The sequence below is a fragment of the Streptomyces sp. NPDC005878 genome (assembly GCF_040629815.1).
GTDB lineage: Bacteria > Actinomycetota > Actinomycetes > Streptomycetales > Streptomycetaceae > Streptomyces.
Map to the genome: position 1 here is coordinate 1 of NZ_JBEXWK010000031.1, position 55,736 is coordinate 55,736.

General features: G+C 67.3%; 57 protein-coding genes and 6 pseudogenes (1 of these 63 running past the window's edge). 22 read left to right on the forward strand and 41 right to left on the reverse strand.

The window, feature by feature from the left end; translation table 11 throughout:
* Positions 1-777 precede the first annotated feature (777 nt).
* The 4 genes and pseudogenes from ABZ404_RS31980 to ABZ404_RS31995 all read right to left on the reverse strand — a co-directional run.
* Positions 778-890 (reverse strand): annotated as a pseudogene (locus ABZ404_RS31980) (TetR family transcriptional regulator); the annotation flags it as partial.
* A 194-nt stretch (positions 891-1,084) separates the two neighbouring features.
* Positions 1,085-1,249: pseudogene (locus tag ABZ404_RS31985) on the reverse strand (IS5/IS1182 family transposase); the annotation flags it as partial.
* 944 nt (positions 1,250-2,193) lie between these two features.
* The gene (locus ABZ404_RS31990; RefSeq protein WP_358834672.1) at positions 2,194-2,580 is read right to left on the reverse strand and encodes a hypothetical protein; all 387 of its coding nucleotides are present in this window, start codon (positions 2,578-2,580) and stop codon (positions 2,194-2,196) included.
* A gap of 15 nt (positions 2,581-2,595) precedes the next feature.
* A complete protein-coding gene (locus tag ABZ404_RS31995; RefSeq protein WP_358834673.1) occupies positions 2,596-6,039 on the reverse strand; it encodes an ALF repeat-containing protein in 3,444 nt (1,147 codons plus the stop codon).
* Between the two features lie 347 nt (positions 6,040-6,386).
* Between ABZ404_RS31995 and ABZ404_RS32000 the strand changes: the two genes are divergently transcribed.
* The 3 genes from ABZ404_RS32000 to ABZ404_RS32010 all read left to right on the forward strand — a co-directional run bounded on the left by ABZ404_RS32000 (position 6,387) and on the right by ABZ404_RS32010 (position 9,629).
* Positions 6,387-6,941 (forward strand): hypothetical protein, encoded by a 555-nt coding sequence (locus ABZ404_RS32000; protein ID WP_358834674.1) that lies wholly within the window; start codon positions 6,387-6,389, stop codon positions 6,939-6,941.
* A gap of 223 nt (positions 6,942-7,164) precedes the next feature.
* Positions 7,165-8,733, forward strand: coding sequence for an FG-GAP-like repeat-containing protein (locus ABZ404_RS32005; RefSeq protein ID WP_358834675.1), 1,569 nt, complete (start codon positions 7,165-7,167; stop codon positions 8,731-8,733).
* Positions 8,734-9,230: 497 nt separating this feature from the next.
* Positions 9,231-9,629: a DUF6188 family protein gene (locus ABZ404_RS32010; protein ID WP_358834676.1), complete on the forward strand. Its 399-nt coding sequence runs from the start codon at positions 9,231-9,233 to the stop codon at positions 9,627-9,629.
* Positions 9,630-9,968: 339 nt separating this feature from the next.
* Here the strand turns inward: ABZ404_RS32010 and ABZ404_RS32015 are convergent, their stop codons facing one another.
* The 4 genes and pseudogenes from ABZ404_RS32015 to ABZ404_RS32030 form a co-directional block, all read right to left on the reverse strand.
* Positions 9,969-10,220, reverse strand: coding sequence for a hypothetical protein (locus ABZ404_RS32015; protein ID WP_358834677.1), 252 nt, complete (start codon positions 10,218-10,220; stop codon positions 9,969-9,971).
* Between the two features lie 46 nt (positions 10,221-10,266).
* Positions 10,267-10,646: pseudogene (locus ABZ404_RS32020) on the reverse strand (DUF6009 family protein).
* Between the two features lie 244 nt (positions 10,647-10,890).
* Positions 10,891-11,433, reverse strand: a complete 543-nt coding sequence (locus ABZ404_RS32025; RefSeq protein WP_358834678.1) for a hypothetical protein — start codon at positions 11,431-11,433, stop codon at positions 10,891-10,893.
* Between the two features lie 198 nt (positions 11,434-11,631).
* On the reverse strand, positions 11,632-11,808 hold the full coding sequence (locus ABZ404_RS32030) for a hypothetical protein (RefSeq protein ID WP_358834679.1): 177 nt from the start codon (positions 11,806-11,808) through the stop codon (positions 11,632-11,634).
* Between the two features lie 264 nt (positions 11,809-12,072).
* Between ABZ404_RS32030 and ABZ404_RS32035 the strand changes: the two genes are divergently transcribed.
* Positions 12,073-12,336, forward strand: a complete 264-nt coding sequence (locus ABZ404_RS32035) for a hypothetical protein (RefSeq protein ID WP_358834680.1) — start codon at positions 12,073-12,075, stop codon at positions 12,334-12,336.
* Between the two features lie 345 nt (positions 12,337-12,681).
* Here the strand turns inward: ABZ404_RS32035 and ABZ404_RS32040 are convergent, their stop codons facing one another.
* The gene (locus ABZ404_RS32040) at positions 12,682-13,113 is read right to left on the reverse strand and encodes a hypothetical protein (protein WP_358834681.1); all 432 of its coding nucleotides are present in this window, start codon (positions 13,111-13,113) and stop codon (positions 12,682-12,684) included.
* Positions 13,114-13,522: 409 nt separating this feature from the next.
* On the opposite strand from ABZ404_RS32040, the gene ABZ404_RS32045 reads away from it, so the two are divergent.
* The 3 genes from ABZ404_RS32045 to ABZ404_RS32055 all read left to right on the forward strand — a co-directional run bounded on the left by ABZ404_RS32045 (position 13,523) and on the right by ABZ404_RS32055 (position 15,977).
* Entirely contained in the window at positions 13,523-13,909 is a 387-nt protein-coding gene (locus tag ABZ404_RS32045; RefSeq protein WP_358834682.1) for a hypothetical protein, read from the forward strand.
* 314 nt (positions 13,910-14,223) lie between these two features.
* Positions 14,224-14,811 (forward strand): SMI1/KNR4 family protein, encoded by a 588-nt coding sequence (locus ABZ404_RS32050; RefSeq protein WP_358834683.1) that lies wholly within the window; start codon positions 14,224-14,226, stop codon positions 14,809-14,811.
* A gap of 242 nt (positions 14,812-15,053) precedes the next feature.
* Positions 15,054-15,977, forward strand: a complete 924-nt coding sequence (locus ABZ404_RS32055) for a hypothetical protein (protein ID WP_358834684.1) — start codon at positions 15,054-15,056, stop codon at positions 15,975-15,977.
* 197 nt (positions 15,978-16,174) lie between these two features.
* Here ABZ404_RS32055 and ABZ404_RS32060 read toward each other — a convergent pair whose 3' ends face one another.
* The gene (locus tag ABZ404_RS32060; protein ID WP_358834685.1) at positions 16,175-16,444 is read right to left on the reverse strand and encodes a hypothetical protein; all 270 of its coding nucleotides are present in this window, start codon (positions 16,442-16,444) and stop codon (positions 16,175-16,177) included.
* A gap of 206 nt (positions 16,445-16,650) precedes the next feature.
* Between ABZ404_RS32060 and ABZ404_RS32065 the strand changes: the two genes are divergently transcribed.
* The gene (locus tag ABZ404_RS32065; RefSeq protein ID WP_358834686.1) at positions 16,651-17,121 is read left to right on the forward strand and encodes a hypothetical protein; all 471 of its coding nucleotides are present in this window, start codon (positions 16,651-16,653) and stop codon (positions 17,119-17,121) included.
* A complete protein-coding gene (locus ABZ404_RS32070) occupies positions 17,121-17,318 on the forward strand; it encodes a hypothetical protein (protein ID WP_358834687.1) in 198 nt (65 codons plus the stop codon). The genes ABZ404_RS32065 and ABZ404_RS32070 overlap by 1 nt, the downstream gene beginning before the upstream one ends.
* 873 nt (positions 17,319-18,191) lie before the next feature.
* Here ABZ404_RS32070 and ABZ404_RS32075 read toward each other — a convergent pair.
* The gene (locus ABZ404_RS32075) at positions 18,192-18,686 is read right to left on the reverse strand and encodes a hypothetical protein (protein WP_358834688.1); all 495 of its coding nucleotides are present in this window, start codon (positions 18,684-18,686) and stop codon (positions 18,192-18,194) included.
* A 78-nt stretch (positions 18,687-18,764) separates the two neighbouring features.
* Positions 18,765-19,151, reverse strand: a complete 387-nt coding sequence (locus ABZ404_RS32080; protein ID WP_358834689.1) for a hypothetical protein — start codon at positions 19,149-19,151, stop codon at positions 18,765-18,767.
* Between the two features lie 910 nt (positions 19,152-20,061).
* On the opposite strand from ABZ404_RS32080, the gene ABZ404_RS32085 reads away from it, so the two are divergent.
* Both ABZ404_RS32085 and ABZ404_RS32090 read left to right on the forward strand, forming a co-directional pair.
* Positions 20,062-20,433, forward strand: coding sequence for a hypothetical protein (locus tag ABZ404_RS32085; RefSeq protein WP_358834690.1), 372 nt, complete (start codon positions 20,062-20,064; stop codon positions 20,431-20,433).
* Between the two features lie 964 nt (positions 20,434-21,397).
* Positions 21,398-21,868 (forward strand): hypothetical protein, encoded by a 471-nt coding sequence (locus ABZ404_RS32090; protein ID WP_358834020.1) that lies wholly within the window; start codon positions 21,398-21,400, stop codon positions 21,866-21,868.
* An 865-nt stretch (positions 21,869-22,733) separates the two neighbouring features.
* On the opposite strand, the gene ABZ404_RS32095 is transcribed toward ABZ404_RS32090, so the two are convergent.
* The 3 genes from ABZ404_RS32095 to ABZ404_RS32105 form a co-directional block, all read right to left on the reverse strand.
* Positions 22,734-23,168, reverse strand: coding sequence for a hypothetical protein (locus ABZ404_RS32095; RefSeq protein ID WP_358834019.1), 435 nt, complete (start codon positions 23,166-23,168; stop codon positions 22,734-22,736).
* Between the two features lie 347 nt (positions 23,169-23,515).
* A complete protein-coding gene (locus ABZ404_RS32100) occupies positions 23,516-24,163 on the reverse strand; it encodes an RNA polymerase sigma factor (RefSeq protein ID WP_358834018.1) in 648 nt (215 codons plus the stop codon).
* Entirely contained in the window at positions 24,156-24,416 is a 261-nt protein-coding gene (locus ABZ404_RS32105; protein WP_358834017.1) for a hypothetical protein, read from the reverse strand. Before ABZ404_RS32105 ends, ABZ404_RS32100 begins: the two co-directional genes overlap by 8 nt.
* Before the next feature lie 379 nt (positions 24,417-24,795).
* Between ABZ404_RS32105 and ABZ404_RS32110 the strand changes: the two genes are divergently transcribed.
* Positions 24,796-25,308, forward strand: coding sequence for a hypothetical protein (locus ABZ404_RS32110; protein WP_358834016.1), 513 nt, complete (start codon positions 24,796-24,798; stop codon positions 25,306-25,308).
* A gap of 372 nt (positions 25,309-25,680) precedes the next feature.
* Positions 25,681-26,391: a hypothetical protein gene (locus ABZ404_RS32115; RefSeq protein ID WP_358834015.1), complete on the forward strand. Its 711-nt coding sequence runs from the start codon at positions 25,681-25,683 to the stop codon at positions 26,389-26,391.
* 327 nt (positions 26,392-26,718) lie between these two features.
* On the opposite strand, the gene ABZ404_RS32120 is transcribed toward ABZ404_RS32115, so the two are convergent.
* The 8 genes and pseudogenes from ABZ404_RS32120 to ABZ404_RS32155 all read right to left on the reverse strand — a co-directional run.
* A complete protein-coding gene (locus ABZ404_RS32120) occupies positions 26,719-26,952 on the reverse strand; it encodes a hypothetical protein (protein ID WP_358834014.1) in 234 nt (77 codons plus the stop codon).
* Positions 26,953-27,193: 241 nt separating this feature from the next.
* Entirely contained in the window at positions 27,194-27,523 is a 330-nt protein-coding gene (locus ABZ404_RS32125; protein ID WP_358834013.1) for a hypothetical protein, read from the reverse strand.
* A 102-nt stretch (positions 27,524-27,625) separates the two neighbouring features.
* Positions 27,626-28,240, reverse strand: coding sequence for a hypothetical protein (locus ABZ404_RS32130; RefSeq protein ID WP_358834012.1), 615 nt, complete (start codon positions 28,238-28,240; stop codon positions 27,626-27,628).
* A 435-nt stretch (positions 28,241-28,675) separates the two neighbouring features.
* Positions 28,676-29,383, reverse strand: a complete 708-nt coding sequence (locus ABZ404_RS32135) for a DUF4241 domain-containing protein (RefSeq protein WP_358834011.1) — start codon at positions 29,381-29,383, stop codon at positions 28,676-28,678.
* A 515-nt stretch (positions 29,384-29,898) separates the two neighbouring features.
* A complete protein-coding gene (locus ABZ404_RS32140) occupies positions 29,899-31,404 on the reverse strand; it encodes a S1 RNA-binding domain-containing protein (protein ID WP_358834010.1) in 1,506 nt (501 codons plus the stop codon).
* Between the two features lie 1,069 nt (positions 31,405-32,473).
* On the reverse strand, positions 32,474-32,659 hold the full coding sequence (locus ABZ404_RS32145) for a hypothetical protein (protein WP_358834008.1): 186 nt from the start codon (positions 32,657-32,659) through the stop codon (positions 32,474-32,476).
* Positions 32,660-32,695: 36 nt separating this feature from the next.
* On the reverse strand, positions 32,696-33,214 hold the full coding sequence (locus ABZ404_RS32150; RefSeq protein WP_358834007.1) for an Imm21 family immunity protein: 519 nt from the start codon (positions 33,212-33,214) through the stop codon (positions 32,696-32,698).
* A gap of 327 nt (positions 33,215-33,541) precedes the next feature.
* A pseudogene (locus ABZ404_RS32155) lies at positions 33,542-33,721 on the reverse strand (cold-shock protein); the annotation flags it as partial.
* A 272-nt stretch (positions 33,722-33,993) separates the two neighbouring features.
* Here ABZ404_RS32155 and ABZ404_RS32160 point away from each other — a divergent pair.
* Complete coding sequence (locus ABZ404_RS32160) at positions 33,994-34,278, forward strand: hypothetical protein (protein ID WP_358834006.1); 285 nt, start codon at positions 33,994-33,996, stop codon at positions 34,276-34,278.
* Between the two features lie 7 nt (positions 34,279-34,285).
* On the opposite strand, the gene ABZ404_RS32165 is transcribed toward ABZ404_RS32160, so the two are convergent.
* On the reverse strand, positions 34,286-34,690 hold the full coding sequence (locus ABZ404_RS32165) for a hypothetical protein (protein ID WP_358834021.1): 405 nt from the start codon (positions 34,688-34,690) through the stop codon (positions 34,286-34,288).
* A gap of 78 nt (positions 34,691-34,768) precedes the next feature.
* Positions 34,769-35,155, reverse strand: a complete 387-nt coding sequence (locus ABZ404_RS32170; RefSeq protein ID WP_358834005.1) for a hypothetical protein — start codon at positions 35,153-35,155, stop codon at positions 34,769-34,771.
* A gap of 921 nt (positions 35,156-36,076) precedes the next feature.
* Here ABZ404_RS32170 and ABZ404_RS32175 point away from each other — a divergent pair.
* Positions 36,077-36,643: an RICIN domain-containing protein gene (locus ABZ404_RS32175; protein WP_358834004.1), complete on the forward strand. Its 567-nt coding sequence runs from the start codon at positions 36,077-36,079 to the stop codon at positions 36,641-36,643.
* Positions 36,644-36,702: 59 nt separating this feature from the next.
* Here ABZ404_RS32175 and ABZ404_RS32180 read toward each other — a convergent pair whose 3' ends face one another.
* The 3 genes and pseudogenes from ABZ404_RS32180 to ABZ404_RS32190 all read right to left on the reverse strand — a co-directional run bounded on the left by ABZ404_RS32180 (position 36,703) and on the right by ABZ404_RS32190 (position 38,279).
* Positions 36,703-36,996, reverse strand: coding sequence for a hypothetical protein (locus ABZ404_RS32180; protein ID WP_358834003.1), 294 nt, complete (start codon positions 36,994-36,996; stop codon positions 36,703-36,705).
* Between the two features lie 146 nt (positions 36,997-37,142).
* Positions 37,143-37,555 (reverse strand): annotated as a pseudogene (locus tag ABZ404_RS32185) (transposase); the annotation flags it as partial.
* Between the two features lie 34 nt (positions 37,556-37,589).
* On the reverse strand, positions 37,590-38,279 hold the full coding sequence (locus ABZ404_RS32190) for an SMI1/KNR4 family protein (RefSeq protein ID WP_358834002.1): 690 nt from the start codon (positions 38,277-38,279) through the stop codon (positions 37,590-37,592).
* Between the two features lie 696 nt (positions 38,280-38,975).
* Between ABZ404_RS32190 and ABZ404_RS32195 the strand changes: the two genes are divergently transcribed.
* Positions 38,976-39,569 (forward strand): hypothetical protein, encoded by a 594-nt coding sequence (locus tag ABZ404_RS32195; RefSeq protein WP_358834001.1) that lies wholly within the window; start codon positions 38,976-38,978, stop codon positions 39,567-39,569.
* A 14-nt stretch (positions 39,570-39,583) separates the two neighbouring features.
* On the opposite strand, the gene ABZ404_RS32200 is transcribed toward ABZ404_RS32195, so the two are convergent.
* Together ABZ404_RS32200 and ABZ404_RS32205 are read right to left on the reverse strand one after the other, a co-directional pair.
* The gene (locus ABZ404_RS32200; protein WP_358834000.1) at positions 39,584-39,874 is read right to left on the reverse strand and encodes a hypothetical protein; all 291 of its coding nucleotides are present in this window, start codon (positions 39,872-39,874) and stop codon (positions 39,584-39,586) included.
* 232 nt (positions 39,875-40,106) lie between these two features.
* A complete protein-coding gene (locus ABZ404_RS32205; protein ID WP_358833999.1) occupies positions 40,107-40,883 on the reverse strand; it encodes an ankyrin repeat domain-containing protein in 777 nt (258 codons plus the stop codon).
* Positions 40,884-41,296: 413 nt separating this feature from the next.
* Here ABZ404_RS32205 and ABZ404_RS32210 point away from each other — a divergent pair, with 413 nt between their 5' ends.
* Positions 41,297-41,758: a DUF5959 family protein gene (locus ABZ404_RS32210; RefSeq protein ID WP_358833998.1), complete on the forward strand. Its 462-nt coding sequence runs from the start codon at positions 41,297-41,299 to the stop codon at positions 41,756-41,758.
* Positions 41,759-42,515: 757 nt separating this feature from the next.
* On the opposite strand, the pseudogene ABZ404_RS32215 reads toward ABZ404_RS32210, so the two are convergent.
* A pseudogene (locus ABZ404_RS32215) lies at positions 42,516-42,713 on the reverse strand (hypothetical protein); the annotation flags it as partial.
* A gap of 81 nt (positions 42,714-42,794) precedes the next feature.
* On the reverse strand, positions 42,795-43,826 hold the full coding sequence (locus tag ABZ404_RS32220; RefSeq protein WP_358833997.1) for a hypothetical protein: 1,032 nt from the start codon (positions 43,824-43,826) through the stop codon (positions 42,795-42,797).
* 205 nt (positions 43,827-44,031) lie between these two features.
* On the opposite strand from ABZ404_RS32220, the gene ABZ404_RS32225 reads away from it, so the two are divergent.
* The gene (locus ABZ404_RS32225) at positions 44,032-44,271 is read left to right on the forward strand and encodes a hypothetical protein (protein WP_358833996.1); all 240 of its coding nucleotides are present in this window, start codon (positions 44,032-44,034) and stop codon (positions 44,269-44,271) included.
* Between the two features lie 146 nt (positions 44,272-44,417).
* Positions 44,418-45,587, forward strand: coding sequence for a hypothetical protein (locus ABZ404_RS32230; RefSeq protein ID WP_358991168.1), 1,170 nt, complete (start codon positions 44,418-44,420; stop codon positions 45,585-45,587).
* 490 nt (positions 45,588-46,077) lie between these two features.
* On the opposite strand, the gene ABZ404_RS32235 is transcribed toward ABZ404_RS32230, so the two are convergent.
* Positions 46,078-46,419: a helix-turn-helix transcriptional regulator gene (locus tag ABZ404_RS32235; protein ID WP_358833914.1), complete on the reverse strand. Its 342-nt coding sequence runs from the start codon at positions 46,417-46,419 to the stop codon at positions 46,078-46,080.
* Between the two features lie 580 nt (positions 46,420-46,999).
* On the opposite strand from ABZ404_RS32235, the gene ABZ404_RS32240 reads away from it, so the two are divergent.
* A complete protein-coding gene (locus ABZ404_RS32240; RefSeq protein WP_358833922.1) occupies positions 47,000-47,593 on the forward strand; it encodes a hypothetical protein in 594 nt (197 codons plus the stop codon).
* Between the two features lie 313 nt (positions 47,594-47,906).
* Here the strand turns inward: ABZ404_RS32240 and ABZ404_RS32245 are convergent, their stop codons facing one another.
* The 5 genes from ABZ404_RS32245 to ABZ404_RS32265 form a co-directional block, all read right to left on the reverse strand.
* A complete protein-coding gene (locus ABZ404_RS32245) occupies positions 47,907-48,116 on the reverse strand; it encodes a hypothetical protein (RefSeq protein ID WP_358833913.1) in 210 nt (69 codons plus the stop codon).
* A gap of 128 nt (positions 48,117-48,244) precedes the next feature.
* On the reverse strand, positions 48,245-48,400 hold the full coding sequence (locus ABZ404_RS32250) for a hypothetical protein (protein WP_358833912.1): 156 nt from the start codon (positions 48,398-48,400) through the stop codon (positions 48,245-48,247).
* Positions 48,401-48,635: 235 nt separating this feature from the next.
* Entirely contained in the window at positions 48,636-49,289 is a 654-nt protein-coding gene (locus ABZ404_RS32255) for a hypothetical protein (protein ID WP_358833911.1), read from the reverse strand.
* A 57-nt stretch (positions 49,290-49,346) separates the two neighbouring features.
* Positions 49,347-50,246 carry a hypothetical protein gene (locus ABZ404_RS32260; RefSeq protein ID WP_358833910.1) on the reverse strand — a complete coding sequence of 300 codons (900 nt, stop codon included), beginning with the start codon at positions 50,244-50,246 and terminating at the stop codon, positions 49,347-49,349.
* Complete coding sequence (locus ABZ404_RS32265) at positions 50,243-51,976, reverse strand: hypothetical protein (protein ID WP_358833909.1); 1,734 nt, start codon at positions 51,974-51,976, stop codon at positions 50,243-50,245. Before ABZ404_RS32265 ends, ABZ404_RS32260 begins: the two co-directional genes overlap by 4 nt.
* An 84-nt stretch (positions 51,977-52,060) precedes the next feature.
* Here ABZ404_RS32265 and ABZ404_RS32270 point away from each other — a divergent pair, with 84 nt between their 5' ends.
* Positions 52,061-52,789: an NUDIX domain-containing protein gene (locus tag ABZ404_RS32270; protein ID WP_358833908.1), complete on the forward strand. Its 729-nt coding sequence runs from the start codon at positions 52,061-52,063 to the stop codon at positions 52,787-52,789.
* An 843-nt stretch (positions 52,790-53,632) separates the two neighbouring features.
* Here ABZ404_RS32270 and ABZ404_RS32275 read toward each other — a convergent pair.
* The 3 genes from ABZ404_RS32275 to ABZ404_RS32285 all read right to left on the reverse strand — a co-directional run bounded on the left by ABZ404_RS32275 (position 53,633) and on the right by ABZ404_RS32285 (position 55,178).
* Positions 53,633-54,070, reverse strand: coding sequence for an SUKH-3 domain-containing protein (locus tag ABZ404_RS32275; RefSeq protein WP_358833907.1), 438 nt, complete (start codon positions 54,068-54,070; stop codon positions 53,633-53,635).
* A gap of 376 nt (positions 54,071-54,446) precedes the next feature.
* Complete coding sequence (locus ABZ404_RS32280) at positions 54,447-54,647, reverse strand: hypothetical protein (protein ID WP_358833906.1); 201 nt, start codon at positions 54,645-54,647, stop codon at positions 54,447-54,449.
* A gap of 219 nt (positions 54,648-54,866) precedes the next feature.
* Positions 54,867-55,178 (reverse strand): hypothetical protein, encoded by a 312-nt coding sequence (locus ABZ404_RS32285; RefSeq protein ID WP_358833905.1) that lies wholly within the window; start codon positions 55,176-55,178, stop codon positions 54,867-54,869.
* 218 nt (positions 55,179-55,396) lie between these two features.
* Between ABZ404_RS32285 and ABZ404_RS32290 the strand changes: the two genes are divergently transcribed.
* Positions 55,397-55,736 carry the 5' portion of a hypothetical protein gene (locus tag ABZ404_RS32290; protein WP_358833904.1) on the forward strand. Its footprint extends 44 nt past the window's final position, so only the first 340 of its 384 coding nucleotides appear in the window; it begins with the start codon at positions 55,397-55,399; its stop codon lies beyond the right edge, outside the window.

Consider the following 55,736-nt stretch of genomic DNA (forward strand, 5'->3'; position numbering starts at 1 on the left):
GGCTTCCCCTCCGGTGACTCTTCGTCGTTGTGCGCTCACTCCCCAGACTAGGGGCGGGTGGTGCGCGCGGTCTGCTCCGCAGACACGACGCGCCGCCGCTACGCGGCGGGAAGATAAACCGCGCTCCGCGCGGTTGAATTCCGGCTTCGCCGGAATTTGGGGGCCAACTCCGTTGGCCCTGGGCGCGAATCGCTTCGCGATTCGGCCGGAATACAATTCGCTCCGCGAATTGTATCGGTCAGGCTAGGGGTTGGGGGTTGGCCGGCTTTTCGGCAGCCTTTTCTGAGGGGTCGTCAATTTCCGTACCGGGCTGCCAGGTTCATTACCCCGGGCCCTCACCGCCCACTCCCCTTTTGGATTGAGCCCCCACCGTGACACATACGGCAAGACCCGCCCCCCCTCTGCCGGGTCAAGGCAGCACGAACGCGGGACCCCCTTGGCCAGCTTCCTGGCGGGGGGCGAGCGGGCGCCTGCCTCCGCTATGGCGCCGCTCCCCGGCGGGTGCTTCCCCGAGAGAACCTTGTGGGAAGTACCGGCCTGGTTCCGCCGGGCCCCGAACCGGTACCGGCCTTGCGCGCATGCTGTCCCGAGCCGACGACGAGGGCCAGCAGCACCTCCGGCGCGCCCCAAGGCGAGGTCTTGCCCAGCTCGCCCGCCCCCGCTCTCCCTGGCCGCCGCTCACGGCTGCCAGGGAGAGCGGGGGCGGCGCCGACAAGACAGGCGTCCCAGCCCCCTCCAGCCGCCCCGCCTGGCTGCCTGGAATCCTAGGCAGCCAGGGACCCCCGCCTCCTTGGTGATGGCCCGCATGGTGGCTTGTCGTCACCGAGCTCCTGGAACAGCCGCATGGCGGTCTCCAGGATCAGGGCGCGGGTCTGCTCGCCCCTGGCGGGGCCGGGCTCGCCCCGGCGGGGGCCTCATTCTCTGCCGGCACGGGAGGAACCTCATCGGCCGTGGAGCAGCCGCTGTCGCAGGCTGCCGGTCCGTGGTACGTCCAGCCCGCGTTCGGGGTGTAAGTCCAGCCGTCCTCGCGGCGGTAGGCTCCGCCGCCCGCGTTCCTGCCCCGTTGGTCGCGGTAGGACTCGCGGTATGTGTGGCCCATCCGTAGATGGGCGAAGGTGAGCAGGGCCTGGCGACCGGCGCTCAGGCTCCGCCACCGGGAGCCGATCGCGCGGCGGTGGCGCCGCAGCTGCTGTGTGAGGAAGCGGAGGGCGGAGCTGGACACGTCGACGCCCGACGGGTAGACAAGCATGTGAAGCTTCTGGTGGAGCCGGTTCTCTTGGTCGAAAACCCATCTAACAGGGACTTCACCACGTTGTCAGCCCAACAGCCGCACTCCAGAACCAGGTTGGAAAAGGCTCACTGGGTCGGCTGGGACAACCAGATGTGGCGTCTGGAACCCCTCCAGGACAGCGACTGGTAAACCCTCCGCTTCGCCCTGAGAAGCTGTGTCGGGTTCTGACATGACAAGTTGCCTCGGCTGTCTTCACAGGTCAGCGGTGGGTAGGCGAAGGGCGGGTTGCCTGCGTACGGTGTCGGCATGACCGGGAAGAGGGCGCCTCGGTTGCGGCTGGTGGCGTCTGTGAACGTCGATGCGCGCCCGCGGTTGTGCCGGGGCGGTGAGCCGTTGTGGCCGCGGGCGAAGGCGTCGGCGGTGTTCTGCTCAACGGCCTGCCGGTCCGGCACTGGCGACAGATGCGCCGGACCAGGCTGAGGACCGAGGCGGTGCAGAACGGCCTCGTCGCCAACTGTCCGGAGTGCGGGGCGTCTTGGACGGTCAGGGTGGAGCATCCTGCCTCGGCAATCTACTGCTCTCCCCGATGTCGCAAACGGGCCTGGCATAGACGGCGCGGGCGGGAGTGCGGGGTGTGAGTGGCGCACTGGGCGGCGGGCGGACTCCTTCACGCGTCGGGTCTGCGCGGGAGGTCACCTTGATCGTCGGAGCTTCGTTGCACCCCTGAAGGGTGTTCGGACGGGCCGTCACACTGCTGTGACCTGCAGGTTCATGAAACCACCGAGACTTTGCAATCGCCCTGATGTTCTTGAAGGCTCGGGCCGAGCAGCCAGATGGAAGCGATGGAGCCCGCCACTGGATCAGTGGCGGGCTCCACGGTGCTGCGCGACGGTTCTGACTAACGCTTCAACCGGCTATCGCTTCGAACGTCTCCATCGCGAATAGTCGCGATTCGAATTAGCCTATTCAACTTCGACCAAAATTCGGTCCGCAGGCGGGAGCTGCTTAGGCATCTCGTCTCCATACCAGGTGAATTCGATTCCGGAGATGTATCCGCCGGCGACCCAGACCAAGATTTCCCCCACTAGCGGAAGTTCATCACCCGGTAGGCCCTGAACAACACCAATAGCGGGCGCAGGACCATTCGCTACACCAACGGCGGGGACAGCTTCCGGCATCGGATGGATGTCTACGCTCACGGAATCCTCTGACCACTGTGCGATGACTTGACAGACATCGATCTGTTTTTTGAGTTCAGGAGAACCAGGAAACGGCGTGGACAGGATTTTATCCAGCACAGCACGTTCGGCATTGTTGAGTTTTCTTGGGGCGACGGGAATTGGCGCCATTTCGCGTCCTAACGACTAGGGCTTGCCGGGGAATTTCGCCGGGATAAATGTCGTTCCGAGTTTGGGTATACCGTTGAACATGAATCCTCTGATGCGGACGGTTTCCCCTTCGATAACTCGGTCGACGACGAACCTGCCAGTCGCAGGAAGGTCAGCACCCTTGAGGCTGTTGAGGATGCTGCGGAGCGTGTTTTCCCGTCCACCCAGCTTGGCAATCATATCGTCGAACCCGTGCTTCGGGACGTCGAAGTGCTTGTAGTTGGCGGGAGTGTCCCAGTTCTTCCAAGCCGCCTCGATTGCGTCGTCGGAAAGCCTCCGAGTCTTCATGAGGTATGGCGATATCTCCAGGAGCTTATCCCCCTTGCTGAGCAGCTTAATCTTGCCGAACGGGACCACCATCATCAGGGCCCCGATGCACTTGGCTGCGGTAGGGCTATCGACGCAGTTGAGGCCGTCAGTGATGCCGAAGACGTTCCAAGCGATGGCAGTCATGGTCGGGTCGGTTTCGGGTATGTGAAGGTAGTAGTCGCCGCCGACTGCTGCGCTGAACATACAAGGCGGGACGTTGTCCCGGCTGGCGTAGAAAGAACAGGGCTTCTTGGCCTTCTCCTTGGCCTTGGCCTCGTTCTCTCGCTTGCGCTGCTCTTCTGCGGCCTTGCGGGCGGCTTCTTCCTCCTTCCGGCGCAGGTTGTAAGTGATGGACCAGGACTGGGAGGCGGCCGCCTCAGCTTCGGCCTTGCTCTTGCCGGCGGCGAGAGCAGAGTTCTTGGCGTCCGCTGCGGCCTCATTCGCCACGCTAGCTGAATTGCGTGCGTAGGTGGCGGAAAACTGGGCTTGGGCGGCGGATTCCGTGGCGGCCGCAGAGTCGCGGGCGGCGTTGTCGGCCGCGGTGCGAGCGGTGGCGGCGGACTGGGCGGCCTGATTGGCGCTCGTTTGTGCCTTGGCTGCGGATTCTCTTGCTTCTGCGGCGAAGCCGTCTGCTGCAGCGGCGGACTTTTTGGCCTCTTCAGCGAACTTGTTGGCGTCGGTCTCAGCGTTGTTGGCTCTGGCGGAGGCTTCTGCGGCGAGCCAGCTGTTCTTCCGGGCGGTGGCTGCGACGATGTCGGCTTCATTGATCAGTCGCTGGACCTGGGCGATGTGGGTGTCGGCGAGTTTGTCCTTGCGATCGGCCATGTACTGGCCGACCTGGATGAACTCGTGCAGTTCGTCCGCGGGTCCGGCGAGCGCGATCTTGGCGGCCGCCTTGACTTCCGGTCCGCCGTTGTTGACGAGCTTGGAGGCGATCACCGCTTCGTCCGCGTTGCGCGCGGCGTACTGGCCACTGTTGACGAAGGCGGCCAGGACCTTGCCGCGGCCGTCGGCGAGGGCGGCCTTGGAGGCTTCCTTCACACCCGGCCCGCCAGCGTTGTTGATCTTTGAGACCTGGACGTCGTACTCGACGGCGGCGACGTCGTACTGACCTGTGAGGTAGAAATCGCTGATCTGCTGGTCGGATCCCTTGAGGACCTCGGCGGCCTTTGTGCGCACGGCCTCGTAGGGGCTCTGCGAGACCAGATCGGAGACCTGCTGGCGGGTCTCGTCCCGGGCAGCCTTGTTCCAGCCGGTGCCCAGGAACTCCAGCACGTCGGCGTCGGTGCCGGACAGGGCACGGGCGGCCGCGTCCTGGAGCCAGGGGCCCCGGGCCCGCAGCGCCCGCAGGGCGAGGTCGCGGCCCTTGGCGGCGATCGCCTTGGTGTCGGCATCCGGCTTGGCGGCCTCACTGGCGAGAGCCTGTGCCTCGCCGTCGAGCGCCTGGGCGGTGACGACGGAGCCGGCCATGGCGGCGACGTTCTCGTCGGCAAGGGCCTGGTTGGTGTTGGCGCGTGCGATGGCGGCGTTGGTGCGGGAGGTGAGGTCTTCGGCCTCGCCCTCACGGGCGAGGGTGAAGACCCTCTTTGCCGTGTTCACTGCTTTGGTGGCCTCGTCGGAGGCTTCCTTCGCCGCGGCGGCGTACTTTTTCGATTCAGCGGCTGCGGTGCTCGCTTCGCCTGCGTGTTTGGCTGCTTCGTCAGCTGCGTCAGCGGCCTTGTTGGCGTGCGCGGCGGCTGCGTCGGCGGACTTGCCCGCTTCGAAGGCCTCGTTGGCGGACCTACGCGCCAGGGACTCGGCGGCGTTGGCTGCCCGGTTGGCCTCGGCGGCGTGGCGCCGGGTTTCGGCTGCGGCGGCCTTGGCCTCGCCGGAGTGAATACCGGCGGCTTCAGCGGCGCTGTTGGCCTGATCGGCGGCAGCGGCTGCGGCATCCGCATTGGCGCTGGCGCCCAGCGAGGCCTTGGCCGCCTCGGCAGCGGCCAGTGAGGCCTTCCCGGCCTGCTCGGCAGCCTGCTTCGACTTCGTCGCCAGGGCCGCAGCGGCGCGCGCGGCCTTGGCCTGGTTCGATGCCTCCTGCGCCTTGTTCTTATCCTTGGCCGCGGCGATGGAGGCGTTGGACGCCGATTCCGCAGCGTTAGCAGCCTGGGCTGCCGCGCTCGCGGTCTGCGCAGCGGCCAGCGCCGCGATACGAGCGGACTGGTTGGCGGCGTTAGCCGCGCTGATGGCCGTCTGGGCCGCAGCCGCTGCGGCTCGGGCCGAAGCTGCGGCCTGCTTGGCCTTGATCGCGGCCGTCTTCGCGTTGCTCTTGGCGGCCTCAGTTTCCTTCGCGGCCCTTACCGCGGCCTTCCTGGCCAGATCGGCGGCTGCGACCGCCTTGTCGGAGGCCTCCTGGGAGTTCTTGGTGGCCTGCTCGGCCCGAAGCCCTGCCTGGGTAGCCTGCTCGGTGAGTTGGGCGATGGTTGCGTGTTCCTGATCGCGATCGCGGGCCGTAAACTGGCCTATCTCCAGGAACTCGACGATGTCCTCAGGACTGCCTTGGAGGGCGAGCTTCCCGGCTACCTTCACATTCGGGCCACCGAAGTTGATGATCTTGGAGACCTCAACCTCGTTGTCCGCCTCTCGGGCGCTGTACTGGGTCTCGTTGAGGAACTTCTCGATGTCGGCGGGCGTGCCCTCCAGCGCCTTCTTCCCGGCTTGCTTGACCCCGTACCCGCCGAAGTTGATGATCTTGGAGGCCTCGACAGTTTGGTCTGCTTGCAGCGCGGCTTTCCATCCATCCTTCAGGAAGGCACGCAGCACGGCCGGGTCGTCAGAATCGAGGGCCTTACTGCCCCCTGCGCGCACCGCAGGGCCTCCTCGGTTGAAAATACGGCTGGCCTCGACATAGTCGTCGGCGTACTCGAGGCCATCCTTCAGAGCGAAGAACCTCGTGACGTCCACGTCCGTACCCAGAAGCGCCTTCTCAGCCGCCTCCTTGATGCCCGCGCCGCCGATTCTCCAGTAGTCGAGAACCTGAGCCCGCGCCGAGAGGACGGGGAAGCCGTCCGCGTCCGTTTCCAGAGCCGACGCAGGGTTCGCCGCCAGTGAAGTTGCTAGAAGAGTGGCGGGCAACAGCAGGGCGCATGCGCCTCGCAAGCCAGTTGACCTGCGGGCCCCGGCCTTTCTGTCGCGTCGACGTAGCGCTCGCAGAGAGCGCGGCCGCAGTTGTTCCACCTGCTGGATTCCTTTCGGGGTGAGTGTCCGCCACCGAGGCGCACATGCTTCACACTCAACAACATATCCAGACATGTCCGTTTCGGGAGATGTAAGGAAGGATGATGCATAAGCAAGCGAGCGAATGCGTCGGGTGTGCCAATGCGTCCTGCGGCAGCAATAGCCCCCAGCGGAAAGCCGCTTGAGAGGGCGTTTGCCTGAAGCATACATATGCTTTACTTACGTGAACCTTGTGGGTAGACAGTGTGTCCACCCCGTTCTCCTGGAAGGACATCATGGCGATACGTCGTGCCCGAAAGGCGCTTCTCGTCGGCATCACGGGCCTGGCCGCAGGCTCCGCCGCAACCGCCACGCTCGCCGTCGCGCAGGCCGCACCGCGACCTGCCGCACCGGTGGTGGTGCAGGCTACTGCTGGTACTGACATGCCGTCGGCGGTCGAGGACTTCAGCTACCCCGGGGCCGCGAAGATCCTGCAGGAGCAGAAGATCACCCTCGAGCGCGGCGACGGCCACATCGTGTTGTCTAACTGCGCTGTGGCCTACGACATCAAGGTCAAGGCCCGTGTGGAGACCGGACTGGCGAACTTCTGCTTCACCGTCCGTGGCAACCGGGGCTACGTGGCACTGAAGCTGCCTGAATCGTTCGGCATATGGACCAAGGCCCACCCGGTCCAAGCCACGCTGACCGCTGACGGTCAGGAAACCGTCGTCAACGCCGTCAAGAACGACTACACCCCAGTAGGCGAGACGGGAGACTCCGGCCAGCACTCCACTCTCGTCGAACTCCGCGTCACCTCCTGACTCCTCACCCCGACACGCGGCACCGCAAGAGCCTCGCATAAGAGGACATTTACTGAATTATCAGGCTCAAGTACTCACTTAGTCGGCAGCCAACTGGGGTCACCAGTGGCATCAGTGCTCCTCGAGCCAGCTCGCGCTGCCTGCCGCTTCTCAGCCGTATTCGGTCAGCCGGTCCCCATAGGCCGCATCTCTCTTCGAAACACCTAGGACGCTCATGTCTGGAATGAGTTCACGCCCCGCGTGGACCACAAGCCTGCTCGCCCTCGCCACGGCTGGCGGTCTCCTCACCGCCCCACCCGCCGGCGCTGTATCCGGCGACACCGCCCCTTCCGGCAGCTACGCCTTCACCGCGAAGTTGAGCATTGGGGACGGCAAGCGCAGTTGCTCGGGTGCGCTGGTGGATGGGCAGTGGGTGTTGACCGCCGCTAGCTGCTTCGCGGACGCCAGTGGCGAGGTGGCGGCCGGTGCTCCGGTGGAGAAGACCACCGTGACTCTGGACGGGCCGTCGCTGTCGGGGGCGATCCCGGTCACCGTCCTCAAGGTCGTCCCGCACCCTGACCGTGATCTCGTCATGGCGCAGCTGCGCACCATCTCCCCGGTCGGCGGTTTGACTCCGGCGTTCAAGGTGGATCCGGTCGATGTGGCGTCCAAGCCGGTGACGGCGGGCGAGAGCCTGCGGGTGACCGGATACGGGCGGACGAAGACCGAGTGGGTACCGGATTCCCCGCATACCGCCACCCCCATCCTGACCGGGGCCGATGACGCCACCTTGACCCTGGTCGGCAGCAACGGGCAGACCGCGGGAGTCTGCAAGGGCGACGCAGGCGGTCCCACCTTCCGCCAGACCAGCAACGGCCGCTACGAGCTGGTCGGGATCCACTCGCGCACCTGGGAAGCGGGCTGCTACAACTCCGATGAGACCCGCGACGGCGCCGTCGACACCCGCGTCGACACCGTCAGCTCCTGGATCCAGCAGACCCGCCTGACCACCAAGTCCCTCCTGACCACGAAGGTCGTCACCGGCGCCGACTTCAACGGCGACGGCCGCACCGACATCGCCGCCGTCCTCACCGACGGGAGCCTCCACGCCTTCTACTCCGGCCCCGACGGCACCCTCGAATACGGCCGGGCACTGTGGAAGGACAGCACCTGGGACAAGGTCAAGCGGATCGTCGCCGGCGACTTCAACGGTGACGGCCGCACCGACATCGCCGCCATGTGGGACGACGGCGACCTCCACCTCTACCCCGGCCAGGCCGACGGCTCCCTCGGGGACCGCACCAAGATGTGGGCCGACAACTCCTTCAAGACCATGCGCCAGGTAGCCCGCTTCAAGGCCGACCGAGGCGGACGCGACGGCCTGCTCACCATCTGGGGCGACGGCTCCCTCTACGCCTACACCACCAACGCCAACGGCACCCTGAGCACCGACAAGCGCCGGATGTGGCCCGACAGCACCTGGGACGGCAAGACCCAGTTCGCCACCGCCGACTACAACGCCGACGGCCTCGACGACATCGCCACCGTCGCCCCCACCGGCGCCCTCCAGTTCTACGCCAACAACGGCAAGGGCTCCTTCGACAGCGCCCGCCCGCTGTGGCCGGACACCAGCTGGAAGAACATGCAGATCATTGCCGGCGGCGACTTCAACGGCGACGGCAAGGGCGACCTCGCCGGCCTCTCCGACGTCGCCTCCACCCAGCCCCTCACCCACCCCAACCTCCGCTGGTACCAAGGCGACGGCAAGGGCAACCTCGCCGGTGGCCGCTCCATGTGGCCCACCCGCCCCTGACCACGCACCCACAGGCCTGCAACCCCATCCCTCACTGAGGAGCAGGCCCTGACCTACAGCCAGCCGCAGGGCCCGGCACCCCGTGCCGGGCCCTCACCGGCCCCATGCCCCGGCTCAATGCCGAACGGGACTGATGACCTGTTTACCTGTGACCCGTGTGCCGCCTGTGCGGGGGTGACGCTGATGTGGGCACCACCGGTCGGAGTGCCACCGGAGCCGAGGACCGGGCCGGCACCGAAGTGCGGCCCACCGGTCATGAGCGCGCTGGACATCATGCGTACCCTCGTGGCGGGCGCCGATCGACTGGATCACCACGGCAACAAGGCCGGTTCCGTTCAGATGTGTGGTCTGCCTCGCACGGTAGGTCGCGTCCACGAACGTGGTGTACCGATGCGATCGACGGGCGCGAGTTGAGGTGTCACCTAGATGGCCCGGGGAAGCTCTTGGGATGACGGACCGCGTCGTGGTCATGAGCGGGCGTGTGGCACCGTGTCCGGGTGACACGCTCCGACGTAGTAGAACTCGATGACCGCTGGCGGTTCCCGCTCGCCGGCCTCACCGTCACCCAGGTGCGGGTGGACCATCAGCTGGGCCTGCGGCTGGGCGAAGACGCCGAAATCAACGTGGAAACCGACGCCGCCATGGACCACAGGGACGGCGGGCCGACGACGCCGCTCGTTCCAGAGCGGCAGGAGGTTGCCGCCGCCCTGGGTCTGATCGGCAGGGCGGTCACCGAAGTGACCGCCCTGAAGGACGGACGGCTGCTCGTGGAGTTTGACCAGGGCACCCGGCTCACCGTCGCGGCTGACGCGGACTTCGAAGCGTGGAACATCACCGGCCCAGACACCTTTCGCGTGGTGTGTATGCCGGGCGGTGAACTCGCGATCTGGAGGTGACCAGCGGGCACCGGCCCGGAAACGATCACCAGTAGCAGCCGGTGGGGCTAGTTCCTACGGGCGAGAAGCAGCACGATTCTCGTCCGCGGTCCGCTATTGAAGGTTCACCCGGATCGCAGGGTGACGGCTCAACCGAGCGGATTCTGTGTATTCCCAGCGCGAAGGGTTGTGGATGCGACAGCCGTACCGCGCCACCGCCAGCATTCGACAGCGAAGCTCCCGCTGGGCTTCGTCCAACTGCCCTCAGAATGCCCGTCGACGCTGGGACTCATCTGCACTGGGAGGCTAGTGCTGCGGTACCCGCGCTGGGCGCCGGGCGGCATCACAGGGATGGGGAGATCAGGCGCCAGCGGTAACGTGCGCGGTCCATGTCCCGGGCTCCCGTGCCAGCTCCCAGGTCACCTCGACGTCTGCTCCGTGGAAGTCGCGGGTGAGTGCGGCCACCATGGCGGCCGCGGCAGCCCGCGCCTCAGCCGGATCTGCACCGACCGCTACCTCGGACAGGCGCCCGCAGAAAACCCCGCCATCCACGCTGAAGACCGAGTGGCGCCACCCCTCGGGCGTCGCCAGCACCACCAGGCGCGTCGGCATACCGAAGACCGTCCGCTTCCGTCTCTTGCGCTGACCTCTCACTACGTCACCTGCTGGAGGCTATGGCCGCGGCACCACGCTGGGAACGGAGTGTCTTCTCCCCGACCCGGCGCGGTTCGATGGTGCGCGGGTCGACGGCTTCACCGGGCGCGCCCTGCTGGTAGACGCCGTCGGGTTCGCTGTCGCGGTCGTGCGGAAGGAGAAAGAAGACGCGGCGGAGCTGGAGACCGCTGTCGGGGTCGGCTTCGGCGTCGGGGCCAGTTCGGTGTAGCCGACCATGCGTCCGTCGCGGGCGCAGCGGAGCTTGCCGCGGCGGCGCGTGGTTTTGTCCAGGGCCTGGCGGACGTAGTCGAGGCGGTCGGTGTCCTCGAGCCAGACGACGTTGTCCTCGTGGGCCAGTTCGCTGTCTTGCAGTAGCGAGCTCATCGATGCGGCCCCTTCTCGTCCCTGTCATTTTCGCGGTGGCTGGTCAACGGCGTGACCGCGGCTGTTCTGGCGTGGCTGGTGTGTGGGGTGGCGCGGCTTTCATCGTACGTGCGCGAGGAATGAACGGGCAGGGCGCGCGGGTCAGCCATGCCCACCCCCGGCGGTCGTGGGGGGGCTCTCTCCGGCCCCACCGTTGGTCCTGGCCCTGCACCTGGGAGGCACCACGGCCTTCAACTGCCTGCGCCTACGGGAGCTGACGGGTCATCGGTGTAGCTGGCATAGAAAGGTCGATGACGGCCCACAGGCGGGTGCCGTCTGGCGCCTGGTCGGTGCCGCACGCCGCGACCGAGGGAGAGCTGGCCACTGCGGTCAAGGACGGCTCAGCGCAGGTGGCGGGGGTGTGGTGGTGGCTGAGAACGGGGATGCAGGCACGATTGCCTTCGTCGGCCAGGTGCACGCTGATGCGCCGGCCCGCGTCCGCGACGGCCGGAGCGATCAGCGCAGCGACCACCCCCCGCACCGCAGCCTCCTCGGGGCGGTACCCCCAGGCCTGCAGCAGTTCGATGATGCGGCGCTGGGCGGTGGAGGAAGTCCACGGAGAGGATTCCAGGGGCCAGTTCACACACCGGCGGTTCGCCAGCCGCACCTGCACCCGCGCGCCCTGCAGCAGCGGCACGGCGCTGGGCTCGGGCGGGAACGGGGACGGCGGCTTCTTCGGCGGTGTCGGCGTCATGGGGGGATAATCCGGCCGGTGCTCCAGCGCCGCATCCGGGGAGGTCTCGAACATGCGTTGCTCCTCCTCGCGTACAGCACGAGCCACTGCCGACTCCCGTAGAGCCCATGCTAGGGATCAGCCTGGCAACCCGTCAGCGCCTTCCGGCGAAGCCGCACAGTCCCTCCAGCTCAACGGGGTGGCGGTAGACCGCCCAGCGATCGACCACTCAGCGTGCATCCGCTGGCCAGCCTCCCGTGCCAACGATCTGCTTCACGAGCCTGAACGCTTCACCGAGGGAACCGTGTTCTCATCCGGGTGCTCGTCGTCCTGCCCGTTCGCGAGGACGAACCCTCCGCTGGACCCCTGGGTGCCGGGGGCCACGGCATGCCCGCCGGGATCGCCCTCTTCTTCGAGCAGCATCACCATCGCGCGCTCGGTGTTCGTCACGAAGGCCAGTGACCGTCCCGAGAACTGGTCAGCCGCGTCTCCAACTGTCCGCCGTCGATCCTTGAATTAGGGGCTTCCAGCACCGTCTCGGACGACACAAGGACGGTGCTGCGGTCATGGATCACCCAGGACTCGATCACGAGCACGACGATCTCACGGACGGACCCAGCGACAGTCCCCAGGGACGGTGCGGACAGCGAGCGGGTCAGTCACACTCTCACTTGGCGTTTAACCTCATGGCCAGTTCGCGCATACCGTAGGCACGTGAACGACATCGACACCGAATCCCTTGGGTGGGAGCTCATCGGCTGGGACAGCGACGAACAAGCCGCTCATGTCACTGACCTGACCCGAGTCGAGATCCTGAGTATCAGGGACCTGTTCCCGGGCCGCGGCGACGACTTTCTTGAGACCGCGGTCTACGAGGTTCCGTCCGCGCTGTACTCGGCGATGCGGAGTGCCGTCCCGCACCTGGAGTTCCGTGAGGGGCTGGAGTACCAGATCGGTGGTTTCCGCATATCAGTCTGAGCTTGGCGATCCACTGACGCGTCGGGCTTCGTGCCGACCTTGTGGTGTCGGGCCGGGTATAGGACTCGCCGGTGGTGAGGACGCGTCCGACGTCGTAGCGGGTAACCGGTCGCCGATTCTTCGAGCCGGGCGGGCTGCCGTTTAACGACTCTGCTGGCAGGCAACGATGCTGGGGCAGCGATCGACGTAGGCCTGGGACTGCGGGTCTTCATCCTCCCGCAGTCACATCACCGCGCGCAGGCCGCCATCCGGATTCACCCCCGGACGCCACCCGCGCGCGGCGCCCGCAGGCCAGGTGGCCGCTGGTGCCGTGCCGATCGTGACGGCGCGCGCGGGTGGCTGCCCTCAGTCGTCGAAGAGGGAGAGCTGGCCATCGCCGGCTCTGGCATGCGATGGCCGGGCGGCAACAGCGGTGCCCGGGCGGGTACTCCAGCGCTCGGGCCGCAGGATGGTCCGTCCGGGCATGGGCGTCACGGTGCCGGCGAGGCGGGCGATGTGGGTCTCCACGGTCGCGGCGAGCGTGGAGGAGGTGATGCGGTCCGCGTCGAAGGTCTCGGTCCAGCCGTTCGGCATGATGTCCCGGCTGAGGTAGGGACCGTGGCCGGCTTCCCGAAGTTGCTGCAGGACGGCTTGCTCGACGGCGTGCGCCTCGGCTCCCGTGGCGAAGTGCCAGTCCTGGGCAAGGACCCAGCCGGAGCGGCGGTGCTGGCTGACCCGCTCGTTGCGCCCGGCCGTGCCGCCGATGCCGACCTGACCGCGTTGTGCTGGGGGTGCCACATGACGTAGACACGGGCCGGGGAGGTGAGGTCGAAGCCGTGGCTGGCACAGAACCGGCAGCCTCCGCCAGTGCGGATCTTCATGAGGATCGGTGACACTTCCCGCCCGCAGGCCGTGCAGCGGCACCGCCAGGGAGTCATCGAGGTGGCGTACGGTTCCAGCGACTCCAGTCCAGCTGCCCGCATGTCGGCCCTCGCTGTCTCGGGATCCGTCTTCCTGGCCTCGGCCGCCTTCAGATCGGCACAGTAGCGGCATCCTCCCTGGCCCGCCAGGATGCCGCCGAGAGACGGTGACGTCTGGCCCCCGCAGCCGGTGCAGCGGCACCGCCACGGCTGTTCACGGCGTCCTGAGTAGGCTAGGTCGTTGGCTGGTGCCGCTTGAGTCCATAAAGAGGTGTGAGGATCGTGGCGTGGAGAATCCTGATCCTTCGTTCCGTCGCCGCCTGCTGATCGAGTCGCTGACCGTGCTCGCGGCCGACGCCCCGGCCCAGGTGGCGTGGCTGTCCCGGCACGGCGTGCTGCCGGACGACATCGCCCTCGACTTCGACCATGCCCAGCGCATGGCCCACAACCTGATGACCGAGGGACAACTCGCCCCCACGGCCCTGGCAGACCTGAAGGAAATCGACACCGTCCTCAGTGCTATGAGCGCCGGGCACGACACCGGCCGGTGGACCACCAAAGCGCTCTCCACCGACCCGGGATGGAACCTGGCCCGGCGCCTCGCCCGCCAGATCCTCGTCAAGGAACTGGGCACCTGGTCACAGCCCCTCCCCGAGATCACCGTCATCCGCTGACGGGCCCGTACGGTCAGGTCGGAGTCCCAGGGTACCGGGTCAGCGCGGGCCTCAACGGCCAGAAGAGTCTCGACGTGGCGCTGCGCCGGGCCCGCATCGCCTATGACGCCACCTGACCATTCGCCCAGCGCGGCACCATGTGCCGGGGCCCCCGCGCCGTCCTCACCCGGCAGGCAGGCCCCCGATGCCCCTGGGGTTCTCGTCGCACGACCGGGGGGCGCGGCGTAGGCGGGCACAGCCGGGCACGGTGCTGCGATCGTGCGGGCGCCAGGCCCCTTCGCGGCTCAGTATCCGGCCTGTGTGATGCTGCCTCTGTGAACAGTGGCGCGATACCAGAGCAGGCTGCGGCGCTGCGGTTGACCGACCCGTACCAGGCGCTCTCGGCCCTGGAGGCGGCTGTGCCGGGGATGGCTGCGTTACGCCGGGCGGAGCCGGCCTGTTTCGACTGGGCGGCCGTGGAGTCCGGTCTGGGTACGGCGCTGCCCGCTGACTTCAAACTCCTCGCACAGCTGTATCCACCGCTGAGCTTCGGCAACTACATGGCCTTCCACACGCCGCCGCTCGGCGCGGAGCAGGAGTGGGCCAAGGTGGCTCTCGAAGAGGAAGCGGACACGGCGGACCTCCTGGATGTCGATGATCTCAGCGGGGACCTGAGTGCGTATCCGGCTCCTGGGGGCCTGCTGGTGTGGGGCAGCTCGAACCAAGGAGACACCTTCCTGTGGAGCACGGACAGCACCAGCCCACAGCAGTGGAAGGTCACCGTCGCCACCCACAACAGCGACTGGTGGCACTACACCGCCGGAGCCGTCCAGTTCACCGCCGACCTGATCGCCGGAACCCTTGAACCCTGGGGCCTACCCGCTGTCCGCCCCGAGGTCGCAGCAATCGGTGGCGGAACGTAGGCAGTGCAGTCCTGCCGGCCTCGACACCACCGTGCCGCGCCGCCTGCCCAGCAGCCACCTGCCAGCACGAGCCACCAGCACGCCAGGCCCGACAGCGCGCCTCACCACTCCCAGCGGCTGTGAGATCACCGTGATGGGGCTGTGACAGGCTAGAGGGCCCGGCGGTCCCGTTCGAAGCCGATGCCCCGCCGGGCACTCAGCACTCCCCATGAAATGCCTTCCGCTGCAAGACTGTTTGGTGCATGTCGCACAGCGAGTTGCTGCCGAGACAGGAAGGACCTTCCAGGGTGAGGGACCATTTCGGCCGGTACCTGTACTGGTCGGACCGGAAGATCCGCGCCATGGCGCAGGACAACGGCGTTGCCCTGGGCAAGGCCTGGTATCCGACGGCAGTCAAGACGCCGGGTTCGATCGCGGGGATGCCGCTGCCCCAGATCGAATACGCGCACGTCTCTAGGCAGGACCAGAACCGGCGCGAGATCGCCAAGCGGGTGACTAAGGCCGTCGGGAAGCAAGCCGTGGTGACCTTCGGCTCCCCGCTCCCGGCCCTCTTCGCCCAGGGCGTCGGCCACGTGAACTTTGCCCGGTACGTCGGCGGCCCCGACCAGGACGACGGGGCCTTGCTCCACGTCCGGACCTCAAGCACCAGCGGGGAGCGGGTGGATCTCGTCCTGTTCGGCAGCATGGACAATCTCGCCGACTTCCGCCGGTCGGACGCCCTTGATACGGGGTGGTACTCGTCAGCCTGGCTGGCGGTCTACGAGCTTCTGGAAACCCACGGCACGCAGAACACGTCCCAGTGGGACGACCCGGAAGACCTCTCCGTTGAAGTGCTCAAGATTGCCCTGGACCAAGGGATCACCAGAGAAGTCGATCACGTAGGACGGCCCTGGACGCGCGGGTACACCCTTGGCCATGCGTCCGAGTGCGAGTGGTTCGCTGTGATCTACAGCGACGTCGTCCTCACCCCGGGCCGGTGGAACTTCCCCGACGGGGACAGCACCAGGGGAGCATCACGCATCTTGATCGGCGCCCCGGTGTGGGTACGCACCGCGAGCCCCAGATCTGTGGTCCGGTACGGCCAGGTCCGCCGGAATGCGGCCAGAGCACAGAGCCGCTGGCGACGGCTCTTGCCCCGCCGACCCCGACCTACTCTCCCTCTGTGAGTGATGACGCTCTGTCGGCCAGACAGGCCAGCCGGTGCTCAACCGGTCCACCCGCCGCAGCACCGCGGCGCGCGTCCCGGGCGTGCAGGTCAGGCAGTCCATGCGCGAGCACGTCCGCCAGGCACTCAGAACCCGTCTCGGAGCCTTCACGGCAAAGGTTCTGAGCTTGTGCTGAATGGGCCGAGGCTTCGTTGAGGTCAGCAGCGCACGCGGGCAGTGTCGCCGTCGATACGGACGATGCACTCTTTGAAGAGCGCCATGGGCCGGCCTTCGTCTTCGGCGACCAACGTGAGTCCGAGGTCCATGATGGGCTTGATGGCCTGCGCGGTTCGAGAGCCGTCGGGATCCGGGCCGTGCAGAGCCGCCCAGCGTTCGAACAGCGCACGGACCCCTTCCCATCCGGGCCCCGGTATGAAGTGGCAGAGAAACGTTGGCTGATCAATTGCGTACTGCCGTAGCTCGCCCATCCGGGTGTCACCCTGTGTGAGCCACTACGTCCCGTTCACTGTCGCCTCCTTCAGCCACCGCTTCAGACGGGTTGTCGGCTGTGCGGCTGGAGCGGCGGGTGGAGTTCAACTACGCGCCGCGGTCCCAGGCCCAGTGTCCGATGCAAGCGACGGTGCTCAAGGAAGCCGTCCCGGTGCATGTCAGCCCCTCCCGCTAGCTTCGCCTCATGGACGTTGGAGACTGGATCGCACTCAGCACGGGCACCGTGTCGGTGGGCGCCGCTGCCATCGCTATCTGGCAGGCAAGGACCGCATCAGCCTCGGCAAGCCACTCCGACAAACAAGCCCGTGCAGCCGACGAGCAGGTACGTGTGGCTCATGAGCAACTCCAGCAGGCAGATCGTCTGCACCGCGAGCAGCTGGCGCTGGCAGAACGCATCCATCGGGAGCAGAACGAGCCGTACGTGATCGTCGACATCCAGCCCTCAGACCCCACCTCGGGGATCCTCGTGGTCGTCATCGAGAACATCGGCCCGACGGTGGTCCGTGACGAGCGTATCTCCTGGACAAGCAGGCCCGGTTCGAGAACAGTGACCTGCCCACCGCATACACCTTCACCGTCGAATCCGAAGGGCCCAGCGGAAGCGTGGAGTCTCTCGAGTACGTGGTCGACTTCGGGACCTGGGCGGAGTCACTGATGAAGGACCGGCCGACGAAACAGATCGAAGACAAGCTCGGCAAGATCCAGGAAGCGATGAAGGCTCTCTTAGATAACTACAAGCTGGCCAATGCCCCTGCCATTCGGACCGAACACGAGCACAGGAGAGACCTGATGCGTCAGCAGAGGCAAGCACGGAGCAACAACGGAGAACCGCCAGCCACTCCTCCTCAGTAGCGCTCCGCATGCGCCAGGCGTTGTAGCGGACCGTGGGCGGAGCGGGAAGGCACCCACCGGCCCGTACGGCGTGGCCACGCTGAGGAGATCGCGGTCGACCGCCGGCCCCCTGCTGCCGCCCAGCTTCGTCCAGCAACGGGTGGAGGTTATCCACGCCGACGGGATCCGGGGCCGGTGGGGAGGCAGGCACATCCTGCGCGGCCGGGGTCTCCCAAGCCCGGGCTCCACCGTCGTCGACTGCAACGACTACCTGCGCCTGGCCGACGACAAGCGCGTGGTGAACGCCGTCACCGAATTGCTCCACGCGATGCGCGGAGCGCGGCCGGCCTCGGCTGTGCTGCTATATGAGGAGCACCCGCAGCAGCAGAAGCAGCAGGCACCTGGGCACGGCCCGAGCAGCAGAAGCGGGCTCAGCGCTCTGGGCCTAGAGCCCGACCAGACGCCGCCTCCGGCCCCGACAGCCGCTCGTGGACCGGAAGAAGTCCGGGCACGGCGCAGTAGGCGTTCCAACCGGGCTTGGCAGCCCTCACGCAGCGGGTGGAGCGGGATGGCCCGGACCGGCCGGCACCCCGCGCGCACCCGAGGAGATCGCGATCGACGGCGCGGCAGAGCCGGTGGAGGTGAAGCTGGGCGTATGGATCTCCAAAAATAAAAGTCGGCGCGACAAGCTCACCGCCTCGCACAGCTGGGCATGGACTGGGCGTGAGCAACCACAGGATTCTAATCAGATGGTGTTGGGTCCAATTACGCACAGCTATGCTGGCAGCTCTGTGCGCAAAGGGGGTTCATGCGGGCTTTACCGATCTTGCCGAGGATCCGCCCCGGGCCTCAGCCGCCCAGAGGCCAGCTGAGGGTGGAGGCCGGGCGGTCGCGTCACCAGAGACCGAAGAACCGTGTCCACCAAGTGGGCCGTGGCGCGAAGTGCTCCAGCGCGCTGGGGCCCTCGTAGTCGCTCTCCAACAGTTCCTCGGGGACACTCACATAGCCGAGGTCGGCCAGCGCCTCCTCCACGGTGGCGAGGTCGCCGAGGTCCAGCGCCCCCTCCTCATGGGCCTCGTCCGTGCTGAAAAAGGCCCCCGGATTGTCAGCGCAGACCTCCGCGAGGGAGCCGAATTTGCTCACGCAGACCACGATCCGCGTCCCGCAGACCGTCGCATCCGCGGGCACGTGGATGCGCCCGTACTCGCTGGAATCCTGGGTGTCCCGCTCAGACTCGCACGAGGCACCGAAGTCCGCTTCGAGCCGGCGCACCAGCCCGCCGAACTTGAGGCCGGTCGCCGCGCGGTCGTAGTGCAGCGGCCATTCCAGCCGCTCCGGGTCATCGAGTTCGCGCAACAGCGCCAGCAGTTCTATCTCGCTCTTCACCATACGCACATCCTGCCGCCCATCGGGTGGCGGGAGTTCCAGCGTATTTGTGCGGCAGCCCGTACGGCTACGGAAGGTGCGTCAGTCCCTGATCAGGTTGAACTGTTCGCCGCAGCCGCGAGGCGCGCACACCTGGACCCTGATCCGATCGACGCCGCCGGGCAGATCGGGGTCGCCGATATAGAAGTTGTAGGGGACCACAGGGCCGCTGGAGGTCCTGGACTGGCTGTCGACCTTGGTGGAACCGGCGAAGGCGTCGAAGTGGACGGTCGCGGTGCCGTTGTATGCCTCCACCCAGCCTTGAAGCTTCGAGGTCCGGTTGCCCCAGACGACCCCGCCCTGCGTAGCGCCGTCGCAGTAGTCGGCACAGACGTAGTACCTGTCGTTGGGCCAGGAGGCCGCGCGGATGGCTGCTGAGGCCGGCCCGGCCGTCAGCATTCCCATCGCCAAGGCTGCGGCCGCACTCAAGCTACAGATCGTGCTCAGTTTCCTCATCACAGACATCATTTCCTCCCCTAAACCCGACCGGCGCTTGCTCATCAGGCATTTCGGCCCCCTGCACCAGGGATATACCCCCAGCCTAGACCCGCTCCCCACCCCCGAACGGTGAGCTCGCAGCCATGGTCAGCGATCCGACTCAGTCAACGGCTCACTTACCACTATGGACACGCGGCCGTGCCGCGCCAACGGTCATGACGTCACACCAACGCGCACACGGGTCGCATTCATGCGCATACAGGTCGCAATCGCCAAGGGAAACATGACGCCCGACGCAAGGTCCGTACGCCCCCTCCGCCGTCGACACCCAGCTTTACCCAGTTCCCCTTCGTCGGAGGGCGCACAGCACAGCGGGCGGCTGCGTCCCGCGCCAAGAAGCTCGCCCCGGGCTTTTGCCTGCCGACGTCTACTGTCGGATTCACCCTGTGTACGTCGAAAATGTTTACCTGGTCGGCGTCACCGCCATACCCGACCACCCGGACGACCGCGCCAGGCTGGAACCCGAGCCCGGCAGCCAAATGGGTCTCCACCGTCGTCATACGACCACTCTCCTCATGCTCTGCACACCTGCGCGCCGATCGCCTCACGCATCCAACCAAGCGCGGCGGTAGCCATCGCCGGTCCGGACCTGGGGAGGAGAGCCAGGCGCGGAGCACCGGCCCCGACGCCCCCGGCAGGCAGGCGTGACGTATGCCGCTGTGCGCGGGATGCTGGGGACGAGCCTGTGACCGTGCGGGCATCGGTCCGCTACCCGACGGGCCTACGCTCCCACGTGACTGATCTACAGATCAGGTGAGTCGTTTCCTGAGCGCAGCCCGTCCTTCGCCCGACTGGCGAAGCGGACGGGCGCGCATCGGGGAGTACACATCGGGGAGAAGTTATGGGAAAGAATCGTTCCGTCCGGGTCGCTGGCTGCCTGGCCGCCGCAGTCGGGGTACTGGCTGCGGGCTCCGCTCTCACTCCCGCCCAGGCGGCGCCGGCACGGGCCCAGGCCAAGGTGTATCTGACCACATCGGTGACCCAGTGGTCCCACTACCAGCCCAACCTGCACAGCCATGCCGGGACGCTGTACGCGGGCCGCAACTACTTCTACTGCTGGACCGCGGGAGACTGGTACTCCAACAACGGACACATCTCCGGTGCCTGGCTGCGCACCGACGACGACAGCGGCCACCGCAACGTCTACGTCAACATGGTCAACCTCAGCGACACCGACTTCTGGCGCGCGCAGGACATGCTCCCCCAGTGCTGAATTCCTGAGCAGAGGGCCACGCGGCAGCGTCTCCCGCACGGCGGCCTTCACCACACGAAGGCCGCCGAGGCGTCAGGGGCGCGGCCCGAGGACTGCGGGCTTCGGCCACAGTCCTCGGGCCGCCCACACTGCCGACACGGAGCTGACATTCCCACCAGGCGTGGCGACTTCCACGTTGCCTCATCCTGCCGCAGGAGTGCGGCCCCGATCTCGCTCGGCGTCCGGCAAGTCGGGAAGCGCCCCGCCAGGTGCAGGCGGGGCGCTGGGACGTGCGAACGGGTCAGGTGGCCCAGAGGGTCGGGCCGTCCTGCCCCCCTGCTCGCCTCGGTCGGGTAGAGGTGGGCGTAGTCGATGTTGCACGTCGTCCAATAGCCGGTTTTGTTGTATGCGGACTGGGTTACGTCGTTCCCAGGGCCGTATGGGGTCGGGGTCCGCAGACAGTCCCACTGGTCCAGCTCGTACGCGCAATACCGGCGGAGCAACGCCTTGAAGTCCTCGAACTCACCGTCGCTCAGCGGGCCACCCGGTACCTGTCCACGCCTCCACAGCCACACGCTGCAAGCCTGGCATGACAAGAAAACGATCTACACGTCCACGCCCGCCGGCCCACCTGCCCCAGCCGACGGGGGGGCGGCAGGGGCAGAACACGCTTCCCGAACCCGCAAGCCCAGGGATACAGTCGGCAGGCCCCGGGCGCTCGCAAGTTCGGGGCCATGGACCGGCGACCGCGCCCACCTAGCTCCTGCACGGAGTGGGGTCCGCCTGATGGCGGGCGGTCGCCGGGCGCACCCCCGCGGTGCTCCGCTCAGCGCCGCCGGCACGGTACGGGCGGCCCCAGGCCAGCCGACCGGGTGTCCCGCCCCGACCGGAAGGTCATGTAGTCCTGGTAGTCCACCGCGTCCCACGCATTGACCTTGCCATGGTCCCGTGGAACTGGATGCGGACCTCCGCGGATAATTCCCGCATGCATCCCACTGATCTGGTGTCCCGTCAGGCCGAGGCAATCGCGAACCGTCTCGGCCTGGCAAGCCGGTGCGAGATCTCGGTCGTGACCGTTGGATACGACTCGACAGCCATCACAAGGGAACACGGGCATCCCAACACTCCCCCCTTACCTGCGGGGGCCTTCAGCTCCTCGCTCACCGCGCACTGGGGACCGCTCGACAACTTGCCGCCACTGGACGCCGGTGTCCACGTGCTCGTATCCACCGCCCACGAATCGACGCGCGTCCATCTGCCCCCGGACATGGATCACGTCGAAGCCCTGGTGCTCCTGGCCGACCGGCTCCAGGACTGGGCCATCGAGCTGACACACGGCCGCGCCCTGCCGCCATGCCCAGGGCACCCTCACCCGATGTCCGCTGCCGCGGTGGACGACTGTACGGCCTGGGTCTGCCCCGCCAGCCCCGAACAAGTGCTGATCCCGCTCCCCTGACCCGCCGAACACCGCCCCATGCCCGGGCGGGCTACCGCCCAGGACGAGGCCCTGGCGGACGCACTCGGCCGCCTGGACCAGTGGCGGCGCACTCACCCGTACGACCTAAAGCGCAAGGACGCCGAACAGGCACTCGCTCTGCTCGCCGCCGGCCCCGACCAGGTCACCACCAGCACCCGGGCCGGGCAGATACCGCACGCCACCATCGACAACGCGACCGACCGGACCGCCCCGGCGGACCCCGACGGCTGGACCGGGCAGCCACGGGCTACGAGCCCCGTACGGTACTGGGACGCCGCGTTCCGGGCTGGGTCCCGACCGAGTGCCGCTGCTCGCGGACCTGAACCACCAGCAGCTCTACGACCCCGGCTTCCCGGCCCGCTGGCGCCACCGTGTCCTTGCCTCGATCGGGGCCGGGGAACCGCGCCGCCAGGGGGGATGGTCAACGGCACGGGGTCAGGAGCGGGGAGCGCTCACGCTGGCAGGGCAGACACGAGTAGCCCCCGCAGAACTACCCATAGTGGGCCATCCTTCGTGTCCGCATACGGAGTTGTGCCGGATTGTCTACCCCGGGGCACGAGCCCCCACTGCACCCCCAGGGCTGGGGTGCCCCCGTTCCGATGGAAGGACCTCACCGGGGAGCGGAAGGTAGGGCGAGCGTGATCGGTGACGCGCACGCCGGACAGGCCGCACAGTCCGTAGGGGTGGTAGATCCGGTCGTGGGCGGGTACATGGTCGCGAGCTGTCGGCGTACACGCGCCGTCTGCGCAGCGGGGCGGGGCAGCGCAGGGTTGAGCCGCCCGGCAGTGGATGGCGGGCCACACGGCGAGCAGATGACTGCTGCCGCCAGACGCATGAGTGGCGCTCACCGCTCCGGGCGCACGAACCGGAAGGGTTCCCCAGACTGATCGGCAACGACGATCCCGGACTGTCCCTGGCAGATCCAGTGAACCTCGATGCGAAACCTGTAGTCGCCTGGTTCAGCGGTGCCCACGTCGGGGAAGAAGTGATCAGGGCTGTCCAGTGTGACCGTGTAGGGGAAGTCCGGTACGCCCTCGGCAGGTCTAACCCAAGAGGTCGGGGCCGTGGTATTCGCTCTGATTCCCGCGGTGAGCCTCACGCGGAACTCCCGGAGCTCCCGCGGATCCATCGGGTAACCGAGCAAAGGGAGCCCGACGTCGCTGACGTGCGGAGGAACCTCATATGACTCCAGGCGCATAGCCATGGTGTTCACGATCACTGTGCGGTTGCCGGTGGCCTCAACGATCAGATGGATGTCGGCCGAATAGAGCTGCACCACGTTGGCGGGATCGCGCCGGTGTTCCGTGGTCGGCGGCAGGGGCCTATATACCCTCTGATGCCGGGGCTCTGGGTGGACGTGACGGTGATGGGGGCTTCCTGCTTGTGGGGCGGCCTCGCCCGGCCGCCGCGCATGACGGCGTGGTCGACGCTGCGCGTGACGATTCCCGTGACGGCCGCGCTGACGCCTGCGAGGACCGCGGTCAGGACCCACTGCTGCACCCCGGCAAGCACCGCGGCCACCACGGTGACAGCGACGGCCACCCCAACCGCGCACAACCGCATGACCTGTCGCCGAGGCAGCACGGCATCTCCCTTCGACACCCCAGATGCCCAGTCCCAGGCGAATCAGCGGCTCGGACCAAGCACCTCCGTCACTCTCATCAAGCCTGCCCCCTCAATGCAAGAGCCGCTTCTCGCCAGGCAGGGTCGCTTGGCAGACTCCAACGGCGGGACTGCACGCGCATATTGGGGCCGAGCCCCAGCACAAACGAACCTCACTGACCGCACCGTTGCAGGCGAGATGCCCATCATCCGCTCGGCCGTCTCGGTCGAGCAGCCCTCCAGGAACACCAGCAGCACCACGTCGTAATGCCTCTCCGGGAGCTGCGCGATCGCCGCGTACAGACCGAGCTTGGACTCCAAAAGCTCCAGACGGGTACGCGAGGTCCGGCGCAGGGCGGCGAACCAGGCGGTCTCCACCATCGCCACGGGCCGGTCCAGGACGATCCGCCGGCGCTCGAACGCCTCGCGCAGGGCCGCCCAGGCGAACGTCTCGGTGCTGGGCTGGCGCAGGGCGTTGTCCCACACCTTCAGCAGAAAGGTGAACACGTCCTCGACGACCTCTATCGCCTCGGCGTCACTGCCCAGCTGCAGGTGGACGTAGCGCAGGTAGGTGCGGTGGTGGGCGTGGAACGCGACGTAGTCCACCCGCAGCACACCGGCCAGCTCACCGCTGACGGCCTGCTCCCCCAGCCAGTCCTCGCCCTCACTCACCAGGCCTCCACCCCGCCTCCGCCTCGGCATCCGCCTGGACGAGGAGGGATGCCTCCGGGCGCGGACCGCGCGAAGTCTGCCCGGAGTGGTGACGGCCGGTCAGCTCGACAACCCCCGCCCGCACCCCCGCCCCCAGCAAATGCCTCCAGAACCGTCCCACGTCCGGGGCGAAGACCCGGCCCGCCGTCACCACCTGCAGCACCCACATGGCCTTCTCGACGACATTCACGTCCGCCGCGATCCCTCCACTCATAACCGAACAGCGTGCCCGCCCCCTGCGGCAGCCGGAGAACCCAACGGCCCTCACTGCCCAGCCAAGCGAAAACACACCCCCCTCGTGCACGCCGGTCACCGCCCAATCCGCGGAACGGGGGCATCCGGATACGAACACGCCCCCTTGACGCCCGCGCACGCCACCGCCGGACACACAGCCTTCTTCGCTGCGCCGGGACCGGGGTTGCATCGAGCGAAGCAGCGGCCGGCGCAGGCAGGTTGCCCCTTCAGGCACCGTTCCTAGTCGGTCACGCACGGGCCACTTCCCACCGAGCAGCAATTCGTCCAAGGGGCGCGGAGCCTCTCTGCGGGGAAACCAGCCGGACGTCTGTGTCAGAGGTGGGTGCCAAGATCACGGCATGGGAGTTATCTATGGATACTTTGCTGCTGCCGACGATGACGACGCAGTGCGCGCCGTAGTGCGCGAAGACGGCGAACCAACTGCAACGGGTTATGACGGGTTCGACGTCAACGGGATGGATCCCACCACCGACCTGCTGCCAGCGGAAGCGGCTCTCACCGGACGGTCGGCCGAGACGGTCCAGGGCGACCCGCGGCATAGCCATCTGCTCGCGAGCATCGACGAGGGGGATCTTCTGTGCCTGACGCTGACCGATTCCCTGCGTGATGCCCTCGCCGACGCTGATCAGTCCTTGCTGCGAGAGGTTGCCCGCGAGTGGGCCACCTCGGACGTGTTCTGGACGCCCCCGGATCCGGAGAGGCTGGCGGAATTCCTCACAGTACGGCCAACTTGGCCAGCCGGGCGGTGGCTCGAGGACAGCGTCTCTACTGCTGGATCTCCGTCTGACGAGCAGGTACGGGGCAGCGCATCCCGTATGTGTCCTGCTCAATGCCCTCTTGGGCACCGGTGAGTCCCCGGCGGGCGCGAGTGATGTCGAGAGAGGCACCGATCAGAACGGCAGGTCCTGGCCCGCGAGGATGGTGGTGAACTGGGTGGCTACCCGGGCGGCTCGCCCCAGACGGATGGGTGCATTGGTTCATCCCCCGGCACGGGAACGGTGCTTGACCGAGAGGGACGCCAACACAGCTCGGGGCGCTGCGGGAAATGTCGTGCACTTTGCGGAGTGGCGGCCTCCCGGGCGGGATCCGGACAACGTCCACCAACGCCTTCCCGCTCACGCGTTCGACGTGAAAGCATTTTCCCGATGCCCCGCTTCAAAGGGGTGCACATAAAGGGGAGGAACCACACTGTGAGATCAGCAAGGCGATTATCCGTATCCCTCGTGGCGGTGTTTGCCGCGGCCTCTTTGGCTGCGGGGGGCGTGGCGCAGGCGGATGAGGATCCGGCGGCCACCACGCAGGATGCAGGAGGGCCGATCCCGTCGCGGCCGGGCAACGACGAGGTCGACCCGGTGGTCCCGGATGACCAGCTTCCCGAGGTCAGCGTCAGCGACGCCCACACGCAGGAGGCCCAGGACGCGGGCTTCGACACCAGTGACGCGATCGTCGTCCACTGGGGGATGGACGGCGGCGGCGCCGAGTGGTCGAGTGAGGTCATGGACGCGTCGGTGACCGCGAACAATGACCCAGCGAATTTCGCGCCGTCGCGTGACGCGCTGCCCGCCGCTGCGGGGCAGAGTGCGAAATCCGCCGGCTGGGTCTGCTCCACCTGGGCACGCCCCACCGTGAAAAGCCTGGGGCATCTCTCTTCGTCCAGTCATGAGTTGTGCTCGGGGAATTTCCTTTATCACTACACCCGCGGGAAATTCCTGCGGTCCTCGTGGTCGGGGCCGCGCTCCTACACGCGCTGGACGAATTCTCGCTTCGTCTACTCCCCCGCCCAGGTCAACGACACGATCTGGTCGATCCGTTGCCCCGGCGGCGGCACCTACAACTACAACCTGCAGGTCCAGACGCACCTGGTGGACACCCGCGGCGACCACGGCGGGCCGTATGAGGTCGGCAAGTACGTGCGTGCCGCCTGCGGCACCTGACCGAAGTGAGAGATCCGATGCTGGTGTTTCTGGACCGCCTGCTGAACCGCCTCGCATCCCGGCTTGAGCGGTCTACGGCCGCGGGATCCTTCTCGTCGGCCGCGCGGACGCCGTGGTGGCGCAGGCGGGCTCGGCGCTACCGGGGGGCATTCGAGGAGCGGGAGGAGCGCCGTAACAACGCGCTCCCGGCGCCGACCGCACGCCCCATGGACGCCAGGGACTGGCCCGGCGCCTAACGGCGGCTCCGCCGCTTGTCGCGGCGGTGGCGACATGGTCCGGCCCGGTGTGCCACGCACCGGGCCGGCTCCGTTTCCGCGCCGCGGCGGCCTACGGGAGCTGCACGCCCTCGGGCGCGAAGTTCGCGGGGTCGTTGTTGGCGGGGACGGAGGCGTCCAGGACGTCGCTGTGCCACTGCCGGCCGGATGCGTCGGAGCCGAAGTGCACCACGGAGGACCCCTCCTCCCCGGTACCGCCTGCAGCGTTCACCGCGACCGCCGTCGTGGTCAGGGTGAGGGCCGTGAACGCCAGGGCACCGATGACTAACGGTTTCGCTCTACGCACGAGATGTGTCCCTTCGCGGGCGACCCCGGCCTGGAGGGACCGCGTTCAAGAGAATCCTCGTGCGCGCAGCGGGCTCTGGCACGGCCACGCGGGCACCTTGGCCGGATCACGGCCTTCGATGTCCGGCAGCAACCACGGGCGGGCCTTCAACGCCACGCTCCTGCGAGAGACGGCGCACCTGCGCACTCCTTGATTGCTTTGACGCACACGAGCTTGAATTCCTGTGTCTGCAGCCCTGAGATCACCTGCCAGTCGCGTCCACGACCGGTTCGCAGCCAGCGCGCAGGAGGGAAATCGCCTCCCGGACGTCATGCCCATGGGGGAAGTTACCCCACGGGACGGCATCGATGTCCAAGCCGAGTCGGGGCTCGGGCAGGATGCCGGCGACCGCCGTCCGCACGTCGAACGGGCCCCCCGAGAACGAGGCCAGGTCCGCCCCTTCCGTTACTTTCCGGCACATCGCGAACGTCGGATCGGTCCGCCAGTCCTTCACGTCACACCCCAGCCGTTGAATCCCCGGAACTTGATCATGGCTGGTCCGGCGGCTCCCCAGAAGCCTCTCGGCGGTCATCCAGCGGCTCGTACGGGGCCACCCGTGGTGCACAGGGGCCAACCGGGATACTCAAGGGCCACCTACCGAGCTCAGTCGTCGGTGCTGGTTCGGCACTACGAGTCAGCCGCCGTGGAGGCCCCAGTCGTCGAGCCCGCCGTAGACGTGTGCTTCGAGGCACTGCGGGGCGTCAAGGCCCACGGCCTCGCCCCGGTATACGGCGATGAGCGAGTCCTCGCCCCGCCACCAGGTGTCGGTCAGCCCCTGCACGTCGGGCACCGGTTCGAAGCCGCCGAGATCCAGTTCCTCTACGGCGCTGCCCCTGATCCTCGTGACCGTGTTGGCCCACCGGCGGGCATGGGCGGCCAGGGCCAGGGACTCCACCCACCCCTCCGTGCTGGCATGCAGGGGCGTCCAGCGGCAGGCGTCGATCCCGAACGCCCCGTCGGGGCCGACCATGAATCGGTAGGCCATGGACACCCGGCAGTCCCCTGCCGGGAACGACCAGCCGCCTGGCATCCGCTCGGGACAGCCTGCGTCCAGGATGCGCGGAGCACCTTCGTAGAACGGGGCCGGCGGCAGCGCGAGGCCGCCCCAGCGGTCCTGGAAGGCAGTTGCCCGGCCGATCTCCGCAGCGGGGATCCCGTGCCCGATCCAGACGTCGTGGTGTCGCCTGATGTCCTGCCGGTGGACGCGGAGGCCCTCCACCTCGACGAACCGCTGGGCCCTGCGGCTCACGCCGGCAGATGTGACCGGGATGGGCGATACGGGGCCGTCCGTGGAGGTCGGCAGCTCAGGGGGGTGGGCCCCGCAGCACGAGCAGCCGAACCCAAGATCACTGGTCATAGCACCGGAGCCTAGCGACCGGCTCCGGTACCACCCCGGGCGGAAGCCCTGCCCGCCACCTCGCAGAGCCAACTATCGCTCAGGTACCAACGAGCATGCCCATGGGATACCTATCGCGCTCAGTCACAAATGGCGTTACTGAGCACGGTATCTGGCACGGATGGACAACTTCGATGCTCAGATGTTGGTCGCAGTCACGGGCATTGCGCAGGACTCACGCAGGCCAGGCCCCTATCTCCTGAAGCCCCGGAAAAAGTGGTGTGCTGCGGAGTCATCCCGGCAGGCCGCCGAGCCTGCGTGCTCAATGTGCGTGCGCTTAGCCTGCGCTTAAGCCAGGCACGACAGAGGCGGGGCGACCGCCACGGTAACCACCTGGCCGGCTGCGTTGCGCCCGATCCAGACGGCCGTCAAGCCCTCCTGTGCGGGAAACGAGAGCAGGTCCGCTCGCGTGGCGTCGTCGGCTACCTTCTCGAACTCACCGCACCGCAAGCTTTCGGTGTCTCGTCCGAAGGCGACGCCAGGCTGCTGCTCGGTTCTCTCCCAGAACCGCCGGAACGGCTGCGTCAGGGCCTGCCAACTCGCGGCGTCGGCGAATGCCCCCATCGCGGTGTCCGTCTCGAACCCAGCCTCACCCGGGACGGGCCTCTCTGCTTCGTCGTCGACGCCAAGGGCGATCTCCCACACGGAGACGGGCTCATCCCGTACGCGCAGGCGTACCGCCGCGCACTCGCGGCCGTCGAACTGCTCTCCCATGAATTCGTAAGGCGCCTCGACCCACGACGCCTCCACCTCGTAGGTTCCCGCAGGAATCCGCTCGACCAGCTCACGACCAGGGCGGCCCTGCGGCCATGGCGTGTCCACCATGAGGCGACCGCTGGGCACACGGATCGAGGCCACCACCCCCACCTCCACCACTTCTACAGGCATCAGCGGATTATCCAAGCGCATACCCAGCCGCTCCCCCACGGTGAAGATCCCCACCAAGTACGCGCACTTCTCCAGCCCGGCCTTCACCACGACGCTCGTCTCCTGCACAGATCCATCCCTCCCAATCACGGCAACCCTAAAGCGCCTCCGCAGCGCCCCGGCAGAACTGCGAAGGCGGCCCACTCCGATCAGGGAGGCAGAACTGATCATGACGCTTCGGAACAACGGGCGTGCTTATCCGTCAGCTGGCACTGTCCTGCCAACCAACCGGTGCACAACCGGACAGATCCGATGCTCATTGGACAGGTCCGGTGCTCAGTCACAACACCTACTGTGACTGAGCGCGATACATGGCCTGAATGGCCAACTCCGATGCTCAACATTGCGGCAGGTGCATGGCAGGCAATGGGCTGGCGCGACCCCGTGCCGCGTGGGGGTGAAGCTGCTGCACCACCCTCGACGGCCCGGCCGGGAGGGAGCAAGAGCTACGCGGCGTTCGAAGCCTGGTGGCGGGAGTCCGGAAAGCAGCCGATACGGCCTCGTACTCCCCCGCAGCTGCCTCGAGGTAGCAAGGAGCTCTACGTCATCAGGCGCAACTCGGTCTGCACCGGCTTCTTCTCGCGTCAGTCACACTGCTGGCCCTCGGTAGTGGAGGTAAGGGCCTGGAGGTGTGACAGGGCGATACGACGGCGCGCGAGATCGACATCGATGATCTTGACAGTGAGGGCGTCGCCGACCTGGACGACGTCTCTGGACGATTCATCCAGGTCGCTGGTGTGCACGAGCCCCTGGAAGCCGTCCTCTCGGTCCTCAATGCGGACGAAAACACCGAATGGCACGATCTTGGTGACCGGCCCGGTGACCACCTCGCCGATTCTCTGCGCTACCTGCGGCCAGGGGTCTTCCTGGACTGCTCGGAGCGACAGGGGTACCCGTTCCCGGACCATGTCGACGTCGAGGACCTCGGCTGTGACCTCCTGGCCGACGCTGACGACGTCGGAGGGGTGGTCGAAGGGACGCCAGGACAACTCCGGGATGTTGATCATCGCAGTGAAACCGCCGATGTCTACGAAGGTGACGCCGAAGCTGGCGATGGTCGTCACTGTGCCGGTGACGACCTGGCCTCGCCGCAAGGTCTTCAGGAAGGCCCAGTCCCGGTCGCTGGGTGTCGGCTCGGTCTGCCAGCGAGCGCGTAGAACGCCGTCGCTGTCGGGCAGCACAGCTGTGAACAGCGGGAGATCTTCACCGGCATACATGGATACGACGCCGGCAGCACGCGCGGTGGCGAGCTGGCAGGCCGCTGCCTCGAACTGGGTCTCGTCCACGACCGTGCTCGTGATCCGTCCGTCCTCGTCCTCCCAGACGATCTCCACGAGGCCCTCGTCGGGCAGAGCGGCCACGGCCTTGTCAATGTCGGTGAGCAGGTCTGGCCAGACAGCCAACTGAGAGCGTGGGGCCAGCTGGGAGCGCACGGCCTCGACGGTGTCGCGGGTCAGGCGGTGCCACCGGGAGGCGGTGCCGGCGAAGACCTCCTCCAGGAACACTGCGCGGTGGGCACGGACGGTCCCGTGCAGGCGGCCCCAGAAGTCGGCGTCGGCGGGGCGCTGCACGTACGCGGGGTCGTCGGGGGCGAAGTCGTACGGCGAGGCGTCTAGGCGTTCCGGGAACAGGCCGAGCGCGCGGGTGCGGGCCAGTGCGGTTTCGCAGGGCTGGTTGCTGCCGACGTAGATGTACTGGTCCCAGCCGACGTGCACGGCGAACGCTTCACCTGCCTCCAATCGGCACCAGGCGCCGCTGTCGCGGAGCATCGACCGGACGAGTTCCAGGCCGACGGTGATCGGCACCAGAGCGCCGTCGTGGAACCCCACCGGGCCGGCCGGGAACAGGTCGGCCAGGCCGTAGCCGTCTACCGGTGGCTCCAGGCCGAAGTGGGCGAAGCCTCCGATCTGTGGCTCGCGGATCTCCAGCTGCTCAACGCCCGCCGCCTCCGCGAAGGCGGCGATTGCCGCCAGGTAAGCCTCCTCGACCGGCCCGTGGTCACTGACCGTGTCCTCGGCACCGGTGTAGTGACCGCGCTCGTCACGGTGGGCGGGGTCGTACTTGGTGATCCGGTAGACGAACGGCGGCACGCTGCTCCCTGGGTGGCCTGGAGGGGATCCCAGCGTAGGTTCCGCTGCCGAGTCCGCGGTCAGGATTTTTCGGAGGAGCCCACTTCGCGCGGACGAACGGCACTCTCATGCGGCGCATCCCTGGACCAGCCCGCCGACAGCGGCGCCCTCCCGCCGGGAGTCGGCGAGCTCGCCGCACAGCACCGACTGCTCGGCCTGCTCGACCCCCGCCATCCGGCCGAGCACGCCGCCCCGCCTCTTCAGCGACGTCCGGGTGGTGACCGCGCTCCTCTACGCTTCCTCGCCCCTCGGCGGGAACCTGGTCGATCCCAGCAGACTCCCTGCGGTCGCCGACCATGTCCGCTGGCTCGGCGCAGGAACCCGCCAATCCCTCGACCTGCCCCCGAGGGATCCGGCTGCTGCTGCAGCTCTGCTGACCGCTGCCGTCAGCGTCCTCGACGCCCCCGACCTGCACGGAACTCTGGCCCGGCACCTCCAAGCCACCTGGCGGGGGCGCCCCAGCAGAGCGCCCTGGGCCCGTGTCCTCCGCCACGCGTCCTCGTGCTCCGACACCTTGCGGCAGGCCGCGGAGCCCTCCATCCGCTCCTTTCGACGCACCAAGCACAAGACCAAAGCGCCGACCCGCTCGGACGGCTACCGCCCCGAGCACGTCGCCGCGTTCCTGCAGGAGAACTGGCACCAGGAGTACCTCGCGCCCCTCGCACACTCATCCCAGGTCAAGTCCGCACGCCGGAACACCGCCGTTCTGCTGGTCCAGTGGGCCGCCGGCGGTTCGCTGGGGGACGCCGCCGCTTTCCTCGGGATCAACCCCGACAGGGGTCAGTACGCCCCATCTCTCCAGTTCCTCCGATGGCTCAACGACCGCGGCTCGGAACACTTCACAACAGCCCTGCACGACCCGCCCGGGAACTGGGCACCGCCACCAGCCCTATCGACTACCACCATCGACGCGAGGCCCTGCAGAACTGGTACTTGACCCCCGGCACCTGGCAGGAGATCACCGACCGCCTGCCCCCCCGTCCCCGGCCCCATCCAACCAATCCTGGACGACCGCAAACGGCAGGAGGCGTCAGCATTCATCTGGGCCCACATCACCCAGGGCGAACTCCGCTTCGCTCCACGGCCCATCGAAGACGAACAGCCCGACGACATCCGTCGGGCCTGGCTTCTCCGCCGCGGCAGCACATGGTTCCAGCTCTCCCGGCCTGATCCGGTTCCCCACTATGCCGCCTTGCGGAAGCTCCTCATCCAGCACGCTGAGCACCTCGCCATGAGGATCGATCGTGCCGACTCACTGATGCGGGAGGCGCCGCAATTGGACGAGAACAAGTGAGGTCAGCAGATCGGGCTCAACATACGCCGCGCGCACGGCATAACACCCAGGCTCAAGTGCGACGCGCAGGTGATCCTCTCCGGCGATCTCGATCCCGGACCAAACTGCATCGAACAAGAGCACAGGCCCTGATATAGCCCAGTGCAGGTCAGGCTCCCACGCGGCCCCGCTAATCGCAGCTCCAATGCTGTCGAGGAGCTCCGCCTCAGATTCCGCAGCACACCACCGCACGAACAGGTCGTGCTCAGGAAGGAACGTAGTCGAGGCGGGATCGCCACCGAGGACCAGGACGTTCTCCTGGCCAACAGGGACAAGGCCGGTCCAGCTGTCTACGCCGCAGGCCCTGTCGTAATCATCCTCGGAACCATCGCCATCCGATCCAAGCCATGACAGCAAGGCGGTCTCCGGGACCACGACCAGCGGCCCGCCGTTGGACTCCACCCACTCAGCCACACCTGGATCTGCATACCTGACCATATGAGGAAGCTACAGGCGGGCAGTGACAACCAGCCTGCCTTTGTGACAACTATCGTGCTTCGGCTCAACAACAGCGGGGTCGCAGCTGGGCGGGGCGCGGTGACGGTCTGCGCGCCCAGGTGACAACTGTCCCGCCCAGTCACAGCCGCCTCCCGGGGCGGGGGCAATCTCGACATCATGCTATTCGTGCACGTGTGCCATTTTACGCGCGGGGAGACTGCCCTGGTCTCCCTGCTCTTCGGGTGCCATAGTGCGGCGATACCGGGCGCCTCGCACATGCGTGCGGGGCACCAGGCATCGGATGCTCAGAGAGTGCGAACGTCCGTAACTTGGGGGGCCCTTGGGGTTATGCGCGACTTCGAACTCCACCCTCTGGCTCTCCTCCAGCGATTGGAGGCCATTCGACTAAAGCTCGGCGAAGTTGACGGTCACATCCGGCCCCTCGCCCTGGGAGATGAAGCCGAATCCCTTTTCGGCGTCGAACCACTTCACTGTGCCTGTTGCCATGCTGTCTCTCCTTCGAGGATGAGGAGGCTGCCAGGACGGGGCAGACCCGCCACTGATCAGCGTGCATAACGCACAGTACGAGGACCACCACACACCGCGCCGCAGACGAACGCTGGGACGAGAATGCTCGGTTCATCGCCGCCGCTCGCGAGGCCATCCCCCGCCTGGTCGCGGAGATTCGACGGCTTCAAGGGGATCCCGGCGACGCATGAGCGCGATCGGTGTCTGGCCCGACCAGGTGTACTGAGCCACGGCAGAAGGGATTCGCATCCATGCCCGATGAACCGGAGCGGCCGCTCAGCCAACTCCGCCCTGGTGAGCGTGTCCGAGCAACGACCACCAGCCACCAACTATGGGGCTTCATCGCGAAGATCCACGGATACGAGCCGGTCGGCACGTCACTGGACGTCATCCGCCGCGGCAGTGAACCCGGAGTACGCCAACTCGCCCAGAACGTCTTGGCGGTGGGCAGCACCATCGAGCTATTTGTCGGCGAACTGCGCACATGGCACCACGCACCTTGGATTTGGGTCGACCTTACCAGCGCCCCTCGCTGAAGGTCCATCAAGGCCCCGAAACACGGTATGCCCGTTCGGCGAGGGACTTGTCGAGCAGTTCGAAGAGCACTTTGAGGACGTGCTGTTCCTGCTCCGTTGTGAGGTCCCAGCCGCCTTCCCAGCCTGGGAGGGCGATCTGCCGGGATCTGCCCCAGACGGGGTTACTGCTGACCTCCCAGTTCACTATCAGCCAACCGTCCAGGCCGGGCCCACTATGCCGGCTCGGCGCCTGGCCGTAACCCACTATGAAGGCCGCCGCAACGGTCAGGGACGTGCGACCGATGAACGTGTCGATCCGCTTGGCGAATGCGGCGAAATACTCGCGCTCGCTCACATCGATCAGATTCGTCTCCTCGGGATTCCGCCGCCAGGCCTTCCGATTGTCGACAAGCCTCGACCTCCCCGCTTCCACGGGCAAGAGGCAGTCCTGCAATGGGGATCTCCCCGCGGAACTCCGGTGTCACGGCATCAGTCAGCCCAAGCCGCAGTGCTACAGATGTGCCTTCGATCCCTTGTCGGCGCGCCGAAGCAGGCGCAGGTCGCCAGCCCAGGTATCGCAAACGACGCCGCCGGACTCGAACTCGATCAAGAGGCCGATCCGTCCCGTCCTCGGCTCCCATCGCTCCTGGACCGAGAGAACCCGTTCACCGAGGTGGCGCTGGAACGGGGTTTCACGGTCAGGGGCCACCACGACCCGTCCCTGGGCTCCGAGGTCGTATCCCGCGCCCGGGCTTGACGCCTCCACGATCAAGCACCAGTTCGAGCCGGCGGTGATCCAAGTGGAGGCGTCCGCGTCGTCAATGAGCCAGATGTCGATCGGCTCATTCACCTCGTCGGTCGGGGCGAGCTGCGACGACATGACCTGCGCCAGGCGCACGCCCACGAGTGATGACGGATCGCTACCAGCCCCGTGGAGAGGGCACACCGGCGGACTGACAGGCTCCATCCCTCGAACCTCCCGCGCAACCCGGATCGCCCTCACCTGCATATTCGGGGCAATCCAGCCCCAAGAGGCGCTCGCTTCTATGCGGCGGGCGTGCCTGTGGGACGCTGAACCTCCAGGACGATCGCCGTTCCGGCCACGGATCGGTCCTCGCGCATGGTGATCACTTGGCCGGGCCGAAGGTGACGCCACTGCGAAGGGCCGAGAGGTGCGAGGCGCACCGAGGTCCGCCCACCGGGCTCCAGCAAGGGCGTGAACTCCACCCGGAGCCGGGCGATGTTGAGGACCGGCCCATTGTCTGAAGTCCGACTGCCGACGTCCCACATCGCTCGCAAAACGCCAACTCCGGGGCACTGATCGAAACCCAGGCGCCGGTGAAATGGACTGTCTGCCGCGAGGCGGAACTGCTCGTTTTATAGGCGATGCGGACAGGCGTGGGGCTGGAGATGCCGAGAGCGGTGCAGTCGTCCACGGCTGACGCCGGGACAGGACTCGTCAGCGACGCGTCGTAGACGAAGGCACCACCCAGCACGCTGTGCGGGGCGGTGAGCCGATAGGGACGCGTGTCGGCCGGCGGAGTACTGCGCAGTGCCAGGCGGCCTCACCGGTCGTCGGGGCGTCCAATGGAAGTGTCGCCGTAGGGGCTCGGCCGGGACGAGCTCTATCCGCTTGTGCACGGCGCGGGCCTTGCTGGATGTGTGCTCACTACTGTGAAAGTTTACGGCAGCTACTACGCGAGTTTACTGCATTTGCCACCCCTGGGTTGATTTGTGCTGAGTCAGGGCTCCGTAGGGTCCCGTCCGTGGAATTCGCACCGGGAGGGCCGGTGCGAACGGACCGGAAACGGAGAAGAACATGCTGAGTCTTCAGAGGGCCGGCATCGCCGCATCAGCGGTTCTTGCCGGACTGGCCGTGGCAGTGTTGCCCGCTGGTGCTGCCGCGGCCCAAGACAGTCCTGTGGAACGCCAGCTTGTGGGGCAGCAGTTATCACCTCAGGCCGGCGACGGTTGGGGCTACATGAAGTTCGTGCACTCCGGGAAGTGCGCCGACCTGCCGGGTTGGAACACTGGGAACGGCGTACAGCTCGATCAGTGGTCATGTGCTTCGCAGGGAAACCTTTGGTGGGGGTTCTACGGGGCCAGCGACGGCACAGTCCAGGTCAAGAACTACCACAGCCAGAAGTGCATGAACGTCAAGGGCGGGAGCACCGCCAACGGGGCCAAGGTCGTCCAGTGGCCGTGCAACGAGCAGGCGAACGGGCTGTGGTACCTGAAGGTGTTCTCGGACGGCACGTACCAGCTCCAGAACAAGAACAGCGGGAAGTGCCTGAATGTTGAAGGCGCCAGCCAGGGCAACGGCGCTGACCTCATCCAGTGGCCGTGCAGCACAGCCGGCAACAGCCGCTTCGCGTTCATCGACTGAACGGCCACGACGCTGGGCCCTCGCCTTGGGGGCGAGGGCCCAGGCTTGTCGTTCAACTTTCAAGCGTTCGGCGCGGTCGTGGCAGCGGTGGCCTGGGCTGTCCATGAGTCGGGTTCCCGAGGCGGATCCCAGGTCACGTTGACGTCAGCTTCGTGGAAGTCGTGTGCGAGTCTCACCGCCAGGGCGGCCACGGCGGCCCGTGCCTCGGCCGGGTCGGTGTTGGCCGGCACGTCGGCGAGACGCCCGCAAAGCATCCCGCCTTCCTCTGTCAGGACGCTGTAGCGCCAGCCTTCCGGCGTCGCCAGCAGGGCGATGCTTTTCGGCATGCCGAAGGAAGGCCGTCTCTTCTGCACACGCTCTCGTCCCACCACGGACCTATCCAACCTCGTCGCCTTCCTGGTGATTCACGCGGGCGGAAGTTCAGTTGCCACGACGGGGTTTGGTGCCGACCTTGTGGTGGGCGGTCGGGCGTATGCCTACCGCTGGCGAGGACCCGCCCGACGTCGTGCCGGGGTGCCGGGCGCTGGTTCTTCGAGCCCGGTGGCCGGCCCGGACCCGGACGGGAAGGTTTCGGTGCACCAGCCGGGGAGCCGGTCTTCGTGCGCAGGTTCCTCAACCCTCTGCGGACGCGGGCGGGCGTGAGTCTGTTCGGCGGGTCGGCGTCTCCCAGGGCCGACGAAGGTCGGTGGCCAGCGGGCAGGCGAGGCGGAGCCGGGCATAGGCGGCGATCACCAGCCACGTCCACCTGTCGGCCGCTTCCGAGCTACGAAGCCTGGGCTTGGTCCACCCGAGTGTCTGCTTGAACAGGCGGAAGGTGTGCTCGATGTCGAAGCGGCGGAGGAAAGACTGCCCGCAGCGGTCGGCGTCCGCTTCAGTGGCGCCGGTGCCCGACCACCACAGCCATACCGGCTTGTTGACCATCAGCGCAGGGGCCCGAATGCGTGACTCAGGAGCCTACGGAGGACTGCCGGACATCGTGCTCGGCCTTGTCCAGCCATTCGGTGAACCAACTGCTGAAGGTGACGGGCTTGCCCTCCGCGTCGACGAGGGGCTCAAGATCCGCGTCGTCTGCTCGGGGATCGGACCACATAGTGCCGCGATGGGAGCCGCTGAGGACCAGCCAGTCGCGCTGAGCACAGCCGTGGTGGCAGATCACGATGGCGCCGGCGGTGCGCTCAGGGGCGAACATGACGGCTTCCCATCGTTCTTCCCACGCCTCGATGGCGGTGTCGAAGTCCTTGTATTCCCCGCAGTCCTCCTCTTCGGGACGCTCGGCCAACAGCCGTTCGAGGACCTCTGGGTCCGGGCCCTTGTCGGGGAACGGTTCGGCGAGCTTAGACAGATCGGCCAGGTCGGCACCGTCGCCCTCCCAGCGCCAGCGGCCCTGAATGCGTCGCACGGGAAAGACGCCGTAGGACGGCCCCGCGCCCCCGGCGGCGACCATCGCGAGGAAGCTCCGGTACTCCGAAGGAAGCCGCACGCCTATCTGGCCTTCCAACTCGACGATCTCGTCCTCGCCAAGCGGATCCTCGAGCGTCCACCGATGACCGAGTGCCCCGAACACTTTCTGGCTCGCCGGGAGCGCGCTCAGCTCCACGATCCGCTTCCTCACCCCGGCCCAATCCTGATCAACCATGCAGCGACCATATGCGCCGCCACTGACACGCCCACCGGAGGGTCGTCGTGTCCTGAAGCGAGTCAACGCCCGCCGAGACTGTCGACTTGCGCGCCGAACCTACGCCTCGGAGGGACAGTTCGGCGCGACAGTGAGCGGGTTCCGGCGTCCGCACGCACAGGATTCCCGGAACTCGCGCGCATTGCGCCCCGGCGGCCAGGAGCCCGTCGCCCGGATCGAATGCCGCGGCAGGAAGGCGGTGGGCCTGGCTGTACCGGATCGACCTCGCGAAGCCGAAGTTCACGATGACGCTCGCGAAGGAGGCCGCGCTCACCAAGGCGATGGCTGCTCGCCAGACGTGTCCCGGCGCCTGCGGCCGGCGCTCTTTCTACTCCGCCAACATCGAAGAAACTCGGCTGCTGCCGTCTCCGACCTCCACAATCAGCAGCTCGACCGGAAACTGGGCACGTCCGGCATCTTGGATGCCCGGCTCACGAAAGGGAGGAAATCAGACCCTCCGAACCCTGCCCCGGGCGCCCGCCGCACTCGCACCGACCCGGGTCCGGGCCGGCACCGCGCCAGCCGTGAGCCGAGATCGCAGAGCCAGGCCCGGACGTCCCTCGCGGCAGGGCCGGAACGGTCCGAAGGCCCTGGTCGGCAGGGTCGCTGTCAGTGCCCAGCCCTAGCATGCGGACAACTTTCCGAAAGCAGGGGATCATGGGTTTCTGGGGCCACTTCATCTTCGCACGCAGCGAGCGATCGCTGCTGGAAGCGCCGGTATTCAACGGTATGGGCCAGGATCAAAAGGCTGAAGTGCACACATTGTGGCCACGGCCCGGCGGATGGCAGACGCTTCGGCTTGACACCGACAGCTGGGGCGAGGACAAACTGCCCGCCCTGGTGGAATGCACTGGCGCACCGGCCTGCACCGCGTGGATTTACGACAGCGACATGGCCCACGTGACCGGCCTCGGAACAGACGGCCGCCAGTGGGAGGCCTGGCTCCACCTGGACATTGCCGCCGCTCTCAAGGTCGAGGATCCCGAAGACATGGACGACAGCAGCGTGTGGTGGGGCAGCCCCGAGTTCGCCGAGGCAGCACGGCACATACGCGCGGAACTCGACGCAGAGGTACCGGGCGTCGCAGCGAGCGCCATCGCCTGGGCTGCATCCGCGGGCGTTGCAGTGCCAGTCCAAGCGCGAATCGAAGAGGTACTGCGCTCGAAGGAAGACTTCTCGGAGGAAGTCTTCTTCAACCTGCTGGAGGCGTTGGGATCTCCCGGTGCAGCAGAACCCTCGTCCGAGGACTGACCTGAGGACACTGCTCAGCCGGTCAAAGCCTGGATCGTGGCCAACGTGCCTCGGGCTGTCCATGCGAGGTGACCAGGCCAAAGGCTTGAACTGCAGCCGTCGCACGCGGCGCTGGTCTTCGCCGGTATCCCGGCCATGGCCACGGTGTTTTTGCGCATCGTCCACAGCACTCGTTCGCCGAACGCGGCGTCGCCGGTGGGTTTTGGCGGCAGCAGGCGGCGTGTTCCCCACCGCACGACCATGATCGACGATCGCCAGCTCGACGCCTCACCGCCTGCCGTGCACGAGCCGGTCAGTCTCGGCATACAGACGAGTGGCCCCAAGCAGGGAAGATGCCTACGACTGCGTAATGCTCGAGTGGGTGATCAACGCCATCGTGTTCGGTGAGCCCGGTACCAGTCCTCCGCTCCAAGCCGGCGGAGTTGACGCGCCGGAAGTCGCCTTCTACTGATGCTCCGGCCACCATGCTTCGGCAGGGTCGTTGTCCGCGCATCCCTCGGCTGCTTCCACATCAGGGGCGACCCGGTCTCACCTGTATCACTGGTTCCAGCAGTCGCACCGGGGCAACTGAGCCCATAGGTCGCACGGTCCGGTGACCGGACGTGTATCGGTGAGGCGCAGTCCTGCGAAGGCACAGGCGTAGGCCACGGCGTGGTGCTGGTAGAGGTACGCGGCCAGGACTTCTTCTGCGGTGCTGCTCTGGTCGGGGGCGCCGCCGGGGTGCAGGCCCCGGCCTTCGATGGCGCCGTTGCGGGCGATGCTGCCCTGGTTGCCGCTCTTGGGGTTGGCGAACACGCCGTAGCAGAGGGTGGCTTCGGAGAGCCGGGTCAGCACGCCCGGAGTGCTCGGCGTGTAGCCCCAGGGTTGGGTGACCACGCAGCCGCCCGGCACGGTCGTGAGGCCGATGATCTGCCGGGTCTCATCCATGTCGTACGCGTACCGGCCTTCCAGCAGTTCCTCGACCAGATTACGGTCCGCTGGTATGGCCTGCAGACGGTTCACTGCTTCGGCCGCGTCGATCCCGGCCACACATGCCAGCCCCGTGCCTTCATAGTGGAAGGTCCCCAGTGCGCCCACAAGCCGGGCACCCTCCGCGGCAGTGGTGCGCTCGGCTTCACTCAGGCCGCGCTCACCGGCTGGCAGCGCGAACAGGGCCGGCGTCGGGCCGGCCAGACTCAGCCGGCCCGGCGACCAGCCCCCTATCAACTCACGCCACGGGTCCGCCCCGGCAGCGGCGAGGGCCAGCGCGTTGTCAGGCCTCCTGGACATGACCGCCTCCCACAGCGCCGTCACCCCCATCTCCAGCGCGTCCACGTCCGCGACCCGCCGGGCCAACTCCGCGACCACTTGTGCCTAACCGTGCACGGCGGCCCAGTGGAGAGGCCGACCGGCTCTCCAAGCCTCCGGATCGGCTCCCTGCTCAAGACGCCACCAGACGGTGTCGTGATCCGTCCAGTCCCATCCCATCCCGCTCCAGCCGTCACCTTGCACCGCCGTAGCACCCCTCCCGCACTACACCGAACGACTCCACCCCTACACTCGCACACCGCTCGGACAACACCCCGCGCCCAAATCCCGGTTCCACTGGGGGCTGCGCTCCGGCAGGTCCAGGCGTGTGAGCGGAACTCGGCCCCCTACCATTGACGCTGCTCCGAGGTCCGCAAGGGTGCGATCCGGGCGGTTCTGACTCTCCATCCTGCGGTGGAGAACAGGTCGAGTCTGGCGCCGTGCACGTGGCCGCGGACGCAGCGGTGGAGCTGGTCCACCTTGCCGATCATGAAAACAGTGTCGTGATTAGAGTGCTCGGCCCGTGTGATCCGAGCGGCATCGACGCCGAGGTCGTCATCACGAGTACGTTCTGCAACGGTCGGCTCAGCCTCTGCCTGGCGCCCAGGGATCTTGACGACTGGGCGAAAGCCCTGGACGACCTTGCCGTCGGCCGGAGCGTCTGCTGGATGACCGACATGCGTAATCTCGAAATCAACGTCGAGTTCAACACCGAGTTCTCGGTTCCCCTGATCACCGTCGAGGACGTCCAGGGTTCCGGTACGGCCATGGCCGTCCCCGTGGACCTACCGGACGGCTGGGTCCAAGAGCAGCGCGAGCGCCTGGAGCGTGTCCGTCAGCTGCCGTCGACGGAGTGGGTCGGCGTCGCATCGCCCCGTCACGGACAGTTCCGACCGGGCTGAACCATTCAGCGCGCCGCGCGGTGGGCCAGGCATCGCTGCGGCACCGTTCAGGAAACCGGATCGAGCGGGGCCGGGTGTGGCCGTTTGCCGGGCCGGACCGTGCGCGCGGCTGTGCCGAGGCGCGGTCGGCGCTGGCGGGCTTCCCCCACCCCTCGGCGGTGCCTGGACGTCGGTTAGGCCGTGGCTCTGGACCAGGGCCACCCCCTGACAGACCAGGGAGGACGGTGAACTACAGAGCTGGATGCCCCGGACACCGACCGCGCGCAACGACCATAGTCCGCACCACTGACAACGGCTCGACGCAACCCCGCAGCCACGCTCACTGCCCCGGCCGCATTCGCCGCGACATGCTGACTCGCTGGGGTAGGGCGACTGCCTTGCGCCCAGTCTGGCCGTTCGGCTCGTGGTGCTCGCCGAGGCCAACCCGATGGTCCGGGGAGGCGGACCGCAGTTGCCCGCAAGCAGGCTGCGGCAGTGGCCGGTTCCCCGCGGGCGTGGTGACCGCCGCAGACGCTATGCGAGGGTCTCCGCCCACTTCGGCGTATGCGGTATTCGAGAGTTGCGTGACCGCTAGTAGTGCTTTGTTAGGTGGTGTCGTAGGGCTGCCAGGTGGGTTGTCGGCAGGTGGGGCTAGGTGCCGGTCCAGGTGGCGATGAGGTGTTGGAGGAGGTCCAGGGCCTGGTAGAGGGTCAGGCCGTGGCAGGGGCTTCTGGGCTGGTCCGTTGTTCGGTCAGGAACAGGTGGGCGGCGGTGACGATTCGCGGGAGGGCGGAACGAGATGAACTGGCGCGAAGGAGAACGCATGCGCGGCCTGTCGCAGGAGGCCGCTGACTTTCATGTCGTTGATGCGCTGGCACGGATAGCCCTCCAGCATCCCACCGTAGGTCGTAGCCAACCGCAGCTCAGTGAGTTCGATCGAGCGACCGGACGAGAGGGCTATGTGGCTCAGCGACATGCCGACCCCCTATGCGCATGATCCGCTTCCGATACACACCCTAGTGCTTGTCGAGGGGGTCGCCGAGGCAGATCTGATGGCCTATTGGCTGCTCCAGTGGTGCGGGTGGTCGGGATCGGTGGGGCAGGCGAAGACGTTGAGTTCGCCGAATCGGCCCACGGTGACGCCGGTGGGGGTGGCGTACCGATGGGTGAGCAGGTCTCGGTCCTCTAGCGGCTTCCAGCTGCCGCTGCCGCCGTCCCATTCTGAGCTGTCGATGGTCAGCAGGAGGTGCATCGGTGTCCTGCAGGTCCGACAGTCCATGGGGTACGGGTCGGTCTTGTGCCAGGAGGCGAAGCCGCCCACGCGCCAGCCGGGCGGGATGGACAGGTCGTACTGGTAGCTGACCGGATCGACAGCGTTCTCGTTGGCCAACTGATCGGCATCCTGTTCCTGGGCTTCCTCCCAGGCGTCGAGCCGGGCGCACAGTTCCTCGGGCAGGAGGCCGGCGAATGGGTAGCTGACCACCTGCTCCGGGTGCAGTACGCAGGGCTCGGGCACGAACCCGTCGGACCCGACGACCGGCGGCTGCGGGGGTGCGGACAACACTTCCCCGACTTCCCACGACCGCCGCCAGCGCAGGTGCAGCTCCAGGTCGTATCGGCTCGGGCCGTGTGCGTTGAATGGGCACCAGAACACCTGGAGCAGATCGCAGTTGTCCGGCTTCGCCGGCAGGTCCGGGACATCCCGCCGGTACAGCTGCGCCAGGCCGATCATCGGCAGCGGATCCGTCTCCGACGCCTCGGGGAGCCGGTGCTCCAGGCGCAGCTCGGCCAGGAGCTCTCGTTCCTCCTCCGTGGGACCCGGGTTCCGTTCCCGGGCCCATGCGGCAGTCAGGATCCGCCGGTAGCGGTGGATGTCGGCCGGGCGCCGACCCCGCCCGCGGCCGTGGGCCTCACCGCATACCGGCCACGGCTCGTCCGCCGGCCACAGCATCGGGCCACCCACCGAGCTGGCCGACATCTGAGGGCTGCCCGGCCGCGGGTGGAGCCGCGTCGTCGTACCCCGGCAAGCAGCCAGTTCCGGGAAAAGCACCTCGACGTCAAGCGGGCGTGGGGGCGTGGTCCTCGTCATGGAATGCGACCTTAGACACCCGGCGACCCCGGCCGCCGAGCACCCCGGCAGCAACTCGCACTGTCAGTGCTGCCGTCGAAAGTCGGTTCTGGCGCGGATCTTTGGGAACCATCACGGATTGCGACGATGCAAGAAGTGCCGAGGTCAGCGGGCCCGCGTAACTTTTGGTTGACCGCCCGGCCGGGTGGCGAGGAGGGAGTGAGACATGGAGTGGGTCAGGGACGCGCGACTGGCAGCCGGGCCTGAGGCCACCTGGTACGTGGAGGCGGCTTTCACGTCCGGTGCTCACCTTGGGACGGTGTATGACGATCCGATGACGCCGGTAGTCGTGACGGGCATCGAGGAGCTGACGACGATCCGCTTACCGAGCGGACGGCCTGTCGTCGATGCGCCATGGCACGACGACCAGGTCTGGGAGGAGCGCCGTTGCGCGAGGACATCCTGATGCGAACCGATGCCGCGTCTGTGGAGCAATGCCTCGCAGTGAGCTTGCCCCGCCTGCGCGAGCTGGGCTTTTCGTTCCCTGAGTGAGAGAGCGGATGTGACCGAACCGCCGCCCTGGATGTCAGTGCCGGCTGCTTACATGAGCCCATGGACACCGTGCACACGACCGCCGCCCTCCTCCCGGACCCCGCCGAGCTCCGCGCGCACCTGCGCGCGCTGGCCGTGCTGGACCAGGCGATCTGCCGCGACCCGCGGTTCTCCCGCTACTCCTTCTCCACCACCTGGGGGCCTGGGACGGAGGCGGCCCTGATGGACAACGGCTCGGGTGACGACTTCTCCGTCCTCTTCACCCCGGCCGGTGTGCTCGTCCGCGGCTTCGACCACGAGTCGGAGATGAGCCCGTACGGCACGGACGACGAACAGGTCTGGCCCGGTGTCATCGACGAGGTGCCCGCCGCGCTGCGCCCGCTCCTGGACGATCCGGCCTTCATCGACGAGGGCCTCGGCGCCCCGCGGGTCACCGCCTGCCTGTGGTGGGAGGCCGGCGGCAGCGCCTGGCGCACCGGTTCGGGCATCGAGTTCCCCTCAGGCAGCCCGGACCCGGACGGCTCCGGGCACCTCTTCCGCCTCCTCACCGACCGCTCCCCCGAGGCCGTCCAGGCGCACTTCGAGGAGGACTACGGGCGGCCCGTCCCCCTCGACACCGTCCGCCACGTCCTCGCAGGCCACCCCCTGACCCCCGAAGCCGCCCGCGGCCTCAACCCGGCCGCCCTCTCCGACGAGGCCCTGCTCCGCCGGATCGCCGCCGACCCCGAGGTCGAGGCGTACCTTGCCTGCGACGGCGAGTTCGACCTCACGCGGACCGACCCCATCGAGTCGATCGCCCTGCCGACCGGTCTCCCGGTGGAGCCCGTGGCCGGCTGCAACGCGGGAGGCACCCACTACCTCTGCGGCCCGGCCGGCTCCGACCGCGTCCGCCCCGTCCTCTACACCGACTCCGAGGGCCAGGCCTCCCTCATCGCGGAGTCCCTCGCCGAAGCCCTGACCCTGGCCATCGTCCTCCCCTCCTGGCACGACGCGCTGGCCGGCTTCCGTCCCCCCGCGCTCAACGCCGACTACCTTGAGGACAACCCGGACCACCCCGAGGTCCGCGACCGCTTCCTCGCCGCCCTCCGCCTCCCCCCGGCCACCGAGCCCGAGGTCCTGGCCCGCCTCCTCACCACGGCCGCCCGCACCGTCCCGGACGGCTTCCTCCCGTCGGTCGAGGGCGAGGAGGACGCGGCCTTCGAACCGATGCTCCGTCTGCCGGCCGAGTAGGACAGCCCCGCCGCGCGCCGCCTTCCGGACCCAACGCGCCGACGGCGGAGCCATGACCGCACTGCCCGACTGGATGGCGCGTAAGGCCGCTGGTCCGAGGAGGCAGGTGATCCTTCTGGGTCTTCGGTCGTGATCCGGGTGAGCAGTCTGCGAGCGTCCTGGGCGCGGGGGTGGGCGAAGTGGAGGGACCGTTCGCAGGTGGTGAGCGCTTGGCGGGCGGTGGCTTTCGCTTCGGCGCGGCGGCCCAAGCTGTGCAGGGCTTCGGCTGCATGGATGTCCACCGCTTCGATGCCGGCGCTGTCCGGCGAGGTGAGGTGCCGGGCCTCGGCCGATGCCTCGTCGTGGCGGCCCTGCCCGTTCAGGCTGCGCGCCAAGACGCAGCGCAGGACCGCTGCCGTGGGTGCGTCCGCTCGTGGCAGGTTCCCGCGGCCGGGGCCCGCTGTTGGTCTGCTCTGCTGTACGGGTGAGGGGGCTTGGGGGCCGGGGCAGGTCAGTTGCCGGGGCTGTCCCGGTAGAGGGTAGCGGGCCACAACGGAGTGCCCAGCGCCGTCTCCAGCAGCAAAAGCGTATGCGTGGACGGAAGGCGCTGCCCCTCCAGGACACGGACCACCGTCGGGTGGGTGAGCCCGGCGCGGCGCGCGAGTTCCCGGCTGCTGACGCCCTGCTCCTGCATGGCTGTGGCGAGAGCCCCCGAGGTCGCGTGTCCGAGGCGGGCGCCGGGTGGGACGTCGGCGGTCAGCGGTCCGGTCGGCCAGGTCCCGGAAGCCAGGTGATCGCGCGGGATGATCTCGCGCGCCATGTCTTGCTCCATCGCCGTTGTCTGGTCGGTCATCTGCGGGAGCTCCATTGTCGTCCATGCCTCCTGTCGGTCCTCCACATCGTGGTGGTACTTTTTTGTACCGCCATGGGGAGGAAGCCGGGTAAAGGGGATCCTTTCCGGAGCAGAGGAATCAGCAGTCGCCTCCCTGCGGCCAGCGCCCCCAGTGAAGACAGTCATGCCCACCGGCGAGTCCGCCATTGAGCCAGCCGAGCCGGGCAGTGCTGCTGAGACGGGCCAGGCACAGCGGCCGAGTCCTCGTGGACGTCATGAGGCCGGAGACGAGGCACCCCGCGCACCCGGCCTGGTCCGCCGGGTGAACGGGCGACGGGGAAGCCAGGATCCTCACGCGGGCCTTGATCCCCCCGCTGGCCCGGGCGGAGTCGAGGGAAACCTGGAGATGACTGCGGCGAGCCCGGTGCACGCTTCGCCGGGCTCGACACAGGAACGGCGCGTGGGCGTCCGCGGCCTGAGCTCGGCGCTGGCCATCAGACCGGCCAACCCCACCCGCTATCTGCTCAAGGACCGGCGCGCCGCCATCGAATACGACCAGGAAGGTGCAGCCTCATCGTTCATCTGGTCGACAATGAGGGGTATGGACGTCCCTGAGCTGCTCGAATCAGCTTCCCTGCTGGTTCCGGAAGAGACCGCCACCGAGAACGACATCACGGTGCGAGACATCTGGGACTACCTCGTCCACGACGAGTGGGAGATCGCCCTGAGCCTGCTGGAGGAACTCGGGGACACTCGCGCGCTCCCTCTGACGTTCTGGGAGAAGCTCGCCGAAGCGGCTGAGCAGCTCCGGATGGAGCGGAGCGCGGCCTGGTGCCATTGGCGGTGCTCCGAGATCCGCAACGGCGTGATCCGGGCGGATCTGACGCTCCGTGCTCCCGCCGAGGCGCGACGCACGACGCCAATCCACTCCGGTGTTCTGCGACCGATGTGGGACATCGGATACCTCTCTCCCACCGGTGGACGTTCAGTCAGCATCGCCTTCCTCTGGATTGAGAACATGCCCATTCTGGAGCCCGACGGACGAGCCACGGTTCGCCTCGTGCCTCTCACTCCCGCCCACTGGACGCACGTCCAGGCTGGCCAGCAGATCACCATGCACGAGGACCGAACCGTCGCCGGCACCGCTGTCATCCTGGAGGTTCACCCTCCTGCCACCGCCATGCCCACACGATGACGCGACTGCCCCACAGCCCCCCTGCTGGTGCACGTATCTCCGCACTTGGTGGAGCCACTCGCAGGAGTACGTCGACACCAGCCAACGCGGTATGCGGCACGGCAGCTGGCGCGGCCTGCGCCCGTCTGGGTCACCGCTGCGTCACCGAAGGCGGATCAGTGCATTGAAGGGCCACGTGATGATCTTGAGTGGTCAGGTCGTCTGCTCGTCGTGTCTCGCAGCATCGACGAGGGTGACGGCGACGCCGGCTGACCGGATCTCCCCGGCGAGCTCACAGAGGCCTGCATCTCGGGACGCGCCCTGCACGCGGTCCCTACCATGACCGCGTACACCGGGGAGTCCTCGGACGGCTTGCTTCGTCCCGTTTCGCATAACCCCATGACTCGTACAGGGCCTGCACCTTGGGATGGGTGGTGTCCACGAGGAGCGGCACGAAGTCCACGTCGACCGACCGGATGAGTGCGTCGTGGATCTGCCGGGCCCGGACGGTGCCCTGCCAGACGGGCAGAACCATCAGCTCCAACAGGGCGAGAATCGGGCCGCGTACCCCCTGGGGCCGCCCGCCCGCCCCCTTCCACCAGCCACCTGGCTTGAAGCGTGAGCCGTAGGCGTACCCGACGGGCCCCCGTCTTCCCACCCTGAGACACACAGTCAGTCCGCGCGCGCCGCCCACAGGTCCACGAAGTACGCGAAGCGCTCACGCGAGTGGAGCGAGTCCGGGTCGGCCGCGTACACCTCGTCGTGCAGATCGAGGAGCAGGCTGCGGACGTCTGTTGCGTCGGCATGGGTGTACTGCTTCAGAGCCATGGGCGAGCCTTCTCGATCCACCTCAAGGCCTCGGGCCCTTTCGTGCCGGTGGCCTCGACGAGGCGGTGCGTCAGGCTGAGTGTGTTCATGGTGCGCCGGGAGCCGGATCCCGCCGGGATCAAACAAGCCTGTCCGCCCGCTGTCACACACCACCCGCAAGAAGGCGCGCAGGCAGAAATCCGGCACGGTGCCAAGCCCTTTACCGGGCTGCGTAATTGACATCGGACGGTCCTATCTACACACGTGCTTCGGTGCTGTTTGCCCATGTGGTGTCGAATTGCTGGAGGGCGATGGTGTAGAGGAGGCCTGGTGCCCGTGCATACAGGCAGGGCGAGTTCCTGCCGTGGGCGTTGTCGCTGTAGAAGGTGAGGTAGGCAGCCTTGTCGGTGGCGATGACGCGGCATGTGTGGGGGAGGTTGTAGCGGCGCAGCCGGATGCCGGGTTGCGTGTGCGCGGCTTGGGTGAGGTAGTCGATGTTGGTCCGGACCTGGCTTCTGAGGAGGTCAGGGGTGAAGCCTGGGTCGAAGTGGGCGACATGGTGGGAGCGGCGGTCGAGCCAGGAATCGTGTGGGGTGTCGGGGTCAGGGAGCAGGATCTGGACGGACGCCGGTGAGGTTGTGCCGGACCACAGGGGGGCGAAGGCTTCGCGGGTGAGGATGTTGCCGCGTCCTGCCATGACTTTGATCCACTGGGCGTGGAGGAGGTCCTGGCTCATGGCGTGTTCTGCGGAGGCCTGGCGTCGGTAGACGCGATGAAGGCCTGTGCCGGTGAACCAGGAACAGGCGGCGGTGAGCCACCACAGGGGGCGTGCGGCGCGCAGGAGGCTGAGGGTGAGGAGGAGGGTGCTGGTGGCCAGGGAGCTGAGGATGCCGAGCAGGAAGGCATTCATGATAAGGCTCCGGTCGTGGGAGTGCTCCTTGTAGTGGTGTCGGTGGTTGGGTCTGGGTCAGCAGAGGTAAGGGAGCAGGCGGCTGAGGACGTGGGCGGCGTTGCGGCTCGCGAGTTCGTGGTGACTGTGGCCCTTGTGTTGGTCTGCGTTGTCGGATATGCCGCGGATGACGATCCAGCCGGGGTTGGTTGTGCCGTGGACGGAGTTCTCCTGCCAGTACTGGCTGAGGCCGCCGGCTTCCATGTCCACGGCGAGGACCTTTTCGTGGTAGGTGGTGAGGTAGGTGCGGATGTCGCTGGTCCGGTCGGCGATGACGGCCTCGCCTGATCCGATGACTCCGGGGTAGACCGCGTAATGCTCGTCGGCGTGTGCGGTTATCTGGCCGTTGATGTGTGCCGGGGTGCCGTGGTCGGTGAAGTAGGCGTTCACGGCGTGGACGATGTGCGCCGGCGCCTGCCGGTGTTCTCCGCGGCGGCGGATGTCTCCCTGCGGATTGATCTTGCGGTTTTCGTAGTAGACGACGTCGGTGGAGACGATGACGTTGCCGATGCGGGCGTGGTCGTCGTGGATGCCTCCAGCGATGCCGACGAGGGCCCACAGTCGGGGGTTGTAGTGGCGGCGCAGGTGTTCCAGGGCGGCCATGGTGGAACGTTGGCCCTGGCTTTGGGTCTGTATGGCCACGATGCGCAACGTGGCGTCGGAGACGGTGCGTTCGCCCTGGTAGAAGTAGAGGCCGCTGGGTGTCTTGTGGCGGTGGAGTGTTAACGCGTCGCTGACGGAGCGGAGTTCCTCACTGAGGATGGTGACGATCCCGAGGTCGTACGGGTTGTCTGTCTCGAGGGCGGGCTCGGCGGAGGGCAGAGCGCTGGTCGTGGAGGCGTGGGCCTTCTCTCCGATGGCGATGGTGTTGTAGGTGTTGTTGTTGCCGCGGTTGATAAGGCCTTTGTTGGTGGTCATGTGGCTGCTCCGTTGTCGGCCGGTGCGGGCTGGTTCGCGGGGACGCTGACCTGAGCTGCGTCTCCCACGGCATTGTTGGTGAAGCTGTTGTTGTCGCCGAAGTTGAAGATTCCGCTGTTGATGATCTTGAGGGCGCGGTCGTTGAACACGGATGTGTCGACGTCCCGGCTCTGCAGGAAGTCGCTGGCCGCGCTGAGAAGGCGCTGCTCTATGGTTTTCAGACGTCCGAGGATGTCGCTCTTTTCCAGTTGGACCTTGGTCCAGGTCTGGGACGATTCTTGCCGTATGCTCACGCGGCTGCCAATCAGGACGTTGCGGATGGGAGTCGTGGTGAGGTCGCGGGGCAGGATGGCGGCCTTGGCCAGGGTGTAGAGGTACCGCAGGACTCGCCATGAGTGCTGGATGTCGGCAGGCAGCGCGCTCAGTTCGTTTAGGGCTGACCAGATGACGGCCGCAGTGCCGTGATGGCCGAACTCTTCGGCGCGCTGGAATGAGCGCGGCGTGTGGGCGAGTACGCATGCTGCCGTCGACAGAGACAGCGTGCGTCCCTGCAGGCTGACGTGCAGCAGGACGGTCGCAACGAATTCGGAACCGTCGGCGGGCGTGATGATCTCGAGGAAGTGGTGCTGCTTCGATTCCGGCGTGTCGATGATGGAGCGCAGTTCACTGCGCGTGAAGTGATGGGGAAGCAGCGACCGATCGGCGGCGACATCGGTCTCAGCGACGTAGACACGGTCGCGGACCTCGGCGGGCAGCCGGACGTCGTGGCTGTCGGCGTTCAGCGGCAGCACTGCTTCGCTTAAGTATTCGACGAGTTCGTGCGCCCTGAAGGGCGGCACCGCGTGCTCACGCTCGTGCAGTGGCTCGTCGTCGGATTCTGCCCGCAGCAGCTGGATGCTCATCGGCGGGTTCCACTGGTAGACGAGTTCGCCGGCTCCGATGAACGGTGATTCATCCCCGAAGAGCGTGAACATGGTCAGGTCATCGTCCTCGTCGTCGGCATGCCGGGAGCGGCGGTACACGGCGCACATGTGATGCTGCTGGCGGTCGGCTGCCCGCTGGCGGCCGGACAGGCGGGAGGGGCGCAGGACAGGGGTGCGCAGTATGCGGTTGAGGATCAGCTGGCGCGCGGCTCCGACGGCCAGGTAGACCAGCGTGAGCGCCCCAGCCAGCCAGAGTGCCGCCAGTGCCTGGCGGGGATACAGGAAGCTGGTGGTCAGGATGGTCAGGACCAGCCATATCGCGGCCGCGGTGACCCGTTTGACTACGCGCGCTTTGGGCGTGGTCAAACGCGGGAGGAGGAATTTGAGGAGAAAACGGTGAGCCCGTAGGGGGTCCGGAACGCGACGCCGGGACCTGCTGCCCGCCATCGACTGGCTGTCGACGCCTCGCAGCACTACCGCCAGACGCAGCAGCAAGAGCAGGCCGAAACCACTGGCGATGAGGACGGCCACGGGAGTGCTCCCGGTGAGCAGGGGACCGGCTATCGCGGCGAGGACCGTGACACGGGGGAAGGCCCTGAGCGCAGCGGCCCGCCATGCGTGATGCATGACCGGGACGATGTCGAAACCGTAGGACGGAGCGACCCTGCGGTGCGGCGCGGTGCAGACTTCGTCGATCACCAGGTCGCGAAAGCGTTCGTCCACATACACGCCGGTACACAGATGACGTGTGGCGGCCGTGAGTTCGGGCGTTGTCTCCTGTGCAGGTGGCGCGTCGGACGTGGTCATGTCCTACCCCCGGCTCCTACAGTTATGGTTGATGCGACCATAAGTGTCGGCGGAGTTTAAGTCAATGAGACCTTTAGGGGTACGGTGGACGACTGGCTGAAAGACTCGGACGAGGTCGGACCCTCCTGGCTGACCGTAGACCTCGCGATCTTCACCCTGAGAGACGACCAGCTGATGGTGCTCCTGATCGAGCGCGGCCTGGACCCCTTCCAGGGCATGCCCGCGATGCCCGGAGGCTACGTACAAAAGAACGAGACCCTGCACGAGGGCGCCCTGCGCGAGCTGGCGGAAGAGGCCGGCATCGACGGCAGCCGACTGCACCTGGAGCAGCTCGGCGCCTACGCCGACCCAGGACGCGACCCACGAGGCAGAGTAGTGACGGTCGCCTACCTCGCACTCGGTCCCGACCTGCCGATCCCCGTCGGCGGAACCGACGCCGCACGCGCATTCTGGGCACCCGCGGCACACGTGGAAGACGGCACGCTCGCCTTGGCGTTCGACCATCAGGCAATCCTGACCGAAGCCCTGGAAGAGGTCCGCCGGAAGATCGAGTACACCGCAGCGGCCACCGCCTTCTGTGGCGAGACATTCACCCTCACCGACCTGCGCACGGTGTACCAGGTCATCTGGGGCCAGCAACTGGACCCCAGCAACTTCCGCCGCAGAATCCTCAACACCCCAGGATTCGTGCAGCCGACGGGTGACCAGTGGCTGCCTCCCACCGGCCGTCCAGCCGCCCTCTACCGCCGCGGACAGGCATGGGTACTCAATCCGCCCCTGCTACGCGCCGCACCATCCTGCCAACGAGACTGAGACCGCTCCACGCTCGCCCACGGCCAGCTGCGGATGCGGGTGACGTACGGAGCCCTCAGCGGCTGGACGTGCAGGGCGCTGGCCTGTACGCCTGTGCAGCGCACCGGCCAGCAACACCTACGCCTGGGCGACGGCGGTCTTCACCACCGGGCGACTCGATATGGGCGCGCGCGACCGGAGCGCAGGCGCGAGGACCCAGCCCGGCAGGGACCGGCAGCCTCCGCTCACCCACCGTCGGCGGGGAGCACCCAACGGCCACAGACGGGGAAAACCGAACTGCCCCCCGCGGGCATGAGACGGCCATGGACAGTACCGCACCAACATCTCGCAGGGGAAGCGGACACCGGCCCTCAACTGTGCGCGCCCTCAGGGGAGTTTGCGGCCTGGGCGCTTCACAGGCGCAGTCAGGTCAATGACGGCTCGTAGGCGTGTCGGCGGGTGTGGTCAGCGCCGCATGTAGCGACCAAGGGGGGGTCGGCGACGGCTTTCGGGAACTGCTCGGTGGGCGTAGCTGGGGTGTGCTGGTGACTGAGAACAAGGGTGCAGGCCTGACCCTGTTCGTCCGCCAGGTGCACGCTGCCCCGCTGCCCCGCATCCGCCACCGCTGGCGCAACGAGGGCGGTTACCACGTGCTCTACCGCGGCCGGGTCTGGGCGGTAGGCCCATCCCCAGAGCTGGTGGACGATGCGGCGCTGCGCGGTGGTGGCGGTCCATGGGGCGGATTCCAGCGGCCAGTGACGCAGCGGCGGTTCGCCGCGTCACACCCGCCCGGGCGCCGTGGAGAGCTGGCTTGGGTGCGATGGTGGTGTCGGGCGGGAAGGGGGACGGGCTTCTTGGACGCCTTCAAAGTCTTGGGCGGGTAGCTGGCTCGTGCTCCAGCGCGGCGATCTGGGAGCTCGCAGTCAAGTTCCGGTCCCCTCCCCCGGCATGCGCGTCGCTAAGGCCGCGCCTGGGCCATGGCAGGGACCGGGGCGGCAACCCGTCAGGGCCTCGCGCGAACCGGCAGGGCGCCCGGTCAGGACGCCCGTGTCCGTCGTCGATCTGGCGGAGCACCACACCGAGGATCAGATTCTCCAGGGCGTGCGGCATGACTCCGAAGCTGGCGACCCACGTCTCAACCAGGTAGATCTCACTGTTCTCGCCGATACCGAGAAAGAATCGGCTGCCACCGACCTCGCCGAGAGGGAAGAGCTCTCGGCCGAGCACATCGCTCCATTCGAGGAACCGACCCTCCTCCCCCCAGGCCAGCTCGGGGTCCAGCTCGAACGGCTCGCCGGGCACTGCTTAGTCCCGGGCCGGCGGTCCTCACGGACAGCCTCCCGAACTCCGGGCTTGTGCCCGTCACTCTCCGACGGATCAGGCTTGCCACCGTACTTGCCCACCGGGCGACTCCCCCGCCTCGCTCTGCGTGCCGGGATCGTAGCGGGGGTCGGCTCCAGTCGAAAGGGCGCCACTACCGGGCATGCAGGAATGGGCTGTCCGATGTCCCTACCGCCGACGCGTCCCCCCGCGGGCTCCCGGCGTCCCAGAAGCAGCAAAGCCGCGGGGCCCGCCGGTCGGCCACTACCTGAAGGAGCGGGGCGGCCCACAGTGCGACCTGGGATTTATACAGGGCCGGCCGGCCCCAGAGCGGGAGAGGCCGAAGGGACGTGATGTGTCAGATGGGACGGTACATTTCCTCGGTGGTGCCGGGCGGCAGTGCGCGTGTCATGTGGAGGTAGGCCGTCCCGTACGGGGTGTCGCTCCGCAACAGCTCCCACTGGTCCAGTTCGTGTGCCAGGTAGCGGCGCAGCAGGTCACGAAACTGCTCGAACTCCTGATCGCTCAACGGCCCCGCTCCGTCTGCCTGCTTGGTCATCAACCTACCCTAGGGCCGTCGTAGGCGATCAGCATCCAGCACCGTGGAACTGGCGACGTGATTCTCAGCGACAGGCGCACGGGTACCGCTGCCCTGTCCCGGCTGAAGTCTGCGGTGGTGGACGACGAGGAGTTCGACCAGCTCAACGGACTTCTGCGGCCTTATAAACGACGACTCCCGCATCCAGGCCGTACTGACGGGGCTCCTGAAGACGCCAAGTCAGGAGGAAGAACCCTGGGCAGGGCAATTCCAGTCGGCCGAGTCGACCGTCTTCCCCTCCGCATCGCAGAGGTGGAAGCAGTCACCATTGACCCACACCGTGACCGACTCGGGCCGATGGTCGACCTGGAATGGCTCGTCCACGCGCAGAGTCCCGGACCAGGAACCATCCAACGCAGGCGAGTGGGTGACCATGACCCACGTCTGGTTCGGGAGAATCTGATGCGTATCCGCCCAGGGCTCCACAGTCAGCTCCAACGCCGCCTCACCGCCGTTACTCAGCAGCAGCCGCGCTGTTCCCCCAGTGGTCACCCCCGGCCCCTCCTTGTCTCTACGGACGCAGACCGCGCTGGCCCACGCGACCCGATCATCACACGCCACGATGAACTGATCGTGGGCGCGTCACCCGAACTAGTGCCTCGTCAGGCAACGTTCGCCTCCTCTGGGGTCGACTGACGGTGGCCAGAGGGCCACATCCTGTGGCCATGGGAGCGGAACTGTGGTGGCGAGTACTGCCGTAGGGTGCTCGGGTGTTCAATTGGCTCGAGATCAGCGTGTTGCCGCCAGGCCCCCGATGGGCTGCCCAGCTGTCTTTGCGGATCGATGGCGAGGAAGTGCTGGCAGCCGCGACCGGAGAGGGAGGCCGCGGCCCGTTTGCCGATGAGGCATTGCCGGCCGATGGCCCGGATTCCCTCTGGGCAACCGGTGAGGGTCGACGTGTAGAGCTGGGCGAGCCCGAGTGCACGGGTGGATGCTGTGGCTACCTGTCCGTGTTCGTGCAGCGTCACGGCGGGATTGTGGAGTGGTCCGACTGGCAGGTGCCCGTTAACAAGGCGCGCCCTCCGACTCTTCACTTCGACGCGGATCAAT

Coding starts and splice junctions, on each gene's coding strand:
- ABZ404_RS31990 (WP_358834672.1), bottom strand. CDS start 2,580: ATGGCGCCAATTCCCGTCGCCCCAAGAAAACTCAACAATGCCGAACGT.
- ABZ404_RS32005 (WP_358834675.1), top strand. CDS start 7,165: ATGAGTTCACGCCCCGCGTGGACCACAAGCCTGCTCGCCCTCGCCACG.
- ABZ404_RS32015 (WP_358834677.1), bottom strand. CDS start 10,220: ATGCCGACGCGCCTGGTGGTGCTGGCGACGCCCGAGGGGTGGCGCCAC.
- ABZ404_RS32025 (WP_358834678.1), bottom strand. CDS start 11,433: ATGTTCGAGACCTCCCCGGATGCGGCGCTGGAGCACCGGCCGGATTAT.
- ABZ404_RS32055 (WP_358834684.1), top strand. CDS start 15,054: ATGTCGCACAGCGAGTTGCTGCCGAGACAGGAAGGACCTTCCAGGGTG.
- ABZ404_RS32060 (WP_358834685.1), bottom strand. CDS start 16,444: ATGGGCGAGCTACGGCAGTACGCAATTGATCAGCCAACGTTTCTCTGC.
- ABZ404_RS32065 (WP_358834686.1), top strand. CDS start 16,651: ATGGACGTTGGAGACTGGATCGCACTCAGCACGGGCACCGTGTCGGTG.
- ABZ404_RS32070 (WP_358834687.1), top strand. CDS start 17,121: ATGAAGGACCGGCCGACGAAACAGATCGAAGACAAGCTCGGCAAGATC.
- ABZ404_RS32075 (WP_358834688.1), bottom strand. CDS start 18,686: ATGGTGAAGAGCGAGATAGAACTGCTGGCGCTGTTGCGCGAACTCGAT.
- ABZ404_RS32085 (WP_358834690.1), top strand. CDS start 20,062: ATGGGAAAGAATCGTTCCGTCCGGGTCGCTGGCTGCCTGGCCGCCGCA.
- ABZ404_RS32090 (WP_358834020.1), top strand. CDS start 21,398: ATGCATCCCACTGATCTGGTGTCCCGTCAGGCCGAGGCAATCGCGAAC.
- ABZ404_RS32105 (WP_358834017.1), bottom strand. CDS start 24,416: ATGAGTGGAGGGATCGCGGCGGACGTGAATGTCGTCGAGAAGGCCATG.
- ABZ404_RS32110 (WP_358834016.1), top strand. CDS start 24,796: ATGGGAGTTATCTATGGATACTTTGCTGCTGCCGACGATGACGACGCA.
- ABZ404_RS32125 (WP_358834013.1), bottom strand. CDS start 27,523: ATGACCGCCGAGAGGCTTCTGGGGAGCCGCCGGACCAGCCATGATCAA.
- ABZ404_RS32150 (WP_358834007.1), bottom strand. CDS start 33,214: ATGGTCAGGTATGCAGATCCAGGTGTGGCTGAGTGGGTGGAGTCCAAC.
- ABZ404_RS32160 (WP_358834006.1), top strand. CDS start 33,994: ATGCCCGATGAACCGGAGCGGCCGCTCAGCCAACTCCGCCCTGGTGAG.
- ABZ404_RS32175 (WP_358834004.1), top strand. CDS start 36,077: ATGCTGAGTCTTCAGAGGGCCGGCATCGCCGCATCAGCGGTTCTTGCC.
- ABZ404_RS32190 (WP_358834002.1), bottom strand. CDS start 38,279: ATGGTTGATCAGGATTGGGCCGGGGTGAGGAAGCGGATCGTGGAGCTG.
- ABZ404_RS32195 (WP_358834001.1), top strand. CDS start 38,976: ATGGGTTTCTGGGGCCACTTCATCTTCGCACGCAGCGAGCGATCGCTG.
- ABZ404_RS32200 (WP_358834000.1), bottom strand. CDS start 39,874: ATGCCGAGACTGACCGGCTCGTGCACGGCAGGCGGTGAGGCGTCGAGC.
- ABZ404_RS32220 (WP_358833997.1), bottom strand. CDS start 43,826: ATGACGAGGACCACGCCCCCACGCCCGCTTGACGTCGAGGTGCTTTTC.
- ABZ404_RS32225 (WP_358833996.1), top strand. CDS start 44,032: ATGGAGTGGGTCAGGGACGCGCGACTGGCAGCCGGGCCTGAGGCCACC.
- ABZ404_RS32230 (WP_358991168.1), top strand. CDS start 44,418: ATGGACACCGTGCACACGACCGCCGCCCTCCTCCCGGACCCCGCCGAG.
- ABZ404_RS32235 (WP_358833914.1), bottom strand. CDS start 46,419: ATGACCGACCAGACAACGGCGATGGAGCAAGACATGGCGCGCGAGATC.
- ABZ404_RS32240 (WP_358833922.1), top strand. CDS start 47,000: ATGGACGTCCCTGAGCTGCTCGAATCAGCTTCCCTGCTGGTTCCGGAA.
- ABZ404_RS32250 (WP_358833912.1), bottom strand. CDS start 48,400: ATGGCTCTGAAGCAGTACACCCATGCCGACGCAACAGACGTCCGCAGC.
- ABZ404_RS32255 (WP_358833911.1), bottom strand. CDS start 49,289: ATGAATGCCTTCCTGCTCGGCATCCTCAGCTCCCTGGCCACCAGCACC.
- ABZ404_RS32260 (WP_358833910.1), bottom strand. CDS start 50,246: ATGACCACCAACAAAGGCCTTATCAACCGCGGCAACAACAACACCTAC.
- ABZ404_RS32265 (WP_358833909.1), bottom strand. CDS start 51,976: ATGACCACGTCCGACGCGCCACCTGCACAGGAGACAACGCCCGAACTC.
- ABZ404_RS32280 (WP_358833906.1), bottom strand. CDS start 54,647: ATGACCAAGCAGGCAGACGGAGCGGGGCCGTTGAGCGATCAGGAGTTC.